Genomic DNA, 56,241 nt, shown 5'->3' with positions numbered 1-56,241 from the left:
TGACGAAACCGCCCGCAGCCTGACGCGACGCCTCGGCCAACTCGTCGTCCGTCAGCGTCGGATGCTGTATGTAGATCTTGTTCAGCGGGGCGGCCCACAAGTCGGACGCGTCCGTCAAAGGGGTGGTCGGAAGCGCGCCGGCGAGTGCGTACCCCGGCCCCACCAGCACCTCACCCTGCAGCCCGTCCCGGCTCGCCGCCAGATACAGCGGCCCGACCTCCGCCTCGATCTTCGCGAGAGCGACCCCGGCCAGCTTCCGGTCCAACGTCACGGACGTCAGCAGACGGTGCTCCGCGGCGTCGTAGACCTGCGCACCCTGCCCGCAGACCGCGAGGCCCGCGTACCCGAGGTCGTCGAGGATGTGCCGCGTCCACGGGACTCCGCGCCCCGTGACGACGATGTGCGCGGCACCCGCGGCGGTGGCCGCGGCGAGGGCGTCACGGGTGCGCCGCGAGACCGACTCGTCGGAGCGCAGGAGCGTTCCGTCGAGGTCGGTCGCGATCAGCGTGTACGGGAAGGACCCGGCCGTGGACGAAGTCGTGTCGCTCACTTGGCGACCGGCTCCAGGACCTCCCGGCCGCCCAGGTAGGGGCGCAGCACCTTCGGCACGTACACCGAGCCGTCGGCCTGCTGGTGGTTCTCCAGGAGCGCCACGATGGTGCGCGGTACGGCGCACAGCGTGCCGTTGAGCGTCGCCAGCGGCTGCACCTTCTTGCCGTCGCGCATGCGCACCGACAGCCGACGGGCCTGGAAGCTGTCGCAGTTGGAGGCCGAGGTCAGCTCGCGGTACTTGCCCTGGGTCGGGATCCACGCCTCGCAGTCGTACTTGCGAGACGCCGACGCGCCGAGGTCGCCCGTGGCCACGTCGATGACCTGGAAGGGCAGCTCCAGGCCGGTGAGCCACTGCTTCTCCCACTCCAGGAGCCGCCGGTGCTCGTTCTCCGCGTCCTCGGGGTCGACGTACGAGAACATCTCGACCTTGTCGAACTGGTGCACGCGGAAGATGCCACGCGTGTCCTTGCCGTATGTGCCGGCCTCGCGGCGGAAGCACGGGGAGAAACCGGCGTAGCGCAGCGGCAGCTTCTCGGCGTCGAGGATCTCGTCCATGTGGTACGCGGCGAGCGGGACCTCGGAGGTGCCGACCAGGTAGTAGTCGTCCTTCTCCAGGTGGTACACGTTCTCCGCGGCCTGGCCGAGGAAGCCCGTGCCCTCCATGGCGCGCGGGCGTACCAGCGCCGGGGTCAGCATCGGGATGAAGCCGGCCTCCGTGGCCTGCGCGATCGCCGCGTTGACCAGGGCCAGCTCCAGCAGCGCGCCGACACCCGTCAGGTAGTAGAAGCGCGAGCCGGACACCTTCGCGCCACGCTCGACGTCGATCGCGCCCAGCGCCTCGCCGAGCTCGAGGTGGTCCTTGGGCTCGAAGCCCTCGGCGGCGAAGTCGCGGATCGTGCCGTGCGTCTCCAGGACGACGAAGTCCTCCTCGCCGCCGACCGGGACGTCGGGGTGCACGAGGTTGCCGAGCTGGAGCACGAGACGCTTGGTCTCCTCGTCGGCCTCGTGCTGTTCGGCGTCGGCCGCCTTCACGTCGGCGGCCAGCTGGCCCGCCTTCTTCAGCAGCTCGGCCTTCTCGTCCCCGGAGGCCTTGGGGATCAGCTTGCCGAGCGACTTCTGCTCGGCACGCAGCTCGTCGAAGCGGACGCCGGACGACCTGCGCCGCTCGTCGGCGGAGAGGAGAGCGTCGACGAGCGCGACGTCCTCTCCACGGGCGCGCTGGGACGCGCGCACACGGTCGGGGTCCTCACGGAGCAGGCGAAGGTCAATCACGCGGTCAAGGCTACCGGTGCGGGGGCAGGGCCCACGACTCACCATTCCCAACAGTTCCGAATCGCGGCTTACGTTCCGTTATGAGACAATTGCGAGCTGTGTCAATAAAAGGTGTCCCACTCCCTGAGACGGGGCAGGCGGCGGGCGCCCGGTTGACTCGATTTCCTTGCGGGGGACGGGACTTGGGTCAGGGTTGTCCACAGCGATCCACACCCTCCCAAGAGTTATCCACAGGCTGTGTGGATGATCTGTGGACTTCGGAATTGATCAATCCGAAACGCGGCCGTGAGCCGAGGGATTCCCAGGACAAACCGCATTTACCCTCACTTTCGAGTGGAAATAGGTCACCCCAAAGGATTGCGCAAAGGAAAAGAGTGGACGAAGGGTGATGTGCACGCCGGTGAACCCGGGGGCGGGCTGTAGGGCGATTTGTCGACTGGGTCGCGTGCCGCTGTCGACTTATCCCCAGGTCGAGAAGCCAGCCTGTGGATAACACCTGTGGATAACTAAAATCTGCAGGTAGGACCAGCGTCAGAACCGGCCGTCCTGGCAGCGCGCCACCCAGTCGGAGGCCGCCACGAACTCCTTGTCCGAAGTCCCGAGCCGAGGTGTGCCCACGCCCTCGACGCCCACGTCCGCACGCGGGTACGAGCCCAGGTACCGCACCTCCAGGCAGATCCGCTTGAGCCCCATCAGGGCCTCGGCCACCCGGCGGTCGGAGATATGGCCCTCGGCGTCGATACAGAAGCAGTAGTTGCCGATGCCGGCGCCGGTCGGGCGGGACTGCAGCACCATCAGGTTGATGCCGCGGGTGGCGAACTCGCCCAGGAGGTCGCGCAGACCACCGGGGTGGTCGTCGCGCTGCCACAGCACGACGGACGTCTTGTCGGCGCCGGTCGGTGCGGCGGGCCGGGCCGGGCGGCCCACCAGCACAAACCTCGTCTGCGCGTTCTCGGCGTCGTGGATCCCGGTCTCCAGGGCCTCCAGACCGTACCGGGCGGCCGCGAACTCGCCGGCGAACGCGGCGTCGTACTGGCCCTCCTGGACCAGACGCGCGGCGTCCGCGTTCGAGGCGGCGGACTCCCAGTGGGCGTCCGGGAGGTTCTTCTTCAGCCAATTGCGCACCTGCGGCTGGGCGGCCGGGTGGGCGGAGACCGTCTTGATGTCGGAGAGCTTGGTGCCGGGCCTGACGAGCAGGGCGAAGGTGATCGACAGGAGCACCTCGCGGTAGATCATCAGCGGGGCGCCCGCGACCAGTTCGTCGAGGGTGGTGGTGATGCCGCCCTCGACGGAGTTCTCGATCGGCACGAACGCGGCCTCGGCCTCGCCGGCGCGGACCGCGTCGAGCGCGGACTGGACGGACACGTACGGGATCAGCTCCCGGGTCGCCGCCTCGGGAAGCGTGCGCAGGGCGACCTCGGTGAAGGTGCCCTCGGGGCCGAGATAGGCGTAGCTCGCTGGCATGTCTTCACCCTAATGGGCTCAAGGAAGCGAGGCTCACCCGTCGCACGAGCGCCCCTCCGGTGAGTGAACCCGCCCTCCGGTGAGTGAACCGGCGCTCCTCACCCTTCCAGCAGCGCCTGCCCCACGTACTCCCCCTTCGCCGCCCCGCCCGGCACCGCGAACAGGGCGCTCGCCTCGTGGCGGATGTACGTGGACAGGGCGTCGCCGCGGTCCAGCTTGCGCTGGAGGGGGACGAAGCCGCGCAGCGGGTCGGCCTGCCAGCAGACGAAGAGCAGGCCCGCGTCCGGGACGCCGTCGGTGTCGATGCCGTCGTGGTAGGAGAACGGTCGCCGCAGGATCGCCGCGCCGCCGTTCTGGTCGGGGCGGGTGATGCGGGCGTGGGCGTTGATCGGGACGACGAGATCGCCCTGGGCGTCGGTCTTCTCCAGGTCCATCGCGGTCGTCTCGGAACCGCCCGACAGCGGCGCCCCGTTGGACTTGCGGCGCCCGATGACGGCTTCCTGGGCCGACAGGGACTGCTTCTCCCAGTCGTCGAGGAGCATGCGGATACGGCGTACGACGGCGTAGGAGCCGTTCGCCATCCAGGACGGGTCGTGGGAGCCGGAGGACGGCACGAAGATCCGCTTGTCGAAGTCGGATTCCGTCGGCTTCGGATTGCGGGTGCCGTCCAGCTGGCCCATGAGGTTGCGGGCCGTCATGGTGCGGGTGGTGGCGCCCGGCGTCCGGTTGAAGCCGTTCATCTGCCAGCGGACCTTCGCCGCGCCGCCCGCGTCCTTCTGGATGGCGCGCAGGGCGTGGAAGGCGACCAGGGCGTCGTTGGCGCCGATCTGCACCCACAGGTCGCCGTCGCTGCGGGCCTTGTCGAGGTGGTCGGAGGAGAAGTCGGGCAGTGGGTCGAGGGAGACGGGGCGCTGTTTCTCCAGGCCGGTGCGGGCGAAGAAGCTGTGCCCGAAGCCGAAGGTGATCGTCAGCGAGGACGGGCCGGCGTCCCGGGCCACGTCGGTGTCGTCGCTGGACGCGGCCTCGCCCGCCATCAACCGCTCGGCCGACGCCGACCAGCGGCGCAGCAGGGCGGCGGCCTCCTTGCGGCCCGCGCCTGCCGCCAGGTCGAAGGCGATGAGGTGGCCCTTGGCCTGGAGGCCCTCGGTGATACCGGGCTGATGTTTCCCGTGAAACATTGCCATGTCCGCGCCCAGCGAGGTCAGCGGAGCGGCCTGGGAGGGCGCGGCGGTGTATCCCACGGCGCCACCGGCCGCGCCGAGCACGAGGCCGGTGGCGCCGGCGGTGCCGAGGAGAGCACGGCGGGAGATGCCGTCCCTGGAGGGGCCGTTCTCGGAGTTCCCGGAAACAGTGCCCTCGGGAGACGTCTCCTCGGTCCCGTCGGAGGTCCGGGCCGCCGGGGTGGACTGTTCAGCCATGGTGCGGTTCAGCCGATCTGCGCGTTCTTGGAGACGGTCACCTGGTCGATGTCGGAGGTCCGTACGGTCACGGCGACCTTCCAGTCGCCGGCCATGGGGATCTGCACTCCGGTCGCCGTCCAGTGGCCGGTGGTGACGTGGTCGGGGGTGACGGGCAGGGGCCCGATCTTCTTGACCTCCAGGGTGAAGGCGACCTTCACCTCGGGGACGTCGAAGGCGCGGCCGTTGGGCCGGGTGACGTAGACGTGCATCTCGTTGCCGCCCACGCGCGCGGGGTCGAGGTCGACCGAGACGACGCCCTTGCCGTCGGTGCCGCCCGTGTCGAAGGGCATGGTCAGCGTGACCGCGCCGGACGACGAGTCCGCCGTGGCGGAAGAGGAGGAGGACGACGAGGACGAGGTGGCCGCCTTGGCCTCCAGCTCGGTGCGGCCGGGCTCGGTCTGCGTCAGCACGGTGGTGACGGCCAGCAGGACGACGGCGACGCCCGCCTCGGCGAGTACGGAGCGCCGTAGCCCGAAGCGGTCGGGGTCGGCGTCGCGGTCGCGCTTCTGGCGTGCGGTGTCGATGGCGGCCTGCTGGCGGGCGAGTTGCCCTGCGCGCTTGGCGTCGGCGGGGGTATCGGCGTCGTCGGACGCGGGAGTCTCGGAGGCGCCCTCGGAGTCGGTGGGTTCACCGGAGTCCCCGGACGCGTCGGTGCAACCGGAGTCGACGGCAGTCGCAGAGGTACGTGCGGTCCCCGCACCACCGCCGGCCGCCGAGCCCCGACCGGCCCCCCTGACCTCGGCGGCCGCCGCGCCCCGAGCCCCCGCAACCCCGTCGGTCGCGGAGCCTTCACCGGTCTTGGAGCCTCCGCCGCCCGCCGAACCGCCGGACAGGGTCGCTGTCTTCGTCGAGCCGGCCCCCGCCCGGGCCCCCGCCGGCTCCTTCTCGCCCAGGGTGTCGGCCTCCGCCGCGTTCTCCTCGCTCGCCCCTTCCAGCTCACGCGGCTCCACCACGGCCGTGTCCGCCAGTCGTGCCGTCCAGCGCCGGGAGATCGACGCGATGCCGACCATCAGGGCCACGAGGCCGATCTTGACGAGGAGGAGTTGGCCGTATGCCGTGTCGGTGAAGGCCGACCAGGAGCCGAGTTGGCGCCAGGACTGGTAGATGCCGGTCGCGACCAGGGCGAGGACGCTGCCGAAGGCCAGGCGGGAGAAGCGGCGTACGGCCGCCGCCTCGATCGGGGTGTCCGAGCGGTACAGCGAGACCAGGAGTGCGCACAGGCCGCCCAGCCAGGCCGCGACCGCGAGCAGATGGACGACGTCGACGGGCATGGCGATGCCGGGCTGGAGTCCCGTCGAGGCGTGCTCGGCCATCGCCCAGCTCGCGGCGAGCCCGGCGGACACCACGACCCCGCCGATCGCGAGCCCGAAGGTCAGGTCCCGTTTCTCGTCGTCCTCGCGTTTGTCGTACGCGCCGAACAGCACGGCGATGAACAGCGCGGCCGCGGCGAGGAGGAGCAGTCGGGACACCAGGGCCGCGCCCGTCTTGGTCTGCAGCACCTGCCCGAGCAGGCTCAGGTCGAAGACCTCGCCGAACTTCCCGGAGCTGGTGTAGGAGCCGCGCAGGAGCAGCAGCAGGAGGGTGGCCGAGGTGAGCGCCAGCCACCCGGAGACGACCAGCCGCTGCACGGCCCGTACGCCCGAGCCCCGCTGCCAGCAGGCCAGTACGAACGCGCCGCCGCCGACCATGACGATGAAGCCGGCGTACGACATGTACCGCCCGAAGCCGTACAGCCAGCCCACGATCCCGCCGCCGGCCGTGTCGCCGGAGACCGAGACGGAGGTCTGGGAGGGGGCGCCGACGGAGAAGGTGAAGGCGCCCGCGACGGGGTGGCTGTCGGCCGAGACGACCTGCCAGGCCACCGTGTACGTGCCGTCGGGCAGCCCGCTGTGCAGCGGTACGGCGTAGGTGGTGCCGCTGATGTCGGACGGCTTGCCGGTGTCGACGCGCTTGCCCTTGGGGTCGAGGACGCGCAGGGAGTCGGAGTTGGTGGCGACCTTCTCGGAGAAGGTGAGCGTGACCTGGCTGGGCGCCTTGTCGACCACCACCCCCTGCGCGGGGTCGCTGCCGGTCAGCGCGGCGTGCGCGGAGGCCGGTCCGGCGCCGGCGAGGAGCGCGCCGATCACCGCCAGGAACAGCAGCACCATGGTCCGCATACGGCGGGGGGTGATGGTCGGTGTCACGGTGATCCCTCCCTCAGTGGCCGGTTGCCGGGTTGTACGTGGCCGACTTCACGGGCATCTCAACCTTGATCGGGCCGGACTTGGCGAAGTGCAGTTCGACGGTCACGGTCGCGCCCTGTTTCAGCTGTCGCTTCAGCTTCTCGAACATCAGGTGGTTGCCGCCGCTCTTGAACACGAGTTGACCGTGTGCGGGCACATCCAGGGCCTTGACCTCCCGCATGGACTGCCCGACGGTCTCGTGCATGGTGACGCTGTCCGCCGCGTCGCTGGTGACGGAGGTCAGTTCGTCCTTGGCGTCGCCCTTGTTGGCGACGGTGAAGAACCCCGCGGCCATCTCGTCCGTGATCGGCTGGGGCATGTAGGAGGCGCTGACGGCCAGTTCGGGCCGGTCGGCGCCGGAGGAACCGGAGCCGCCGCAGCCCGCGAGGGCGAGGGCGCCGGTTATCAGCAGGGCCGTGGGGGCGAGCCTGGTCACGGGTTCTGCCCCTTGATGATCTTGGGGAGGTCCTTGGTGTAGTCGTCCACGGTGGCGTCTTCGCCGTAGAGGACGTAACCGCCGTTGGTCTTGGGCGAGAAGGCGATGACCTGGGTGCCGTGGACCGAGACGGTCTTGCCGGTCTTCTTGTCCTTGTGGGTCGGTTCGATGGAGATGCCGAGGGTGCGGGCGCCGGCCTGGATGGTGGAGAAGCCGCCGGTCAGGCCGACGAACTTCGGGTCGATGCCCTTGAGCCACTTGCCGAGCTCGGTGGGGGTGTCACGGGCCGGGTCGGTGGTCACGAACACCACCTGCAGCTTGTCCTGTTCGGCCTTGGGCAGCTGCTTCTTGGCGACGGCGATGTTGCTCATCGTCGTCGGGCAGATGTCGGGGCAGTGGGTGTAGCCGAAGTAGATCAGCGTCGGCCTGCCGGCCGTCTCCTTGCGGAAGTCGTACTTCTTGCCCTGGGTGTCGGTGAGGACCAGGTCCGGCTTCTCGAACGGGGTGTCGAGCAGGGTCGCCGCCTTCTGCGAGGTGTCCTCGGAGACCACGGCGACCGGCGAGTCACCGCTGTCGCCGCTGCCGCAGGCGGAGAGGGTCAGAGAGGCGGCGGCGAGCAGCGCGGCCGCGGCGAACGTCTTCTTGCGCATAGAAAAATGTCCCAGATGTGAGAGCTCCGGTGTGCACCGGGGGCCGTAGACCCCCGGTGCACAGGGCGAATCAAAGACCTCAGGCGTCGGTACGCCGACGGCCGGCCAGCACGCCGTACGCCACGCCCAGCGCGCCGACGGCGATGCCGACGACGCCGAGCACACGCGCGGTGGTGTCACTGCTGTCGGGCGAGGCGGTCGTGTCGGCGGCGGTCTCCTTGACGTCGGACGCGTCCTCGGCCGTCGCGGAACCGTGGTGCCCGTCCGCGGAGGCGGCCGACAGGGTCAGCACCGGCGCCGGATTCTCGGGCTCCTCCTGGCCGTCCTGCTGGACCTCGATCCAGCGCACGACCTCCTTGTCGGAGTACGTCTGGACCGCCTTGAAGACGAGTTCGTCGGCGTCCTCGGGCAGCGCGCCCACGGAGACCGGGAACTTCTCGAAGTAGCCGGGCTCGATGCCCTTGCCTTCGGCGGTCCAGGTGATCTTGGAGACGGCCTCGGTGACCTTCTCGCCGTGCATCTCCAGAGGCTTGGCCGGCTTGGATTTGGTGACCTCGACCTTCCAGCCGGCCATCGGCTCGGGCATCGCGGACGCCAGCGGATGGTCGGTCGGGAAGGTGACCTCGAGCTTGGTGGTCGAGGCGTTGTCGCGCTCGTTGGGGACCTTGAAGTCGACGACCGCGTAGCCGCCCTTGGCGGCGGTGCCCTCGGGCTCCACGCTGACGTGCGCGAACGCGGGAGCGGACAGGGCGAGCACGGCGGCGCCGGCGACAGCGCCGGAGGCGGCGAGACGAGAAGCCTTCATGGCAGGGAGCACTCCACATCGAGTGAGTTCCGGTGAGGGGCGCGCGTGGGCACGCGCGTGTGCCGCACGACGGCGGTCCCCGCTCCGGAAGGTGGTGGAGTGGCGGTCGCGTCGCGTCAGGCGGCGAGGGAGAGCTGCGCGGCGGGCGGGCCGCGCCGGATCACCGTGTGCTGGAGTGCGGTGGTACGGGGCTTGGGTGGCGCGAGCAGAGCGGTGCGCGGCGTGCGCGGGCCCGGCTCGGGCGCGGCCGGGAGCCCGGAGCGCAGGGCGCGCACCAGGGCGAGCGCGGCGCCCGGGGATCGTACGAACGCGCCCTTGGAGAGCCGGATCAGCCGCAGCAGCGCGAGGTCCCCGTGGCGCAGCAGCCAGCCAGCGGCGAGCGCCGCGAGGGCGTGGCCGAGGAGCATCGGCAGGGACGGCAGCAGCGTGGCCATGGAAGCGGCGGAACCGGTGGAACCGGCACCGGCCTGGTGCAGGGAGCCCATGTCCATGCTCATGGCCGTGTCCGGGTAGATCCGCGCGTCGGCGAGGAGCCTGCGGGCGTGGGCGGGGCTGATCGCGGCCGTGGTGGTCCCGCACACGAGCCGCGCGGCCCGTTCGACCACAGAGGCGTCGGACATCGAGGCCATGGGCGTTCTGCCGGCGGATGCCGTGTGCTGCCCCAGCCCGAACAGCGTGTGCAGCACGGTCTGTCCGGCCGCCAGCAGCGCGGCGATCCCGGGCAGTGTGCGCTCGCGTCCGGCGAGCGGCGCCGCGACCAGGAAGACCCCCAGGAATCCCGCGCCCAGGGTCCACAGCGGAATCGTGGCGCAGGAGGCCAGCGCGTGCCCTCCGGCGGCCAGCACGACACAGACCGCGGCGAACACCGCGGCCCGAAGAATCCGGACGTCTCGTCCGGAGCGCGCCGTGCGCTGGTGGGGGGCAGTCATGGCGGGCCCATCATCGCACTGGACTTATCGCCCCCATACGGCAGGTCCACAAGGTGACGTACGGACCGGAAGGTCACTCTCTGGTGTGAGCCGCCCACACATACACTGATTCCGTCCTGGATGCAGCGCCCATATGGGCGGTATCACGTCAACTCCGTGCTTACACCCGGGTACTCGCGGCAATAACAAACGGTATGTCGAGCCGCGGCCGGGAGGCTGGAGCATGAGCATCTGGTGGTCACTCCACTTGCGGCGTGAAGCTGCGAGCGTCCCGCTCGCCCGGCGGCTGCTGCTCGGCGCGATGGAGACGGCGGGCGTCGACCCCGACATCTCCTACGACCTCTCGGTCGCCCTCAGCGAGGCCTGCGCGAACGCCGTCGAGCACGGCGGGGACGCCGCGCGCGGCGCGTCCTCTCAGGCGTACCGGGTCACCGCCTATCTGGACGGCGAGAAGTGCCGTATCGAGGTCGCGGACTCGGGTCCCGGTTTCCCGGACACCCAGCCCGCCCCGCCCGCCCGCGCCGACGCCGAGCACGGCAGAGGCCTGTATCTGATCCGGGAACTCGCCGACCACGTCCACATCGGCGACAAGCCGGGGCGTGGCGGCACGGTGGTGAGCTTCGACAAGATCCTCAAGTGGCGGAAGGACGCGCCGTTGATGGCGGTGTGACGGTGCCGCGCCGGCGACGCCCGGGACACGCGGTCGCGGCCGGGCGCGCGACCTCCCCTGCCGATGGCATGACTGCGGCGGTGCCGGTCTGCATACTGACCAGACGGCGGTGACGGCACACTGTGTGCTGCAGGGGGACTGTCAATGGCGTGGACGGTGTACGCGGGGGACGGGCGGCGGCTGTCGGTCGAGCAGCGGGGGGATCCGCGGGGACGCCCGGTCTTCCTCCTGCACGGCACTCCCGGCAGCAGGCTGGGGCCCGCCCCACGGCCGTCGGTGCTCTACCGCATGGGCATCCGGCTGATCACGTTCGACCGGCCGGGCTACGGTGACTCGGACCGCCGGCCGGGCCGCACGGTCCGCGCCGCGGCCGACGACGTGCGCCTGATCGCCGACGCCCTCGGGATCGGCAGGTTCGGGGTGGTCGGCCGTTCCGGCGGCGCCCCGCACGCGCTCGCCTGCGCGGCCCTGCTGCCGGACCGCACGGCACGGGCCGGGGCGCTGGTGGGTCTCGCGCCTCCGGACGCCTCCGACCTGGACTGGTTCGACGGGATGACCGAGGCCAACGTCCATGCCTACGTCAACGCGGCCGCGGGCCGGCACCGGCTCTCCGCGGCCCTGGGCAGCCGTTCTCTGACGATCCGCGCGGATCCGGCGGCCTCCGTCGCCGAGATGCGCAGCGAACTGCCCGAGTCCGACCGCTGGATCGTCGCGGACGTCGGCATCCAGGCCATGCTGGAGCGCAACTTCGCGGAGGGGCTGCGCAGTTCGGCCGACGGATGGGTGGACGACGTGATGGCGTTCAGCACCAGCTGGGGCTTCGACCTGTCCGGGATCACCGCCCCCGTCTACCTCTGGCACGGGGAGGAGGACATCTTCGCCCCGGTGGAACACACCCGCTGGCTCGGCCGCAACATCCCGACCGCCCGCGTCGAGGTCGAACGCCACGCCGCCCACTTCGGAGCGCTGCGTGTGATGACCGGCATCATCGGCTGGGCTGCGCAGCATGACGCGACGGACCGCGACGGGGACGGCACCGACAACGACCCCGCCCCCGACCGGGGGTGACCCCGATCGGGCGCCGCCCTCCGGTACCCGCACGCCACGACCTGCCCCCGCGTCCGCCCCGTCCCCCTCCGATCAGATCTGCTGCGGCTCCAGATCCCGGTCGATCCGGTGCCACGCGACGGCCGCCTCGCTCAGGGGGTGCGTGTCGCCCAGGCGTTGGACCAGTGCGGTCTCCGCCTCCTGGTGGAGCTGGGTGGCCTCCTCGTCGCGGCCCAGGTCGCGAAGGATGATCGCGAGATTGGCCACGCTGCTCAAGGTGTCGGGATGGGAGGCACCGAGCCGCTTGCGCAGGCCCGTCACAGCCAGCCGCTCCCAGTGCTCGGCCTCCTCGTGACGGCCCAGGTCGCCCAGGGCGTTGGCGAGGCTGGTCCCCGCGCTGAGGGTGGCCGGGTGCAGCGTGCCGAGGGCCGAGGCAAGGGCGATGCGGGCCTGCCCGGCCATTTCCACGGCCTTCTGCAGGTCACCGAGGGCCCGGTGGTAGGTGGCCAGGTTGTTGATGCAGAACATCGTGATGGGGTGTTCGGCACCGAACGAGTTCCGGTAGCCCTCCAGCACCTCCTCGACCCGCTGCACGGCCCGAGGGGCGCCCTGCTCGGCGTCGGTGGCGAGGTAGTCGGCGGCGAGATTGAGCCCGCAGGCCAGTTCCTCGGGGATGGAGCGACCGTAGCGGTCGCGGTAGCGGGCATGGGTCTCCCAGGTCTGCTCGCTCAGCTGCAGCGCCTCCTCGTGCCGGCCGGCCCTGCGCAGGGACACGGCGAGGCTCTTGTCGACCCGCAGCACCTCCGGGACGTACGGGTTGAGCACCTGTCCGAAGAACTCCCGCACCTCGCGCAGGATCTCCACCGAGTCGTCGTACTCACCGAGTTCCCTGAGGTCCCGGGCGTAGTGGCTGCGGGTGGTGAGGGTGTACGGGTGCAGCGGGCCGAGCAGCGCGGTGCGGCGGCGCACCGTGTCCTCGTCGAGCCGCAGGGCGGCCCTGCTGTCCCCGGTGAGCCGGTAGTCGATGGCGAGGTTGTTGGCGGAGGTGAGGGTGCGGGCGTGGTCCTCGCCGAAGATCTCGCGGAATCCGCTGTAGATCCGCTGGTCCAGCTTCAGCGCCTCGTTGAAGCGGCCCAGCGCGCGCAGGTCGGCGGCCACGCTGCCGGAAGTGATGAGCAGCGTGGGGTGGCCCTCGCCGAGCAGGCGGCGCTGTGCCTCCAGAGTGTTCTCGTCCATCTCGCGGGCGGCCTGGTACTCGCCCTGGGAGCGCAGGATGTTGGCCAGCTCGAAGCGGAGGTTGAGGATCTGTTCGTCGTTGGAGTCCGGGAACTCGGTGCTCCAGAACTCGTTGAGCTGCGTGCCCAGGGTGCGGGCGACATGCAGTTCGCCGCGCTTCCACAGATAGCGCATACGGTCCACCATCAGCTGCCGGGGTTCCTCCTCCGCGCACTCGCGAATGTTGGAGGGAACCAGGTGCGGCCAGATCACCTCGAACTCGGGCCACTTGGCGGGGTCGTCCACCGCGCCCTCGGGCGGCCGTACGGCGGCGAGGATGCGATGCACCTCGTGGACGGTCTCCTCGGCCGTGTCCGCGTCCATGCTGTCGCGCACCGCGGCCTGGACCAGCCGGTGCACCTGGATGGAGTTGTCGGTGGAGTCGACCTTGGCCAGCGCGAACTTGTGCAGCGCCTGGGTGACTTTGCCGAACATGTACCGCGACCGTAGGTCCCTGTCGTAGGGCAGCAGCACCTTGATCATGGGGTCGCTGCTGACGAGGGTCATCGAGATCGGCTCGGCGGACAGGAAACTGCACAGCTCCAGCAGCCGGGCCGCAGCGGGGGACTCGTGACGCAGCCGGTTGATGGAGATGTTCCAGGTGGCGCCCACGGAGGACGGGTACTCGACGGCGTCGACGGCGGCCTGCACCGACAGCACCTGGGTGCTCTGCTCGCGCAGCTGCTCGATGTACTCGCCCACGGGCGTCGCGGTTGTCTCCAGCCAGCCCGCCGCGACCTCGATCGCCAGGGGCAGGTCGCCGACCGCGTCGGCGACCAGGGCCGCGTCCTCGTCGCGCAGTCCCGGCACCCGTCGGGTCAGGTGCTCGACGCTCTCCTCCCGGGTGAAGACGTCGACCTGCACCGGCCTCACCTTGGTCGAGGTCGGCTTGGTGCGGGTGGTGACCAGGAGATGGCCGTAGACCTCGTCCGGGATCGGGCCGGTCTGCTCGCTGAAACGGTTGATCACCTGGTCCAGGTCCTCGACGTTGTCGAAGACCAGCAGCCAGCGCTTGTACGGGCGGGCGGCCCTGAGCGCCCGGAGGGCGGCCTCCACAGCCTCGGACACGTCGTCGCCGATCCCGGGGTCGAGCCGTCGGCCGAGGTCGGCGAGTTTGGGCGCGACCAGGTCGGGCTGTTCGGCGTCGACCCACCACACCAGGTCGTAGTCGGCCTTGAAGCGGTTGGCGTACTCGCGTGCCAGCTGGGTCTTGCCGACGCCGCCCAGCCCGTGCAGCACCAGGGGCAGTCGCTGTCCGGCGGCGACGGCCACGAACTGGCTGCGCACCTGCTCCAGGATCGGCGAGCGGCCGGTGAAGAACGGGTAGCGGGGCTGGACGTTGGACACACTGGTGCTGGTGTTCGGGAACCGTGCGCCGTGCGGGCGACCGGCCGTCTGGGACGAGCCGGGCCGGCCCAGACCGGTGAGCAGCCCGGTTGTCGCCGTCTCCTCGTCCAGCCGGGCCAGATCGATGGTGGCGCCCCGGCTCGCGTACGGGATCTGCTGGACGTCCCCGACCCGCAGAGCGACCGGTTGGTGCTTCTGCGAACCGCCGAAGTGCACGGTGGCATCCCAGGCCGCCATGGCCGTGCGGGAGTTGAGGAAGGCGGGGGAGACCACGGCGAGTACCCGGTGCGAGCCGCCGGAGACGGCCTCGCCACCGACCTCCAGGGTCGTCATCGCCCGCACATCCTGCGAGGCCACCTCGAACCGGGCCTCGCGCAGCACCATTTCCAGCCAGTCCACCCACATCCGGTCCTCGGAGACGTACTGCAGCAGCAGTTTCGAGGGGGGCAGCGGACGGCGCCGGGTGTACGCCGAGACGTACTGGTTGCGCTTGACCTCGTTGATGGTCGGCAGGCCGGTCACCCGGCCCGCGGTGATGACCGAGGTCAGCCGTTCGCAGGCGGTCAGCATGGAGCTGGCGACCTTGGGCGGGTCGCCGAAGGGGGCGAGGATCTCCTCGTAGGCGTAGTAGGGGCGGTAGGGGATCTCCACCGACCCCCAGTAGGCGGTGAGTTCATCGGGGGCCAGGCCGCTCGGCAGGCCGTCGAAACGCTCGCGGGCGAGGGCCCGTCCCGCGTCGACCTTGTCCTTCTCGCCGTCGTCGATGCGCATGGCGACCGGGAGGATGCGGATCCCCTTGTCGCCGTAGCGCTCCTCGATGTCCCGGGCGACCGAGGCGGCGCCCTCGATGCTCTGGTCGCTGAGGGTGTAGCAGACCACCAGGGTGCTGGGCATCTGCACGGTGCAGATGTCGGCGAGGTCGCTGTGGCCGGTCCGGCTGTCGATCAGCGTGAAGTCGTAGTAGCGCTCCATGTCCGCGCGCATCGCGTCGAAGAACTGGCCGCCGCCGTAGCTGCCGTAGAAGAGGTCCCAGTCCATGTTGCCGACGATCGGGTAGTCGCGGTGACGCATCCCGGCCGACAGGAAGTCCAGGCTGCCGGGGTTCGGGAAGGGCCAGTCCAGGGAGATGGCGTGCGGCCGGACGCGGGCGTAGCGGCGGTGCCAGTCGGGCTCGCGGTCGGGAAGGTCGCGCAGGGCCTCGCGGCGGTACTCGTCGATCAGGTTGATCAGGCCGGGGGTGGCCCGCAGTAAGGAGGGTTTCAGGAACGGGTGGAAGAAGCGGTGCAGTCCCGGCGCCTCCAGGTCCCAGTCGACGGCCAGTACGCGATATCCGTTGGCTGCCAAGATCCAGGCCACGTTGGCGAGTGCCATCGTCCGGCCGGTCCCACCCTTGTAGGAGTAGAAGGTGATCACTGAGCCCTTGCGGTCCTCGGTCATGGAGCCCTCCGCTGTCTCGGCCTTGCTCGTCCCTCGTGCCGTCCCTGTGCTGTGCTGTCGCGGTCCGCAGGTGCTCCGGGCTCTCGCCTAGACGGAGTACCCCTGCCTGGTCAGCCGCGGAGGATCCGCCGACGGCCCCGTCGGCGGATAGGTCGGCGCGTGGGCCTCGTAGTAGCTGACGGCCTGTCGTACGGCTTTCTGCAGTTCGACCGCGAAGGTCTCCAGGGTGCGGATGCCGCTGCCCGCGGAGCGGTGCCCCGAGCCCGCGGTCTGGCGCGAGGCGAGCACCCGGTCGGTGAGCTCCTGCAACTGCCGGTCCCGCTCCGGAGGGATCGCGTCGTCCTTGTGCTGGGGGATCATCACGCTGATCCAGGGGCGCTGCTGGGCGGCCAGCTGGGCCATCAACTCCGTGAGGTGGGGGGAGTCCAGCGCCCACCGGTCGAGCAGCAGCAGGGCGGGCGCGGCGGGCGGGCCGGGGGCCAGGAGGCGGTCGGCCTCGTTCTCGAAGTCGCTGACGGTGACGCGGAAGTTCATGGCCTTGACGAGGTCCACGGCGTGCTCCACGAGCGGACGGGTCGACACCGGGTAGTACGGGTTCCACTCGGTCGGAGTGTCCCCGTAGTAGTCGGGCACCCGGCCCGGCGGCAGGTCCGAGCGGTAGCGGGCCATCACCGTGACGTGGAACTCGGGAGGGTGCGCGGCCTCGCCGAACGCGCTGGGCAGTGACTCGTAGTCCCGGTAGTTCTGCCCCTCCTCCAGGTCGACGGCCCTGCTCGCCCGCACGATCCGCTGTGCCAGCCGGTAGACGGCGCGTTCGTACTGGTCCTGGAGATAGGTGAGCTTGGTCAGTCCGTAGAATCCCTCCGCCGCGTAGTCCTCCCCGAAGTCCGCGTGATGGAACTGCAGATCCCTCGCCACCTGCGGCAGTTGGGCGAGTTCCACGGGCACCCATAACGCGGGGACGATGGCGCTTTCCCGGGAATCCCCGCGCCGTGCCCGGCGGTAGATCTCCCGTTGGGAGAACGCCCACCACTCCCGCCCGCACTGTTCACTGATGAAGTACCGCGGCGAATAGAGCGGAACGAACACCTGGCATCGGGCCAGGTTCTGCGACAACTCGTCCGTCCACCGCGTTCCCAGTGCGATTCCCTGGTCCAGAAATCCGGCACTCGCTCCCATCGGCAATGACGTCATCTCCAGGATGTGAGCGCACAGGCCGTCGTACAGCTTTTTCACCCAGGCGTTCGGGCCGGCGACGTCCGAGTCGTTCCGCGGTGTGTGCGCGTAGCTCAGGAAGAAGTACGGCCGTCTGTTCCTGGGGTCCTCTGCGTCCACTCGCACGAATACCCCCCGATATGCCGCCGACGGAGCTTCAGTGTAGGAACCACCGCTCATCCGGGGAACGGTGCGGTGAATGCTCCGGCCGCGGCGAGGCCCGGTGCGGCCACGGCGCCCTCAGGACGCCGTGCTCCGCCGGTGGTCGGCCGCCGCTCTGCGGGCCTCGGCCAGGGCATCGGGGCTCAGGGGGTCCGTCAGCCTGCTCGCGAGGGTCTCCCCCATGGCCGTCACGAACCGCTCGCCGAGCTCTGTCAGAGCCCTGGAAGCGGCCAGGGTGTCCACGGCCTCCGCGGTCTGCTCACGCCACCGGGCGAACTGCACCTCGGCGGCGCGCGCTTCGACGCCGTCCTCGGTCCGCCGGCGCGCGCGCCAGTGGTCGACGACGGCGATGTGTGCGTACGTCCCCTGGAGCAGCCCTTCCAGCGGGCGCGGATCGGGACGCCAGGGCGCGTAGAACAGCCGCTCGCAGGACGGATCGTAGAGGTCCGTCAGGTCGAGTACGGCGCCCAGCTTGACGTGCTGGAACTCGTGCACCAGCAGACAGGCAAGGGTTTCCGGCGTGCCGGGACGGGCGATCGCGACCGCACCGAAGGCGTCCCGGGCGGCCGAACTGACGTCGGCGCCGGAGGAGTTCTCCCGCAGGGGCGTGACGACACTCAGGCCCGCGGCGAGCCCGGGGGCGTAGGCGGGCAGTTCCCGCCGGATCCACTCCCATGCGCCGGCGAGCCCGCTGCGCCACTCCTCGGCCGCCGCATCGGACAGCCGCGCCGCCACGGGGTGGCCGTGGATGTCCCGCCAAGGGTCGGTGTCCTCCAACGCGACCGCCCAGCCGGGCATTTCGAACCGACGCCGGGCCTGCCACGCCTGCTGCGCACTGTGCTTGGGGCCGAGGACATGCTCGTGTCCCCCGACCCGCACGGTGAAGCCGTCGTCGCCGCTCCCGATGACGTGCGCCTCCTCGGCCCCGCCCACAGCCAGCGTCCCCAGAGTCGGCAGCCGCAGGATCCCTGAGTCGGTGGGGACGGTCACCGCGCCCACCCGGCCGGCCCGCAGCAGCGTCGCGGCGGCGAGCTCCGCCACCCCGCGCATCGCGATCCGGCCGGCCTCCTCGTCGCCGCGCAACGACCGCTGCGCCCAGGGCCGCAGGTAGGGGTGGGCCAGCACCGCGTCCACCGACGCGGGCGCCTCGGCGTCGAGGGCCGTCAGCGTGTCCCAGGCGGCGGTGCCGGCCGGGCTGTGCGGGGTCTCGTGCCAGACCGCGGCGAGGAGTTCGCGGTTGACGGTGAGTTCGTGCCGGGCCAGCAGCGCGACGGCGTCGGAGCCTCCGAAACCGGAGGCGAGTTCGTCGAGGTGCACGTCGTCCAGGAGGGGCTGTGGCATGGGCGTCCTCGGGGCTTCCCGGTCGCGGATCCCGGTGATGAGCTGCTTCAGGTCGGCGCAGAACACGGACGGGTTCATGAATCCGCCCGAGCGGCCTTCGGTCCGGTAGCGGTGCGCGTAAAGCCCCCCGCCGCACGAACGGACGACCGGACAGGCACGGCAGGTGTCGCAGAGCCCGTCCAGGCCCTGTTGCCGGGCCACGATGCCGGGGTGTGCCGCCATCTCGTCCAGCGAGTTGGCGACGACGCTCATTCCGGTGGCGGGCGCGCCGTCGTAGGCGGTCTTCAGGGAGTCGGCCTGTTCGAGCGAGCCGTCGGTCTCGATGACGGCCAGCTCCACGGGGGCCAGCCCGAGGGACTCGGTGAGGCTGCCCGACCCGCGCAGAGTGCGCAGTACGGAGTCGAGGACCCGCACGTCCATGGGTCTGCCCGCGGCGGTCCAGCGGTCGTGGACGCTCAGCAGCCAGTCGCCGTACTCCGTGCCGGAGGGGCGGTCGGCCGGGCGCGGTGGGGGTTCGTCCCAGGTGGCGTGCGGCAGCAGGAAGTCGATGCGGGGCGGCGCGAGTTCGGCCAGGGCGTCGTACCCGGTGCCGGGGTCGTTGCGCAGGTCGATCGTGCACAGGAGACCGGCGAAGAGGTGCCGGTAGCGCTCCTGGTTGAGCAGGGCGATCGCGCGGAGGACCTGGGCGTGGCTGCTGCGGCCGTTGCGGTAGCGGCGGTGCAGGTCGTTGGCGGCGCGGTCGCCGTCGAGCGAGATGCCGACTTTGATGTCGAGCTCCGCGAACAGCTCGCAGAATTTTTCGTCGAGCGTGACGCCATTGGTGTGGATGCGCAGGTCGAGGGCGCAGATGTCGGCGAGGGCGGTGCGTAAGCCCTCCGCCGCCCGACGCAGTTTCGCCGGGCCCGCGAGGAGGGGCTCCCCGCCGTGCAGAACGACGTGGACGGTGTCGAGCCGATGGGTGCGGGCGTGCTCGGCGATGCGCTTGGCCGTGAGGTCCAGCACCGCACCGGAGATCACCTTGGGGCGGCCTCGCCAGCTCTGGTCCGCGTGTTCGAACACATAGCAGTGATCGCACGCCAGATCACAGCGGCTGTGCATCTTCAGTACGAACTGGCTCAGTGGGTGCGGTGACGGATCCATGAGCCCACTGTTCGATTCTTGCCCGAGTCGGCGGCGGTCAGACGGCCGACTGGAACGCCGCTACGGAGACGCGTGCGGGTCCGCGCTCCGGTGCGCCGTGCGACACCACCCGGGTCAGAGCGCCGGACCTGAGGCCGTCCGCCCGGGCGGCGAGCCGTACCAGCGGCACCCGCTCGGGCCCGGTGGTCGACGGCTTCCCCGGCTCTTCGGCCGAGGCGTTGGTGGACGTGTTCATGGGTGAACCTTACGGATACCTGGAGCGCACCGCTTGGCGAACACGCTCGTGATTCGGGACGGCCTGGGGCAAGACGTTTGTCGGCAGCCATGAAACCACATGGCCGGAATGGATCGCGAGACACCAGGTCGGGGTCAACTTCGCTCCGGCGCACGGGAGTTGACATGCATGAACATCCCATACGAGCCTCTCGGTCCTGAGGGGGTGCGGGCGGCGGAAAGCGACTCGGGGGGTATGCACCTGGGAGGCCAAGAGGTACCCGACCAGTTCCACTGCCGACTGGATTTTCCCTGGATTTTACCTCCGGCCGGGGTTTGAGGACCGGAGCTTCACTCGAACGGGCTCGCTTTAAGGTTCCTCAGCATTCACAGCTCGTTGCCAGCCCGGCCCCACATCCCTGACGGCTGCCGTCCTTACGTTCCCGATCATGACGGGAAACCACAGGAGCACCTCCATCACCCGCCGCCGCGCCATCGCGGTGAGCGGCGGTACGGTCGCGGCCGGCGGGCTCGCGCTGGCCGGTTACCAGTCGGCGTTCGCCGACACGACCACCGACTCCGACGCGGACGCCACCGCGTCGGCGAGTTCGACCAGCGAGTGCATGACGCTGATGAGCAGCGTCACCGAGGGCCCCTACTACCTCGACGGCGCCCTGGTGCGGAAGGACATCACCGAGGGCAAGGCCGGCGTCCCGCTGACCCTGCGTCTGACCGTCGTCGACGCCACCGACGGCTGTACGCCGGTCAAGGGCGCCGCGGTCGAGATCTGGCACTGCGACGCCTGGGGCTACTACTCCGGCTACACCACCGCCAACCCCGGCGGCTCGGCCCCCGCGGAGAGCGAGGAAGGCGACTCCGCGAACGACCAGACCTATCTGCGTGGCTACCAGATCGCCAACGCCAACGGGGTCGTCAAGTTCGAGACGATCTTCCCGGGTTGGTACACCCCGCGCACCTGCCACATCCACGTGAAGGTGCACACGGGCGGCGAGAAGGAGGACGGCACCTACGAGGGCGGCAAGGTCAACTACACCGGCCAGCTGTTCTTCGACGACGACATCGCCGAGGAGATCTTCACCCTCGACCCGTACGCCAAGCACACCGGCAGCTACACCGTCCTCGCCGACGACATGGTGTACGACGGCGGCGGTGCCTCCAGCGGTCTGCTGACCCTCAAGGCCGTGCACAAGACGGACCCGTCCAAGGGCTACAAGGGCTTCCTGGCCCTGGGCATCGACCCGGACGCGGAGAACACGGGCGCGGGCAGCGGCGGCGGTGGCACCCCGCCGAGCGACGCACCGACGGGCACGCCGCCGAGCGACGCCCCGAGCGACAGCGCCACCCCTTCGGCCTCGGCCTCCTCGTAAGGTACGGCGATGAGCAGCCGCGAGGACGAGACGCTGGCGCAGGCCGCCGTGACCGCGCTCACCGGGCAGCTGGCCCTGGCCCCCAAGCCCGGCCTGCCCGACCCGCGCGACCTCGGCGCCCGTGCCCTGTGCAAGGACCACGACTCCCTGCGCTGGTCGGCCAAGGCGCTCGCGCCCGGCCTCGCGGCGATGGCCGCCGCCGCCCGCCGCACCGGTGAACCCACTCCGCAGCTGCGCGCGGAGCTGGGTGCCATCGGCCGGTCCACCGAGCACTCGGTGGGCCTCGCCGGCGGCGGACACCGTGGTGCCCTGTGTGTGCTCGGCTTCCTGGTCGCGGCGGCCGCGCTGGACCCCCGTGCGGGGTCCCAGGACGTGGCCTTCGCCGCCAAGAAGCTCGCCGCCTTCAACGACAAGGGCGCCCCGCGCCGCCCCTCCCGCGGCTCCTCGATCTCCGCGAAGTACGGCGCCGCCGGCGCCCGCGGCGAGGCCCGCGCCGGATTCCCGCACGTACGGCGGGCGTTCGACGCCCTCGCCGCCGCCCGCTCGGCCGGTGCCACGGAGGCACAGGCCCGGCTGGACGCCCTGCTCACCGTGATGTCGACGCTCCAGGACACGGAACTGCTGTACACGGCAGGGCCGTTGGGGCTGCGGCATGTGCAGGCGGGGGCGCGTGGGGTGCTGGAGGCGGGGGGTACGGCGACGGAGGCGGGCGGGGAGGCGCTGTCCGCCCTCGACGCCGATCTCCACGCGCGCGCATGGAGCCCACGGGGGAGTGCGGGACTGTTGGCGGGAGCGCTGTTCCTGGACTCGCTGCCGGTCAGCTCACGCGTACCGGCGACGGCCTGACGTCCTCGCCCACCCGGCCGGCGGCCCTGCGCGCCGCCGGCCCCATCGCATGCGACGCCCCGACGGGCGCCCCGCCCAGCACCAGCCACCCCAGCGGCCCTCATCCCACCAACAGCGAGGTCAGCACCGGCGGGCCGAGTGTCCGGGCCACGGTCACCCGGGTCCCGAAGTATCCCCGGTACTCGCCCACCCGGTCCCCCGGTGCCAGCTCGAACGACAGCTGCCGGGCGCCCGCCGACTGCCCCATCTCGGCGCCGACCTGAAGCACGGCACCGACCGCCAGGACACCCACCGCCGCCCACGGCGAGGTCCCCCCTGTCACTGCTCCGATTCAGCCGCCGTCGAGCACCTTCCCGAGCACCTCCAGCGCCTCCGGATACACCCGCTCCCGAGGCGTCCCGTACCCCACGACCAGCCCCTGCGGCCGTCCCTCACCCGGCGCATGCCAGTGATCGCCGAGCCGTCCCAGCGCCAGCCCCTCCGCCTCGGCCCGCTCCAGCACCTCCGCCTCGTCGGCGACCTCCACGAGCGCGTGCAGCCCGGCCGCTATCCCGCGCACCTCCCGCCCACCGCCGAGCCGATCGAGGAGCTGGTCCCGTCGTCTGCGGTATCGGAGGCGGCACGCGCGCACATGACGGTCGTACGCATGGCTGTCGATGAGCTCGGCGAGCGCCAGCTGGCCGATGGACTCGGTGTGGTGGTCGCTGTGCAGCTTGGCGTCGGCGACCGCGTCCACCAGGTGCGGAGGCAGCACCATCCAGCCGAGCCGCAGGGCGGGCCCGAGCGTCTTGGAGGCGGTCCCCAGGTAGACGACCTGCCCGGGTGCCATGCCCTGCAACGCCCCGACGGGCTGCCGGTCGTACCGGAACTCCCCGTCGTAGTCGTCCTCGACGATCAGCCCGCCACGCGCGCGTGCCCAGTCCGTCAACGCCCGTCGCCGCTCGGGACGCAGTGTCACGCCGGTCGGGTACTGGTGCGCGGGCGTGACGACGGCGGCCTCGCAGTCCCCCAACTCCTCGGCGCGCACGCCTCGTTCGTCCACCGGCGCCGGAACGACCCGCCCCCCGTTGCGTCGCACCACCTCCCGGTGGAACGCCAGCCCGGGGTCCTCCATCGCGATGTCCCCGCCGTCCAGCACCCGCGTGAGGAGCGCGAGCCCCTGCACATAGCCGGAGGTGATCACGATCCGCTCGGGCGGCGCGATGACACCACGCGCCCGCCCCAGATACCCCGAGAGCGCGGTCCTCAGCTCGATACGCCCTCGCGGATCCCCGTAGTCGTACGCCATCAGCGGCGCCGTGGCGATGGCCCGCCGCAGGGCCCGCAACCAGGCGGCCGCCGGAAACGCCCCCACATCAGGGCTCCCGGGCCGCAGATCAAAAAGCGGGGTACGCGCGTGTGCGGCGGCCTCCGGCGCCTCGGCGTCGACGGAGGGCAGAGAAGCGACCTGCGTGCCGGACCCCTGCCGAGCGGTGAGATACCCCTCGGCGACGAGCTGGTCGTAGGCGGCCTTGGCGGTCCCGCGCGAGACACCGAGTTCGGCGGCGAGTCGCCGGGTCGCAGGAAGCCGGGCCCCGGGCGCCAACCGCCCGTCCCGCACGGCATCCCGCAAGGCCCGTTCGAGCCCGATCCGCCGCCCGTCACCGGCGTCCGGCTCCAGATGCAGGTCGACTCCGACGCCACTCCAGAACTCGTCCACTGATCAACCCCCCTGATGGGAACGCGCCCCACAGGGGCGCGGGACTGTGTCGATTTCGCGGCTCCGCCGCGCGGGCGCGACCGGCCCACGACCACCCGCAGGCGGCACACCAATGGCCGGGCACCCAACTCGTACCCGGCCATCCATCCGACCTCAGCCCTTGAGCGAAGCCATCCAGCTCTCGACCTCATCGGCCCGCCTGGGCAACCCGGCGCTGAGATTCCGGTTCCCCTCGGCCGTCACCAGGATGTCGTCCTCGATCCGGACGCCGATCCCCCGGTACTCCTCCGGGACGGTCAAGTCGTCGGCCTGGAAGTACAGCCCCGGCTCCACGGTCAGAACCATTCCCGGCTCCAACGTGCCGTCGACATAGGACTCCACTCGCGCGGCAGCGCAGTCGTGCACGTCCATCCCGAGCATGTGCCCGGTCCCGTGCAGGGTCCACCGCCGCTGCAGCCCCAGCTCCAGCACGCGCTCGACCGGCCCCTCGACCAGCCCCCACTCGACCAGCCGCTCGGTCAGCACGCGCTGCGCCGCGTCGTGGAAGTCCCGGTACTTGCCGCCGGGCTGCACGGCCGCGATACCGGCCTCCTGGGCGTCGTAGACGGCGTCGTAGACCCGCTTCTGGACCTCGCTGAACCGCCCGTTGATCGGCAGCGTGCGCGTGACGTCGGCGGTGTAGTACGTGTGCGTCTCGACGCCCGCGTCCAGCAGGAGCAGGTCACCGGAGCGCACGGGTCCGTCGTTGCGCACCCAGTGCAGTGTGCACGCGTGCGGTCCGGCCGCGGCGATCGTGCCGTAGCCGACGTCGTTGCCCTCCACGCGTGCGCGAAGGAAGAACGTCCCCTCGATGTAGCGCTCGGAGGTCGCCTCGGCCTTGTCGAGGACCTTCACGACGTCCTCGAAGCCGCGCACCGTCGAGTCGACGGCCTTCTGCAGCTCGCCGATCTCGAACTCGTCCTTCAGCAGCCGCGCCTCGGAGAGGAAGACCCGCAGCTCCTCGTCCCGCTCGGCGGTGACCTTGTCCGTCAGGGCCGCCTCGATCCCGGCGTCGTGCCCGCGCACGACCCGCACCGGACCGGTCGCCTCGCGCAGCGCGTCGGCCAGTTCGCGCACGTCGGACGCGGGGATGCCGTACAGCTTCTGCGCCTCGGTGAGCGAGTGCCGGCGGCCGACCCACAGCTCGCCCTGGCCGGAGAGCCAGAACTCGCCGTTCTCGCGGTCGGAGCGCGGCAGGAGGTAGATCGTCTCCTTGTGGCCGTCCGCGGTCGGCTCCAGGACCAGGACGCCGTCCTCGGTCTGGTTGCCGGTCAGGTACGCGTACTCGACCGAAGCCCGGAAGGGGTAGTCGGTGTCGTTCGAGCGGGTCTTGAGATGACCCGCGGGGATCACCAGGCGCTCGCCCGGGAAGCGCGCGGAGAGCGCGGCACGGCGCGCCGCGGTCTCGGCGGCCTGGGCGATCGGCTGCAGGTCGTGCAGCTCCGTGTCGGCCCAGCCGGACTTCATGCTGTCGGCCAGCTCGTCGGACACGCCCGGGTACAGGCCGTTCTTGCGCTGCTTGATCGGCTCTTCCGTCTCCTCCGGGCCCGCCGCGGTAGCAGCATTGGACTCGGCCGGTGTGAGCTCGTCGGCCACGGTCATCCTCCTCGATACGGCACTGGACCCCCTCCATCGTACGGTCGTACGGAAGGGGGCCCAGGGCCGGAAGACCTGTTACCGACGGCAGCGGCGCGCACACGCGAACACGCGCCCCACCTCACTCGAAACGCGCTGCCAGGAGTACGACGTCCTCCGCGCTGTCCGCCGCGTCCCGCCCGTCCGGCAGCATCGTCCGCAGCACATGGTCGGCGATCGCGTCCGGGTCGCCCCGCAGCGCCTTGGGGACGCCGGCGGCGGCCGCGTGCAGGCGGGCGAAGGCGCGGTCCGTCGGGTCGCCGGTGCGGTGCAGCAGGCCGTCGGTGTAGAGCAGGGCCGTCTCGCCGGGCTCCACCTGGAACTCCACACTGGGCGCCTCCCAGCAGGCGAGCATGCCGAGCGGCGCGGAGACGGAGGTCTCCACGAACTCGGTGCGCCGCTCGCCGACAAGGAGCGGCGGGCAGTGGCCGGCGCCGGCCAGGGTGATCTTGCGCAGCGCGGGTTCGCAGTAGGCGAACAGGGCGGTGGCGGAGCGGGCGGGTTCGGTCAGGCGCAGGAGCAGTTCCAGGTCGGACAGGACCGCCACCGGGTCCTCGCCCTCCATCACGGCGTACGCGCGCAGAGACGCCCTCAGCCGGCCCATCGCGGCGACCGCGCTCGGGCCGGAACCGGTCACCGAGCCGACCGCGAGGCCGAGGGCCGCGTCCGGCAGGGGCAGCGCGTCGTACCAGTCGCCGCCCCCGCGCGGGCCGGTGCGATGGCGGGCGGCGAGCTGGACTCCGGCGACGCGGGGGAGCCGGGACGGAAGCAACTCCTCGGCCATCGTCGCCATGCACGCGCGCGTGCGCTCGACCTCGACCAGCCGGGCCAGGTGCTCGCCGGCGTAGCGCGCGTACAGGCCGACGAGGTGGCGCCGGCGCTCGTCCGGCTCGGCGGGCTCGTCGTACAGCCAGACGGCGGCGCCGATACGGCCCCCGCCCTCGACGGACAGGGGGAGGGCGTAGCAGGCGGCGTAGCCGAGGCGGGCGGCCACCTCGCGGTGGCGCGGGTCGAGGCCGTCCTCGGCGAGCAGGTCGGGCTGGGCGATCCCGCCGTCGGCGCCCGGGAGTCCGTCGAGGATGCGGCCGTAGGACATCGCGCTGCGCGGCACGGTCTCGATGTGCCCGAGATCTGCCCGGGCGAGGCCCAGGCCGATCGTGGTGTCCGGTCCGAGGCCGTCGCCCGGTTCCAGTACGACGAGACCGCGCCGGGCGCCCACCAGGGCGGCTCCGGCGCGCAGGAGTTCGGTCAGTGCGTCCTGGAGTGCGTCCGTGCGGGTCAGGCGTTCTGTGAGTTCGTGGAGGGTCGTCAGGTCCGAGACCCAGCCGGCGAGACGGTCCTGGAGGAGCGCCCCCGGAGCGTTCGGCGGGGGGACCGGTGAGGTGGCCGAGGTGGCGGGCGCGGGCGCGACAGTGTGTGCGGGCGAGGGAACCGTTGAATCGATTCCAGCCACTTTCGGAGGGTGAGGGGCGTTCATGGTGTCCGGCTTTCCGACCGGTGCGTATTGCTCAAAAGCATCGCAAACCCCCATGTCATTCTGCGCCGCTAGCAGTGTCTCCACATGTACACGCACTCGTGAGGGGATGTCCAGCATTGTCCTGCAGGGATTCCTGGTGTCCATGGGCAAGCAGTGCAAGCCGGACCTAAAAGCAAAGTTGGCCTAAAACTGCCTCGGGTAACGGGGTATTGCGGTCGACTGGCCTTGCTCCACAGAGCGTCACACCGGTCGTGATGGGTACGTACTCGGAGAAGGCCAGGGGTGGTTGACAGCCACCCGGAACCTGGTGACCGACCCGGGCGTCTTAGCCACCGACGACCGAGCCCCATCCTCCCGTGGCGGAGGCGAAGCGAAATACGCGAGACGGCAAACGCCAGACTTCGCCACCCCACGCCACGCCCATGCTTTTGATAGACGCAGTATGGGTGGCGAGGCTGCCACGGAAGCAGCCAATGTTCGGCCCATAGGGGTTCCCCTTGCCTCCAGCAGGGGTGTGATGCGCCAACAGGTACGCACAGTGAAGTGATCGACACATGTTGTGATGTGGCCCCCACGGTGTTGCCAGCGGTGCAACGGAAAGGAACGAGCGCTCATGCGCGAGATCCTCGGAAGGCGACGCAGGCTCCTGTCCCAGCGCAGCGACGGAAGGCCTGAGTTGATCAGCGCGGCCCTGACCTACGCGACGGAATGGCAGTGGCCCGTGCTCCCGGGTGTGGCGGCGGACCCGCAGGGACGTTCCCGCTGCGGCTGCCCCGACCCGGAGTGCACGGTGCCCGGCGCGCATCCCTTCGACCCCGGCCTGCTCGCGGCCACCACCGACGAGCGCATGGTGCGCTGGTGGTGGACCAACCGACCCGCCGCGCCGATCGTGCTGGCCACCGGCGGCAACGCGCCCTGCGCGGTCAGCCTGCCGGCCCTCGCCGCCGCGCACGCCCTGACCGCCCTCGACCGCATGGGCATGCGGGTCGGGCCGGTGATCGCCTCGCCCAGCCGCTGGGCGATCCTCGTGAAGCCGTACTCCATGGAGCAGTTGGGCGAGCTCCTGTACGCCAAGGACTTCGTCCCCGGCTCCCTCCGCTTCCACGGCGAGGGCGGCTACCTGGCCCTGCCCCCGTCGGAGACCGGCGAGGGCGAGATCCGCTGGGAGCGCGCTCCGCTTCCCGGCTCCGCCTCTCCCTGGGTCCCCGACGTCGAGCCCGTGGCCGACGCCGCCGTAGAGGCCCTCACTCGTACGGGTGTGAGCGCGCCCGAGTTGTAGGGGTGTCGGGCGCGCGCGGGGCGGCACGCACGCGCGTGGTCGTTATCTTCCGCTTCATGCTGCGTAATTCTGGGGGGCACTGCACCTCACAGCCGCCCCGCGGCGGGCCAGACCCCCGAAAGATTCGTTTGCTCGCCCTCGCGGGCGTCGTGGCGTGCGCGGTCGCGCTGCCGCTGGCCGTGGCGTCCGCGGGACCGGCGGGCGACAAGGGCAGTGCCGTCGTACGGGCCCCCGCGCGCGAGGCCGTACGTTCCTCCCCGTCGTCCGGCGACGCGAAGGAACCCTCCGCCGCACCCAGCGGCTCTCCGCTGCTGCTCGGCCTGGGTCTGGCCACCGCCGCCCGCTGCGGCCCCGAACTCACCTCCCCCGACGGCGTCGAGGCGCAGACCTGTGTGCTCACCCAGGGCGAGGACACCTGGGCACGCACCTACTACCGCAACATGACCGGCGACGCCCTGGACTCCGTACTGAGCCTCATGGGGCCCGCGGGGCGCACCGTGCAGATGAACTGCGCCGTGGGTGCCGAGGACGAGCCGGGGATGTGCGAGACACCCCGTGAGCGCAGTCGGGGCGGGCTCGACGCCTACACGGCGGTCTCGGAGTTCGCGGCGAAGGCGGCGAGCGGGCCGTTGCTGCTGCGCTCGGGGAGCAACTCCGAGGTGACGCCCGGGAGTTGACAGAGGGACGCGCCCCGTAAAGGAACCGCGGGCATGAAAAGACCCGGTTGCTGGCGACGGGGGATGCACCAGCAACCGGGCTACTGGAACGGTAACAAGAGATCGGCTGTTCGCAAATTCGATCTGGGGTTTCAAGTCACGGATTCTCTTGAATCAAGCGGGACTTGTGAGCCGACCGGCCGATTCCGAACGGCCGGATGCGGCTGACCGACCGGTCAGCCGCACCGGGTCTCGTCACGGTCTGTCAACTGAGCGTGACCTGCCGGTTGGTGAGGCCTCCGCGCGCGCGGCGCTCGTCGGCGGTCAGCGGCGCGTCCGAGGCGAGGGCGCCGGCGAGGCGCTCGGCGAACTCGGCGGCCGGCTTCTCGATGTCCTCGGCGGTGACTCCCCTCGGCAGGTCCCAGACCGGCACGGTGAGCCCGTGAGCGCGGAAGGAACCCACGAGGCGGGTGCCGTCACCCAGGTTGGACCCGCCCGCCGCGTGCAGTCGCGCGAGGGCGTCCAGAAGCTGCTCCTCCGCGTGCGGCATGACCCAGCGCAGGTGGTTCTTGTCCGGGGTCTCGCACCAGTACGCCGCGTCCACGCCCGTCAGCTTCACGGTCGGGATCGCCGCGGCGTTCGCCCGCTCCAGGGAGGCGGCCACCTCAGGCGTCGCGTTCTCCGCGTCCGGTACCCAGAACTCGAAGCCCTCGTGCACAACTGGCTCGAACGCGCCTTCGGGATCCAGCAGATCCTGCAGCCGGGGCCCGTCCCCCGGGGCTCGTCGGCCCTCGACCGGCGTGCCCGGCTCGGCGGTCAGCGCGCGCTGGAGGGTGTCGGCGAGGTCGCGGCTGATGTCGCCGGACGCCGTGTCGTTCTGCAGGCCCAGGAGCACCGAGCCGTCGTCGCGGCGCAGGGCCGGCCAGGCCATCGGCAGCACGGTCGCGAGCGTGACCGACGGGACGCCCTCCGGGAGGCCGCTCTTCAGGGTCAGCTCGACGGTGGCCGCCGGCACCAGCTCGCGCAGCGCCACCCAGTCGCACTCGCCGGCGAGCCCCTCGAAGGGCCGGTGCACCAGCTCGGTGGCCGCCTGCGCGGCGGCCCGCCCGTGGCAGGCCTTGTAGCGTCGCCCACTGCCACAGGGGCAGGGCTCACGCGCGCCGACGACCGGGACCTCTCCGTCGGTGATCTGGGGTTGCTTGGCCTTGGTCTGGGGGCGCTTCTTGGCCATCGTGGGTCTCCCGGTTACGGCTCGTCTCGTACGGCGGGAGCCTAGCCGTTCGTGCCATGAGCGACGGGACCCTGTGGACAACCCACCGCGGGCCTAGTCCAGGTTGTCGAAAGCGTCCCCGAAGTCCATGCGCGGCATCGCCGGAATCCGGGAGACCGTCGACGCCGTGACGCGCGTAGCGAAGTCGTCCCGACGGCGCCCCGCATCCGGATCATGAACGTCCTCGTGGACCACGACCCACACGGTCACCTCGCCGCGCGCGTCGTCCCGTACACCCCAGTCGTCGGCCAGCGCGGTGATGATGTTCAGCCCGCGTCCGCCGTGCGCGGTGACCGAGGGGGTCGCCGGAGCAGGCCGGGTGGGACCGCCGCCGTCCGTGACCTCCACCGTGAGCCGGCCGCCGCGGTCCACGCGCCACGCGGCCCGGACGTCACCGTCACCGGCGAGGGCGTCGCCCAGCGGCCGGCCGTGCTTGCACGCATTGCTCAAGAGTTCGGAAAGAATGAGTACGGCATCGTCGATGACCGCTTCCGACACACCGCCGCTGCGCAACTGCTCGCGCATACGGTGTCTCGCCTTCCCCACGCCCGCAGGGCCATGGGGTACGGCCATGCTCGACGACGTGGGCACCTCCTGTGCCACCACCAACGCCACCCCCGAGACCTCCTTTGCCCCACGCCACGGTGTGGATGCCCCATTGGCCTGTACCGGAAACCGGCCAATCCGTGTGCGGTGACGCATTCGCAACGATCGAACACGGACCGAACGCGCCGGAGCACTCCCTGTAGTCGAGTGGCTTGAATTCGACGGTGTCCGGAAAGGGAGAATGGTGCCTATGGGGTCGAAGGGTCAAGAGTTCTTCACAGGTCTTTACCAGTGGCACACCTGTCAGCGGCCCAGTCGGCGCAGCACCGCGCGCGGGCGGTTGGTGATGATGGCGTCCACCCCCAGGTCGACGCAGAGATCCACGTCCTCCGGTTCGTTCACGGTCCACACGTGCACCTGGTGGCCGGCCTGCTTGAGCCGCTCGATGTACGCAGGGTGGTTGCGCAGGATCCGGATCGACGGGCCCGCGATCCGGACACCCGCCGGCAGCCGTCCGTCGCGCAGCCGCGGCGAGAGGAACTGCAGCAGGTAGACCGTCGGCAGTGTCGGCGACGCGGCACGCACGCGATGGAGCGAGCGGGCGGAGAAGCTCATCACCCGCACGGGAGAATCGCCGGCGGACGTGGGGGCGTCCAGCCCGAACCGCTTCAGCAGCACCAGCAGCCGCTCCTCCACCTGCCCCGCCCAGCGCGTCGGATGCTTGGTCTCGATGGCCAGTTCCACCCGCCGTCCCGCGTCCGCGACGAGCTCCAGCAGTCGCTCCAGGGTGAGTACGGAGGTGTGCTCCGGACCCTCGGGGAGGTACTCCCAGTCCGGCTCCTCGTCGCGTGTCCGGAAGAGCTCGCGCGTCTTGCGGGAACCGAAGTCCAGGGTGGCGAGCTCGGCGAGCTCCAGCGCCGAGACCGCGCCGCGGCCGTTGGACGTACGGTTGACGCGTCGGTCGTGGACGCAGACGAGGTGGCCGTCCGCGGTCAGGCGTACATCGCACTCGAGGGCGTCCGCACCGTCCTCGATCGCCTTCGTGTACGCGGCCAGGGTGTGCTCCGGGGCCTCTTCGGAGGCTCCTCGGTGGGCGACGACTTGGATCGTGTGCTGCCGTGCGTGGGTCACCGCGTCATGGTGCCACCGAGAAGGGGTAGTCGTGCGGTCGAGGGAGCAGAGATTGCACCCCTTTTGCGTGACATGCCCTATATAAGGAATGCCCGCACACCCACAGGCACCGCTTATGGTGCCCTGACGGCCCATGGGAAAAGCTGTCGGCATACAAAAGGACATGCACAGCTGCAGCGCGCCGGACCGTCGACAATCGTGAACGGGCGTGACCGAGTGCGACCGAGAACAACAGCCGTGGATCGAGGAGAGAAGCTGTGAGCACCGAGAACGAGGGCACCGCGGTACCCCCGGCCCCGTCTGCACCCCCCGTGCCGGTGGACGCTCCCGCTCCCTCGGCACCCGCCGCCTCCGAGGGGAGCGACCGTACGGCCCCGCTCCCGCCGGTGCCTCCGAGCGCCCCCGGCGCGCCGGAGCAGGACGTGCTGCACAACGGCTACGCGCCCGCGTACGCGTCGGCGGAATCCGGCGGCGCCCACCAGGGCGGCGCTCACCAGGGCCCCGGCGGTTCGGCCCCGGACGCCTCCTGGCCGCCCCCGCCGCCCGCGACCCCCTCGTACGCCGACGGCGGCGCCGGTGGCGGCGGAGGCTGGGGCTCCTCCTACGAGCAGCCCGCGCCCAAGCCCAAGTCCGGCCGCGGCGGCCTCGTCGCCGCGATCCTGGTGGCCGCGCTGGTCGCCGGCGGCCTGGGCGGCGGTCTCGGCTACACGCTGGCCAAGAACAACGACGACAACTCCGGCTCCACCACGGTCTCGTCGTCCACCAGCGGCGGCGCCGTCAAGCGCGACGCGGGCACGGTCGCGGGCGTGGCCGCGCAGGCGCTGCCCAGCACGGTCACCATCGAGGCCGAGTCGAACAGCGGCGAGGGCGGCACCGGCACCGGGTTCGTGTTCGACACCCAGGGCCACATCGTCACCAACAACCACGTCGTCGCGGACGCCCTCAACGGCGGCAAGCTGACGGCCACCTTCCCGAACGGCAAGAAGTACGACGCCGAGGTCGTCGGCCACGCGCAGGGCTACGACGTCGCGGTCATCAAGCTCAAGAACCCCCCGTCCGACCTCAAGCCCCTGACCCTCGGGGACTCCGACAAGGTGGCGGTGGGCGACTCCACGATCGCGATCGGCGCCCCCTTCGGTCTGTCCAACACCGTCACGACGGGCATCATCAGCGCCAAGAACCGCCCTGTGGCCTCCAGCGACGGCAGCGGCTCCAACGCGTCCTACATGAGCGCCCTCCAGACGGACGCCTCGATCAACCCGGGCAACTCGGGAGGCCCCCTCCTCGACGCCCAGGGCAACGTGATCGGCATCAACTCGGCGATCCAGTCCACCAGCAGCGGCGGCCTGGGCGGCACCAGCCAGTCCGGCTCGATCGGCCTCGGCTTCGCCATCCCGATCAACCAGGCCAAGTATGTCGCCCAGCAGCTGATCAAGACCGGCAAGCCGGTCTACGCGAAGATCGGCGCCTCCGTCTCCCTGGAGGACTCCACGGGCGGCGCGAAGATCACCGAACAGGGCTCCGGCGGCGCCTCGGCGGTCGAGTCCGGCGGCCCCGCCGCGAAGGCCGGCCTCAAGCCCGGCGACGTCATCACCAAGCTCGACGACAACGTGATCGACTCCGGCCCCACCCTGATCGGCGAGATCTGGACCCACAAGCCCGGCGACAAGGTCACGATCACCTACGAACGCGGCGGCAAGACCCACACGGTCGAGCTCACCCTCGGCTCCCGAGTCGGCGACAGCTGACCCCCCGCACCCACGCGCGCGTACCTCCCCGGTTCAGCGACAACTGACCCACACGCGCGCGTGCCGACCCGTTACCCTTGTCCCCGCGCCGTCGATCACCGACGACGCGGGGAGGCGTGCCCGAGCGGCCTAAGGGAACGGTCTTGAAAACCGTCGTGGCAGCGATGTCACCGTGGGTTCAAATCCCACCGCCTCCGCCGCAGGTCAGAAGCTTGCAGGTCAGAAGGGGTGCCACTCTCCGGAGCGGCACCCCTTCTGCATGCACCCTGTCTCACCCTGATCCGGCGGTATCCCACCTCTGACCAGTGCGTGCGGCCAACCTGCGGCCAGGATTCACGCGCCCTCGGCGTCCCCCTCGTGCTCCGCCAACCCCTGCTCGATCAGCGCGTTCATCTTGGCTTCCTCGCCGTCCAGCACCTTGGCGTAGTAGCGCTGGAGAACGGCGACGCTCTGCCCCGCCCGTCGGGCGGTCTCGGCGAGGCTCACCCCGGAGCGGAGCCAGAACGACACACAGGCGTGCCGCAGGTCGTACGGGATAGCTGCCAGCGGAGAGGCCACCTGCGCCGGGGTAAGCGCTTTGCGACGGGCTTCCTTCCACACGGCGCCGTACTCCTGCGACCGGACCGGACCGCCGCGTACCGCGCTGAACAGCCGACCTTCCGACGTGGTCCCGAATGCTTCGAGGTGTGTCCGCAGTATGGCGACCAGAACGGGCGGAATCGGCACGGGCCGGACCGCGCGGCGTGCCCGGTGTTTAAGCTGCCGTTCCTCGTACGGCTTGCCGTCATCCGTCCATGCCGAGCCAACCTGCGGTCGGGCGCCGGCGAGCATGAGCCGACCCCATCCCTCCTTGGGTAGTTCGCACTGGTCAGCGCTCAGCATGGACACCTCTTCCGGGCGCATCGCGGCGTAGTAGATGCACGCGAAGAACGCGACCAGATGAGCACCGCGCGGCCCCTGCGCACGGACCGCATCCAGCAGCGCCCGTGCCTGTGCCGGCGTGGCGACGCTCCGTACGTCCAGTTCCTCCACTGCCTTGGGCGTCTCCCAGTGCACCCGGAGCAGGGGGTTGCCGGGCAGCAACTCGTTTTCGACGGCCAGGCGCAGGCAGTTGCTTAGCACCGCACGGCGCCGCCTGAACGTGTTCGCGGCGGCGGACTTCCCGTCCTGGCGCTTGGCCAGGTGTTCCAGCACCGTGCGCATGCGCTTTGCGCTGTCGAGGTCGACCACGGCGGGAGCGTTCCGTGCCACCCACTCCAGCGCCTTGGCCTCCGCTTCCGGTACCTCGTGATCGTGGCGGCCGGCGTTGAAGGCCCACTGGTAGAGGGAACGGCGCAAGAGGTTGTCTTCGGGGCGTCCCTTGCCGGCCGGGCACAGGGCCATGGTGGCGATGGTGAGGCTTTCCGCGATGCTCGCCCGGTGCTTTGCCGCCGCAGTCGGCCACTTCCGCGCGGCGTGCGCACGAGCGTGGGTGTACCAGCTCGTACGGTTCCGCTCGCGCACTTCCGACACGGGGAGGCCTGTCTCTGTGTCGAACGGTTCACCTTTGCGGGTCGCGGTCAGTAACTCTGCCCGGCGGGCGTCCGCGAGTGTCTTGGTTGCGAACTTCTCCTGATGCTCCGTCCCGTCCACTTGCCAGCGAAGTTGGAACGGGGCGGCCTTACTGGGGCGCTTGCGGATGTTCCAGACGCGCACGTCATAGCTGTGCATTGGTCTCCTCATGAAAGAGGGACCCCGCTGTGTAGCGGGGTCCCTCGGCGGCGGACGTTCAGGCGCTCATCTCGTGTTTCGCCCACCAGGCATCCAGGTCACTGCGTCGGCAACGGAGCTGGCCGTTGGGCAGTTTGATGAGCTTGGGAGCCTTGCCACGGGCGCGCATGCGGTAGAACGCGGCGCGACTCATCTTGATCTCTTTGAGGACTTCGCGGAGTTCGAGCTTCTCGGTGCCAGCCAAGGCTGTGACCCCTTCTGTCTTCTTTCCTGCGGGAGATCCGCCACGTCCGCCACGCCGCCACATCGCAGGTCAGAGCCTTGATCGTGTGGCGGATAGCGGTTGTGTGGCGGATAGGTGCCGCCACACCCGGCGGAGTGCGGCGGCACTGAGCGAGCCGGTTCGGTCAGCCGGTGAGGGTGGGCTGTGTGGCGGTTTCCGCAGCCGTGTGGCGGATGACCGTGGCGGTATCCGCCACGGATTCACCCCCGCTGACCTGCGGTGTGGCGGACGTGGCGGACGTGGCGGATTCTGCGGGGGGTGGAGGGCAGTACCGCGTCCAGGCGTCCGTCAGGTCTTCCGCGTAGTACCCCTTGGGGAACCCGGACGGGGTGCGGATGCCGCGCGGCTTGATCGGCTTGTTGCCCGGGGTGACGTACTGACCGAGCATGCGGGCGAGGCTGCGGGCATTGATCGGCTTGTCGTCCAGGTCGCCCCATGGACTCTCGTCCATGCGAAGCAGGCACTCGATGATCGCGGCCGTCGGCATCCGGTCGATGCCGCAGAACACCTTGTCGCGCAGGTCGGTCAGCAACCGGACCCCGAGGGAGGCCTCATCGTTGTCGTGGGCCGCGCGGATCAACTCCAGGCAGGCGGCGCGGGCCCGGGTGGGCCAGTCGACCCCGACCGCGTCCGCGACGGCGAGCAGGGGCTCCCACACGTCAGCGGGTCGGTCGGAGACTCCGTCAGGCATTGCGGGCCAAGCTTCGGCGACCTGGTCGCGGACGGTATCGGCCCACTTGGCGAGCCGCTCGCGTAGAGCGTGTCCCTGCTTCTCGTGGGTGCGCTGACGGTAGGGCTCGACCTTCTCGTTCGGGGCGCGCTTGCGCATCCGGACGATGACCGAGCGTGTCAGCACGGTGTCGGGCAGCGAGCCGAGTCCTGCCATGGCCACTGCACAGTAGGAGTTGAAGACCTGCGCATTCTGGTTCGAGCCCTCACCGACGCAGCGCAGGGCGCCGCCGATGCGTCGGTAGCCGGCGTTCAGGAAGCCACGCAGGGCCTCATCGGCGCCGGCCTTGGGCCCGAAGATCGTGTCTACCTCGTCGAACAGCACGGTAGGCAGACCCTCGGCGGAGTCGACCAGCCGGTACAGGGCGTTGGCGGACGCGGACACCGTCGCGACCGGGCGGGGTGTGAGGAGTTCCACGATCTCCAGCGCGCGCGACTTGCCCGACCCCGGCTCCGGGGAGAGGAACGCGATTCGGGGTGTGGTCTCGAAACAGTCGATGAGGTGGGCGTGCGCGTCCCACAGAGCGACGGCGACGTATGCGGCTTCGGTGGGGAAGATGTTGAAGCGGCGGTGGAAGGCTTCCACCTCGTCCAGCAACGCGGCTCCGTTGATGGTGGGGGTCATGCGGCGGCACTTCCTTCCTGGGGGGTGCGGAGCGGGCAGGCGTCGCGGTGGGCGGTGTGGTCGGCGATGAGGGCGAGCACCTGGCGTTCGCCGACGGCGGTGCGGTGTCGGCCGCATAGGCACTGGGACGTCGCGGTCGGGGTGGCCTGGTACGGGGCGCTGACCTGGAGCATGGCGACGATGTACCGGCCGTCGCTCGTGTGCGGGTCAGGGCGAAGAGCAGTGCGGACGCCTTCGGCGGCGACCTTCGGTGCGCCCACGGCCGTGGTGTCCACAGGCTGTGGAGCGGCCGACGGGCCGTCCGGGGTGGCGGCGATGCTCTTCAGGCGGGGGCGGGGCGGGGCGCTCATGCCGCATCCCGGCGTACGGAGTTGTGGGCGATGGACCAGTTGAGGGCGCTGCGGAGGGTGGAGCGGCACTCGGACGCGGACAGTCCGGCCCCCTCTCCCGCCTCCTGAAGAGCCTGCTCAACCACACTCCTCGGGAGGTCGCCCCACGCGACGAACCGCCCCAGGGCGCGCGCCGCGCGGAACAACGCCCCTTCCCGCGCCCCGGGTTGGGCCGTGGTCACGTTCCACGTCTCGCTGTTGAGCGCTACATCCGCATATCGGCGTGATTGCCCCGCTACAACCCCTGAAGGCGCCTGAGACGCCCTGGGGGCCGGTTCGAGGATGCTTTGCAGCCACGAGGGCAGGGGAGCCGTCTCAGGGCCGCACAGGGCTTCGTAGGCTCCGGCGGGGGTGATGCTGCCCGCCGCGACCACGTACCCGCCCCATGCCCGGGTGTCGACCAACTTCCCCACGGTTCCTGCCGTGTTGGACAGCCGCACGCCGTCCGGGGCGGTGAAGTACAGGTGCTGTCCGCCGCTCGCGGTCCGCACCCGGTAGGTGTCGGGGACGGCGTGTCCGGCGCGCTCGCAGAGCGCCCCGAAGGTTGCCGCGCCGTCAGGCGTGTCCGAACTGCCTTTGTCCTTGGGCATGTCGAGGTCGACAACGAGCAGGCCGGAGGGTCCGGTGGCGATGCCAACGTTGAACGGCGCCCGGGACCAGGCGGCTTGAATGCGGTCGGGGTCGGTGGTGGCGCGCTGCTCCCACTTCAGGTGCCCGTTCGCGCACTCGCCAGTGAGGGTGCAGGCGGCCTCTCCGTGCAGGGCGGGCCGCTTGGTGCCAGGGCGGAGGGGGAAGACGTGCCAGCCGCGTTCGGCGGCGTCCAGGGCGGCGCGTAGCAGCGCGGACCGAGGGTCTTGGGTCATGCTGGATGTCTCCAGTTCCTTGACGGGTTCTGGCTGGACAAGGGCGACCCCGAGTTCTTGGCGGAATGGGGGGTCGCCCTTGGCGTAGCTAGTGCTGTGCGGCCCAGCGGGCGTATTGCTGGCGGACGTAGGCGCGCGGGTCGCAGATGGTCTCCACGCCGTCCAGTTCCATGAGGAAGTGGGCCAGCTCCAGGGCGTGTTCGTCGCGGTAGCGACCGCCGGGCGGGAGCTGGGCGGACCTGCGGTCGACGGCGGCCGCGCGGCGCAGCCACCATTCACGGTTGCGCTTGCCGGCGTGTGCCTGTGCCATGAGCCAGTCGAACTCCTGGCGTGGGTCGGGGGCGTTAGCGTAGGCCTGCTCGGGGGTGGGCCAGTCCTCGGCGGGCTCGGGGGTGGCGGGCTGGTGGTCGGCGCGGGCGTAGAGACGGTTTCGCTTGCGGTCACGGGTGGGGTAGACGGTCACGGTGCCGACCGTGAATGTGCGGTCGAGGGCGGCGACGATCGGCTCGGTTTCGGTGGGGTCGCAGATGACGCGGATCTCGAACACGGGCTCTCCTGCTCTGGCTGGTCAGCCGTTGAAGTGGTTGCGCTTGAAGGTCGCTTTGCGGATGTGGAAGGTGTTGCCGCCCTTGGCCTCGTGGGGCTTGAGGATCTGCACGGCGACGAACCCGCCGAAGCAGACGGCGGCGAGGGTGATGAGCTGGGTGATCAACGCGGTCAGGGCGGTGATGAAGGTGGTGAGCAGGAGCAGTCCGCCGCACACCGCGAGGAACCCGACGCCCCCCAGGGCGACGTTGACCGCCGCGCGGGAGACGGGCGGTTTCACCGAGACGACCGGGTCCGGCTGCATGGGGGTGAGCGAGTAGCCGGTGACGACGCGGCCGTCGGGCAGGACGATGCTCGCCACGGTCGGCAGGGTGCCCGGCTGGACGGGAACCAGCGGCGCCGGCGTCACGATGGCGGGCTGTATCGGGGTGGGCTGGTGGACTTCCACGGCCCCCTCGCGGGGCGTGTGGTGGGCGGGCTCGGGGTACATGCGGAATCCCTTCCAACGTCGGGTCAGGGAGGCGGGGACACCCCCTTCCGGGAGTGCCGTGGAGGGGGTTTCGGCGGGTTGACCTGGGGTGCCTCCCTGCCTCCCTGAACGATCATTCGTGCAGGTCAGAGCCAGTGAGGCGGGTCAGGGAGGGGGTGAGGGAGTTCTCCCTGCCTCCCTGACCCGCCGGGTGTCTGCTCCCTGTCATCCGTCGGCGGAAGCGGAACCCTCGCCGTCGCGGTCGGCGAGGGCGCGGGCGAGGCGGTCGCGGCCCACGACCATGACCCCGTCGGACTTGTACGGCTCCGCCCCGGTGCCGTCGAGGACGCGCTTGAGGTCGAGGAACGACCACTTGCCGTACGCGTCCGCGTTCAGCGCCGCGAGCCGCTTGAGGACGTCCTGGGTGCGCACCCTCGTTGCGTCGCCGACCACGGACGCGATGTCCGCGAGCGGGTCGCGCTCGGGGCCCTTGTCGATGGCGTGCAGGGTGGTCACCCCGTCCCGCAGCGCCTTCGCGCGCTCCGTGATCGCTTCGGCCGCGTCGTCGTCGATGTAGTGCGTCCGGACTGTGATGGACGACTGTCCGGCCGGAATGTCGATGCCGGAGGACGCGAGGACCAGGGTTCCCTGATCCAGGCCGGGGCGCAGGAGGTTGGGGGCGGCGCCGCCGTCGACCGCCTTGTCGCCGAGCGCCATGCGGGCCTGGGACTCGGTGCCCAGGGCGAGCGAGGCCCGGGTGTGCGCGCCCTCGCGGACCAGCTTGGGGAGGTTCTCGTTGGTGGGGTCCTGGGTGCCCTGCCACATCAGCACGTTGACCGCACGGCCCTGGTTGTGGATCTTGCGGACGGCCATGAAGTACCGGGAGTTGGCTTTCGAGCCGCCATACGGCCGCTTGTCGTCGTCCTTGGCCGGGCACATGAACGCCACCTGCGCCTCGTCGACCAGCACGATCAGCGGCGGGAACACGGTTCCGGGCGGGGCCTGGATACGGCGGTTCATCTCGTCCACCGCAGCCTCGACCATCTCGGTCACCTGGATGACGTGCTCATCCGTCGGACCCTGGATGAGGGTGTCGGCGAGACCGTCGAACATGGCCCAGTCCCCGACGCCCTTGAGGTCGCCCATCAGGAACCTGACCGACTTGTCGAGGGCCAGCCACAGCGCGAGGGAACGCAGCGCGACCGTCTTGCCCTGGTTCGACAGGCCGGTGATGAGCAGGTGGCGCTGATACAGGCTCAGCGCCGCCGCGTCTCCCCGCAGGTCCTGCCCCCACGGCGCCTTGCCGCTCTTGTAGTCGGCGGTCATGGTCTCGTCGGTGACCAGCGGGGACGGGCCGATCGGCTCGTCCAGCGCGCCGGAGTCGGCGACCCACAGCCGGACCGTGCGGGCCGCTTGCGGGATGGTGATGAACACCTCGTGCTCGTGCCGGGTGAGGTTCTCGGCCAGCTTGCGGCGTCGCTGCTGCACCTCGTTCGTGGAGACCCCGGACGGGAGCGTGACGTCGACCTCGACCCCGCACCCGGCGATGGTGATCGGACCGAGCATGGATGCGCCGGCGTCGCCCATTTCCTTGATGGCGTTGCGCAGGGCCGGTACGCCCAGGTCGCGCAGGGCTTTGACGACGATGGACGGGGTGATCGGCTCGCCCTCGCCGTTGCGGACGCCTGCGGGAAGCGCCCATTGGGGGGCGGCCTGCTGCTTGCTGCCGACCGCCCACAGCGCGAGCAGGGCGCACAGCGGCCCGAGCACCATCGCGTAGGGCCAGACGATCTGGACGATCCGGATCAGGGTGGCGATGAAGTCGATGACCGCCGTGATCGGGGTGATCACGTCGGTCACGTCGTGGCTGTTGATGGCCATGACGATGCCGAGGGCGAGCAGGCCGGCGACGCCCGTGCCGACGCCGACCCCGATGCCCTTGGCGGCATCGAGCGGGGAGTGGAGCAGGTCCATGCGGCGGCGGTGGCGTGCCTCGCGGAAGCGCTGACCGCGCTCTTCCCACTCGGCGGCGATCTCGTAGTTGCCCGCGGCTTCGGCGGCGCGCTGCATGCGCTCGTAGCGGGCCGGGGTGCGCGCGTCCCAGGTGCGGCGGGCCACGATCCGGCCCCCGTTGAACGTGTACAGGCCGTGCCGGGCAACCGCACGCACGGCCGTCTTGGTGTTCTCGTGGGTGACGGCGGTCGCGAGGGCGCGGCCGGAGCGCACCCACAGCGGGACCGGTGCGTCGGGGGCCGGTTCGGGGACCACGGTCAGCGTGGTCACGCTTCCCGACTCGGCTCCGTCGGCGTCGGGGGCGGGTTGGGGGTTCTTGTGCAGGTGGACGACGTTCTCGGACATGCTGAGAAAGCTCCTGACTGCCCCGAGTAGGGCGGGAGTTGAGGAAGGGTGCCGGGGTGGCCGGGTCCGTGGCAGGGACGGCCGCCCCGGCATCGAGGCGTGCGGGTCGCGGGTCAGGCGCCGGCGCAGCTGGTGGGCGCGCTCACCACCAGCGGGACGGCTTCTTGGGCACGAGGGTGGGGTGACCGTTGTTCAGGTGGTCGACGCACTGCGAGCAGTCCTCGCGGGGCTTCAGGCGCCGGTGAATGCTGCGGTCGTGGGCGTGCTGCCAGCACTGCGGGCACTCACCCGGAGGCGCCTCCTTGACCGCCACGGTCACCACCACCCCGAGGACTTCTTGGCCGCCTTCGCGTTGGCGGCCTCCGTGATGACCCGCTGCTTCTCGGTCTGCAACGCGGCCAGTTCGGCGGTCAGCCGGATCTGCACCGTGTTCCAGGCCTGCTCCAGCGCGCGTTCCGCGCGTCCGGCATCCTTGCTTCGCAGCGTCCGGTAGGAGCCGCCGACCAGGGCGCCCATGACCTTGCGCCGCTCGGCACTGTTGAGCGGCCACATCTCCTCGTTCTGCACCGCTTCGATCTTGCGTTCCGTCCGCTGGATCTCCTTGTCCAGGCGACGGGTGTTGGGCTTACCCATGGTCAGGACCCTCCTTGGGCTGTGTCGCAGGGTTCGCACGTGCCGATGGACGTGCGGATGACGTAGCCGACGTCACGCCGGCAGGCGGGGCAGATCCGGCGGGGGCGCATCATCGCCTCGTGCGCCCGCCACCGGGCCGGCGTCATCGGCCGGACGGGCTTGGCCAGGTCGACGCGGTACAGGTAGGCCACGGCGAGGCCGCGCGGGTGGCGCCACATCACCTGTACGGCCACCTCCTGACCGCCCGGACGCAAGCCCTGTGCCCTCAACTGGCGACGCGTGGCCAACCCGTCGGGGGCCATGTGGAGGGGGTAGGTCGGGATGCCGTACTTGGCGCCGTCCGGGTCCCAGAACCTGACGCTCATGCCACCACGCGCTTCCATGCGGCCCGGAGGCGGACCTCGGACGCGGAGTGGCCGGCCTGCCGGAAGCGGGTGGCCATCTCGCGGTACGACAGGGCCGGGGTCTGGCTGTGGCGGATCTCGTCGACCAGCAGGTCGAGCGCCTCGTCGGTGAGTGCGGGGGACGCGTCCAGCGCCGCAACTGGCTGAACGGGGCCCCACACGGGCAGTTCCCAGCGGGGTGTGACGTCGGGTGTGACGCGGTTCGTCACGCTGGTCAGCGCCCTGCCGGTGTCCTCGCCCTGCCGCGCGCTCTCCAGCGTCGACCAGGCCCGAGCGAGGGTCTTGGAGGTCTTGGCCTGGACGCGGGCGACGCGTGCCCCGGCGCCCGTCACGGCGGCGAGTCGAGTCTCCTCGGTGGTGGCGTCCGCCCGCAGTCGGGCGCGGGCCACGGCCGCCTCATCGCGGGCCTCTTGCTGGATGCCCCGGATCGCGTCCAGCGCGAGCGGGGTGAGCGCGGTGCGCTCCCACAGCCCGTGCACCAGCCACAGCGCTTTCGCGGCGATCGGCAGCCACGCGACGGCCAGCCACGCGCCGGCCGCCTGCTCGGCGGTGAGCGCGTGGGCGACCAGGACGCCGGAGGCGACCAGCCCGAACGACCAGCCGACGGCGGTCACGATGCGGTTGTGGTCACCCTGGGCGGCAAGGCGCCGCTCGTAGGCGAGGGTGGCCAGCCAACCCCCGTCGATGCCCAGACCCACGACCAGCGCGACGGGCCACGGCACGGACGTACCGAGCCACATCACGACCACGGCCAGGGTGAGCACCATGGACACGGCCGTCATCGCGACGGCGGGAAGCACGGTCTTGCCGTTACGGGCGTTCATGCCGCACCTCCGGTCACGCCGGCGGTGCGGTTGGCCAGCTCCCGACGTTCGGTCAATACGCGGCGGTGAGCCCGGCGGATGCGCCGCGCGTCCAGCTCACTCGGGGTGCGGTCGAGGGTGATGATCTGCGCATCGAGAAGGTCGACGTCCGCCAGGATGACGGGCATCTCCCGCTCGATCGCGTCCAGCTCCGCAGCCGTCGGCTCGATCCAGTCGGCGAACGCGGTAACAGCAGTCTGAACAGTGACGATGTGGTCCATTGGGTCGTGGTCTCCCTAGCAGGTGAAACGGCCCGAACAGCGGCCCCGGAGTTGCACCTCCGGGGCCGCGCGCCGTTGAAGTCGGAACATCCGGCTCCCCTCAGCGCTGCACGTGCGAGACGTGCAGCGGAGGCAACCGGCCCGCAGAACCGCTGCGGGATCGGTCGTTGCTGACCGCATACGGGACGCACCCGTATGCGCCCGCCCTCTCGCGCACGGCGATGGGGCGGTGGTCTTGCTTTGACACTCTGTTCAGTTCTCAACCAACGGGCGCTTCCTTCGTACTCACCCCTGGGGGCTTTCCTCCGGGCGCTGTCTGCACAGGCGGGCATACTTGCAGGTGTTGCACCACCTGTTCAGCTTGTTGGTACAAGCTGATGCAGTGATGCTGCACCTACGGACAGTGCGTCGTCAAGGGGGTTGGCCTACATGTACCAACAAGTTGCGCGAGTGCGTCATGATGAGGGCATGAACAAGCAGCCGAAGTACCGGCAAGTCGCCGATGTCCTGCGCCGCGAGATCGGCAACGGCACGTTCCCGCCGGGGTCGCGGCTGCCGTCCGAGAACGACCTGCAGCAGCGGTTCGACGCGTCCCGAAACACCGTCCGCAACGGGCTGAGTCTGCTGGTCAGTGAGGGACTGCTGACGTCCAGCCAAGGACTTGGCTACGAGGTCAAGTCTCACGAGGTGTTCGAGCTCAACGCGTCCCGGTTCGAAAATCTGAACTTCCCGCAGAACGGGGACTCGTACAACACCGACGTAACCAACGCGGGTCGACGGCCGCACCAGACGTTCCGGGTTGAGATGCTGCCGGCGCCGGAGGAGATCGCCCAGCGCCTGCACATCACGACAGGTACGAAGGCGGTATTGCGGTTTTGTCATCGCTATGTGGACGACGTCCCGTGGTCCACCCAAGCGACCTACTATCCGTCGTGGCTGGTCGACGCATCACCGCGACTGGCTGAGCCTGGAGACATCGAAGAGGGCACGACGCGGTACCTGGCGGCTCAAGGCATTGAGCAGGTCGGGTACTTCGACGAAATCGCCGCGCGGATGCCGACCCCGGAGGAGGCGCGGTTGCTGGAGATTGGAGCAGGCGTACCGGTGATGCTCTGGACGCGAACCGGCTACTCGGCTGACCGTCCGATCCGGTGCACCATCACGACCTTCCGGGGCGACCTGAACCGGATGAACTACGAGATCGGCGAGCTTGGCGCCCGGAGCGAGAACACGTGATCATCAGTCTTGCTGAGCCCCACGACGTAGCCAAGCTGTTGGCCTTCCGCGAGGAGGCTGCGACTTGGCTACGCGGTCTTGGCTCCGATCAGTGGAGTCGGCCGTACCCCGCTGACAAGCTGCTAGCCACGATCGAAGCTGGCACTGTGTTCATGCTTCGCGACGGGCACACAACCGCCGGCACCATCACGCTCACTCCGGATGCCGAAGACGGCCTCTGGACGGATGAGGAACTTGCCGAACCGTCGATGTTCATCAACAAGCTCACTGTCACTCGCGAGTACGCCGGGCAGAACCTTGGTGGTCGGCTTCTTGATTGGGCGGGTGACCGGGCACAACGGGCGGGGGCGCGGTGGATTCGGCTGGACGCGTGGACGACGAATGACGATCTCCAGCGGTACTACCTCGAACAGGGCTTCACGCACATTCGTACGGTCCGGGAAGGCGCTGCGGTCAACGGCGGTCCCCGGGTTTCCGGGTGGCTTGCGCAGCGACCAGCACGATCGGCAGACCACGGATTCACGGACCGGACGCCGGATCCGGTCCGGCTCTCATCTGCTGCCTGAGTCGGCCCGCCAGCGAGCCTCGCGGCCATCCTCCGGCCAAGATGGTGAGTCCGGCGGCACACAGCAACTCATAGACGCAGTTCAGACGCTGTCTGGCGGAGAAAAACCGGATGGTCTTGAAAACCGTCGTGGCAGCGATGTCACCGTGGGTTCAAATCCCACCGCCTCCGCGCAGGTCATAAGCGTTGCAGATCAGAAGGGGTGCCCCTCTCCGGAGAGGCACCCCTTCTGCGTTCACCCTGTCTCACCTCGACTCGCCCGTATCCCGGGTTTGACCAGTGCGTATGGGCCATCTGTGGGCCAGGGTCAGGACTCATCCCTCTCGTCCAGAGCCCGCGCGATCAGATCGTTTGAGTGCTGCTGACCACCCTTGAGGATGCAAGCTCGCGGAGAAGATCCTCGAAGTCATCCGGATCGCCCGCGCCATGGGCGTGCGCCGGCACCTTCGACGAAGCCATGACCATGCTCGACACCGCCGTACGGGTGGCCAAGCAACGCAAGATGGGCCACCAGGACCTGCTCGCCAAGGCCCACACCGACCTGCTGCCGATCAGCCCGCGCATCCCAGTCGATGCCGGGCCGGACTGGCTTGCCGTCCTCCCGCTCGATCTGCCCACTGCCCGGATCGCTCAAATGGCACTGCACAGGAGCGCTGCCTCCCGCTTGCTGCACAGCCGATACGTGCGCCGCCTTGCCGACACTGCTGTCTCCGGGCGTCCTGTGGCAGGGGCATTTCAAAGTCCCGGTGATCGCGTGAGTCCGCAGGTCGCGGCGGTGCGAGGAGTACGGGCCGGGCCGTCACGAACGCATCGAAGCTCCGGTTGAACGGGGTGACCTTCCCAGCTGGAGGAGGCGTTCCTCGTCCAGTTTGTGCAGCGCTGCCCTGACTGATCTCACGCCTCCTAGACGCCCGGGCCGGGCCGCAGGTCTTCTCCGAAACATGATCCCCGCCACATCCGCCCGCGCGGCAAACGGAACAGCGGTTCTGTATGGTGAGGGTCAACAAGCAGAACCATGATTCTTTTTGTAGGAGGCGCGGTGCCTCGACTCACCGACGCACGTAAGGAACTCCGGCGCGCCCAGATCACCGAGGCCGCCGTACGCTGCTTCAGCCGCAACGGCCTGGAGCGGACCTCGATCGCCGACATCACGGCCGAGTCCGGCCTGTCGACAGGATCGATCTACGCCCACTACCGCAACAAGGCCGAGCTGGTTCAGGCCTCCGCCCACGCGGTGCTCGCCAAACGCGCGGAGGTCCTCGGCGAGTACGCCGGGAGCGACACCCCGCCCGACCCCGACGAACTGCTCACCCGCCTGATCGCCGGCATCGACCCGGTCGAAGCCCGGGTCGGCGTGCAGACCTGGGGCGAGGCGACCAACAACCCGGCCATCCACGACATCGTCGTCGACACGATCGACCGGATGCGCGCGATGGTGCACGACAGCGTCACCGCCTGGCTGGTCAAGGTCGAACACCTCCAGCCGGCCGAGGCCCAGGAGCGCGCCACCCCGATCGCCCACCGGGTGCAGAGCCTCTACCTGGCCCAACTGCTGTACACCGCCCTGCAGTCACCGGCCGAGGAGACCGCGCCATGACCACCCTGACCGCTCCGTTCGCAGGCCGCACCGTTTTCCGGGTCGGCTACGGCGCCCTGCAACTCGAACGCCTGCACCACAGCCGCAGCGAGGCCGTCGCCCTGCTGCGCCGCGCGGTCTCGCTGGGCGTCGACCACGTGGACACCGCCCAGTTCTACGGCTTCGGGTTCGCGAACCAGGTCATCCGCGAGGCGCTGCGCCACGAGGACGGCGTCCTGGTCGTCACGAAGGTAGGGGCCGACCCCGACCCGGGCGGGCCTCTGCCACTGCGTCTCGCGCAGCGCCCCGAACAGCTTCGCGCCAGCGTCGAGGACAACCTGCGCAGCCTCGGCGTCGACCGGCTCCCTGTGGTCAACCTCCGCCGGCTCGACTCCGGCCCCGGCCTGCGCCCCGACGGCGACCAGGTGGTCGACCTCGACGACCAGCTCGAAGTGATGACCACCCTGCGCGACGAGGGCAAGATCGGCGCGATCGGCCTTAGCTGCGTCACCCTCGACGGCCTTCGCCGCGCCCTGCCGGCGGGCATCGCCTGCGTGCAGAACGCCTACAGCCTCGTCTCCCGCGACGACGAGGACCTGCTGCGGCTGTGCGCGGCCCAGGGCATCGCCTGGGTGCCGTTCTTCCCACTCGGCGGGTCCTTCCCGGGCCTGCCCAAGGCGACCGACGACCCGGCGGTGCACGCCGTGGCCGAATCCCTGGGCGTCACACCCTCCCAGGTCGGCCTCGCCTGGCTACTGCACCGCGCCCCCAACGTGCTGCTCATCCCCGGCACCGCCAACCCCGCTCACCTCGAGGCCAACACGGCCGCTGGCGGGATCACTCTCGACGCCGCCACCCTGGCCACCCTCGACGCCATTGAGTCCCGCTCCGCCGAAGTCCCCATCGGCTGACCAGCCCCCCGACCAGGACGGAATCATGAAAGCCATCGTCTACCGCGACAACGGCGGCCCCGACGTTCTTCGGCTCGTCGACCGCGACCTGCCCGTGCCCGGCCCCGGCGAGGTCCGCGTCCGGGTCGCCGTGTCCGGGATCAACCCGACCGACTGGCAGGCCCGCTCCGGCCCCGCCCATACCAAGCAGTTCTCCGAGGTCACCCCGCACCTGGACGGCGCCGGCGTGATCGACGCCGTCGGTGAGGGAGTCGACCGGAGCCGGGTCGGCCAGCGGGTCTGGCTGTTCATGGCTGCCGCCGGGCGGCCCACCGGCACCGCCGCCGAGTTCACCGTCGTACCGGCCGAGCGGGCCGTGCCGCTGCCCGACGAGGCCGGCTTCGACGTCGGCGCCGCACTCGGCGTCCCCGCGCTGACCGCGCACCGCGCGCTCACCGTCGCCGAGGACGGCCCGCGCCGCCTGCGGCCGGGGGCGCTGGACGGCACGGTCGTGCTCGCCGCCGGCGGGGCCGGGGCGGTCGGGCACGCCGTGATCCAGCTCGCCCGCTGGGCCGGCGCGACCGTGATCAGCACGGTCAGCGGACCGGAGAAGGCCCGACTGGCCACCGCCGCCGGCGCCCACCACGTGGTCAACTATCGAGAGGGGGATCCGGCCGCCGAGATCCGCAGGATCGCCCCGGACGGCGTCGACATCGTCGCCGAAGTGGCGCTCGGCGCGAACATCGCACTGGACCTGGCCGTGCTGCGGGCGCGCGGCACGATCGCGACCTACGCCAACGACGGCGGCAAGCCGGTCGAACTGGACGTGCGGCACAACATGGTGCTCAACACGCGCCTCCAGTTCCTGGTGCTCTACACGGCCGGTCCGCAGGCGCGCGCCGCGGCCGCCGAGGACATCGCCGCCGCGGTCCGCGACGGCGCCCTGCCGGTCGGCGAGGAACACGGCCTGCCACTGACCCGCTTTCCGCTCCACCGCACCGCCGACGCGCACCGCGCGGTGGAGAGCGGCACAGTCGGCAAGGTCCTGGTGGACATCACGTCCTGACGCCACAGTGCGCCCCACCTCGCCGTGACGGCAGATCCCGCCCGGGACCGGCGCTGTCAGCCGGCGGCGGCCTCGGCAGCGTGAAGTGCGTCCAGGAGCGCGGTCTGTTGCTCGGTCAGCTTCCCTTCGGTGCGGGCCTTCGCCTGCTTGCGCAGCCACGCGCCGGGCCGGAAGGACGGGTCGTCGCCCAGGCCGGTGCGGTTGACGGGGCCGGTGACGGTGCCGCCGGCGGCGAGGTAGCCGAGCGTCCGGCGGTAGGAGCGGTTCCAGTCGGGGGCCAGGCACCACAGCGGGTCCATGGCGGTGAGCTCGGCGTCCAGGCCGCGGTCGAGCTCGTCGGCCTTGCGCTGGCAGGTGCATTGCAAAGTCCCGGTGATCGTGTGAGTCCGCAGGTCGCGGCGGTGCGAGGAGTACGGGCCGGGCCGTCACGAACGCATCGAAGCTCCGGTTGAACGGGGTGACCTTCCCAAGTCGCCTCGCACCACCGGAGCTTCGATGTGTCGCCAGTCTGCCACCGTCTGCCTGATCAAGTCGCCCGCTGTGGAAGGCGTGGCGGGTTTGTCGCTGGTGGAGCGGTTGCGGGTGCTGCCGGATCCGCGTCGGCGTCGAGGGGTGCGTCACCCGTTCGTGGCGGTGCTGCTGGTTGCCGCCTCGGCGGTGGTCGCCGGCGCGCGTTCGTATGCGGCCATCGGCCAGTGGTCCGCGAACGCTCCGCAGCACACTCTGTCCCGCCTGGGCGCTCGGGTGGTGGGGGTGTTGGGCGTGCGCGTCGCTCCGAGTGCCGCCACGATCCGGCGGGTTATCGGCCTGGTCTGCCCCGGCGGCCTGGCCGACCTGACCGGCGCCGATCCAGCGGGATCGGACTCGGTGGCCGTCGACGGCAAGGCCGCCCGCGGCTCCCGGCACAACAACACGCCCGCCGCCCACCTGCTGGCCGCGATGACCGGCGACGGCCGTACTGTCACCCAGCTACGGGTCCCCGACAAGACCAACGAAATCACCTGCTTTGCCGTGCTACTGGTGCCCTTCGACCTGACCGGGGTTACCGTCACCGCCGACGCCCTGCACACCCAGCGCGCCCACGCGCGCTTCCTGGTCGAGGAGAAGAAGGCCCATTACCTGCTGGTGGTCAAGGCCAACCAGCCCGAACTCCACCGCCGGCTACGGTCGCTGCCGTGGGAGGACGTCACCGCACGCCGCTACGACCGCGAGATCGGCCACGGCCGCCGGGAGACCCGGGTGACCAGGGCCCTCACGGTGACCGATCTCGGCCTGGACTTCCCCTACGCTGACCAGGCTGTACGCATCCTGCGCTACCGCACCGACCTCACGACCGGTGCCGTCAGCCGCCAGACCGTGTACGCGATCACGGACCTGACCTCGCATCAGGCATCGCCCCAGCGCCTGGGCCGGCTGGCCAGGTCGCAGTGGACCATCGAGAACCGGCTCCACTTCGTCCGTGACACCGCCTTCGCCGAGGATGCCTCGAAGATCCACACTGGTCACGGTCCCGAGAACATGTCGACCCTGCGCAACCTGGCGATCAACGCGCTCCGCGGCGCCGGACACCGCACCATCGCAGCCGGCATCCGGCACGCCTCCTACGAGTGCGACCGCTTAGCGTGCAGGTCAGAGAAGGTGCCTCCCGCGATCACTTGTCGGTCTTGGAAACCGTCGTGGCAGCGATGTCACCGTGGGTTCAAATCCCACCGCCTCCGCGGAAGTGACGTAGGGCCTGTTGACCCGGGGCGCCGGATCTTTTCCGGCGTCCCGGGTCTCTTGTAGGGCAAGGCGACACACCACTCCCGTATCGGCTTCCTCGGCTGCACCCTCGTATCGGCGGTGCTTCTCACCGCGTGCAGTTCGGGAAACCACGCCGACTCCGGTAGGGCGCCCAAGGCGCCCCCGACCCGGGCCGGCGCCTCGGCTCAGCAGGAGAGGAAGCTCGGGGCGGCAGCCTGGGCCGGCCTCGGCGCGGCCGTCGGAGACTCGGCTCCGACGTCCGGACCGGAGCGGGTGTCGGGCGGTGTGCACGACGATCCGGATCTCACCCGGGGTACCGCCTACCGCCTCACCGTGGCCTGCGCGGGCAGCGGGACCGTCGACATCGGGTTCGTCCCGGCGAGTACGGCCGCCAGGAAGCGCGTGTCCTGCGACGGCGTACCGGTCCGGGAGCGCTTCACACCGAAGGCCGCCGGCGTTCGTCCCGACGTGACGGCCGAGCCCGGCGCCACCGGGATGATCGCCTGGCGTGTCGAGACGATGGGTCGAAGCTCGTGGTCCCGAAGACGAGTCAGAGCTCGTAGTCCCGCGCCAGCCCCGCCCAGTCCACCTCCCGCACCCCTGTCTCCGCATCGCATTCGTACGGCACATGAGGCGTCGACTGGAACCAGATCACCGTGAGCGTCGAGCGGTACGACACCGGATCGTGCTTCGGATCGAGGGCAGTGGAGCGGAAACTGCCGATGCAGGCCACCGTCGGCAGCACCTCGACCGGGCCGAACGCGCCGGCGTACTGGTCCGGATACTCACGCGGTGGCGGCACGAGGTGGACCGGCGCCGTGGGGAAGGTGCGTTCGGCGATGCCCAACAGGTCCCTGATGACCATGTCGTTGACCGGTTTGCACGGGTAGCCCTCGAGCATTCCGCCGTACGTCGACGACAGTTGCAGCCCGGCGAGGTCGACGGCGCGGCCGGAGGTGAGGACCACGCGGCTCAGCGACATGGTCCGCACTCTGGGGCGGTGGTGCATCAGGTTCCTTTGTATTTCTGGGTGCAGCTGTATTTCCGGGTGCGGCGGTGCTCTTGGAACTCAGGGCCGATGCCCCGTCATCCGCGCCGCCGACGCGATGGTCGCCCGCGCCTCGCGTTCGGACAGGCCGGTGTTGAGGGCCGCGTCGATCAAGGGGGCGACCAGGGCGGGGCCGATGCCGTTCTCGTAGGCGCGGCAGGCGGCCCAGAACAGGCGCGTGTTGCGCTGGCCCTCGTGGGCGGCGAGGACGAACTGGACGAGGCCCTGGCCGTGGTCGCCGGCCGAGGGATGGGTCGCGGGGTGCGTGGGGCGCGGGGGCGGGAGCAGGAGGCGCAGGAGGGCCGGGGGGCAGGCCGCGGGGGTGAGGTGGGCCGTGCCGGGGGCCGTCGAGTAGACCCCGTGGTCGGTGCGGGAGCCGGGGCCGACCAGGTAGCCGCCGGCGCCTCGGATGTCGATGCCGGGGGCCAGGCGGCCGGCCGAGTTGGGGACCGCGTTGTCCGACGGGCCGGTCAGCCAGAGGTGGCGGCCGCCGCTGGGGGTGAGGACGACGACCGTCTCGGGGATGGTGAACAGGTGGCGCAGGGCCAGTTCGCGCAGGGCGGCCGAGGAGTCCGTGCCGGTCTTGGTGTCCAGGTCGATGCCGATCAGGTGGTGGGGCGGCAGCCCGCAGGCGATGCCGTAGCCGGTGGCCCAGGGCGCGGCGGCGAACAGTTCGCGGATGCGTGCCGGGTCGGTCGAGGCGTCGTACACCCCGTGGCCGAGGCGGCCGCACTCGCCGTGGCAGCGGTGGGGGTCCGGGTCGTCGCGGTGGGGGGAGCGCAGGGCCGGGAGTTTCGTCCGGGACAGGGGGATGACGGCCAGTCCGCGCTCGGCGGCGGACAGGGCGTGTGCGAGGGCCAGCGTCGTGGCCTGCCGGTCGGTGGTGGCCATGCCTCCATGTTCGTACGTACGTTCGAAAAAAGGAAGAGGAGTCATGCGCGACGCGCCGGGTCGGAGGGATTGGCTGGAATTGTGCAGGAACGATTCGTCTCTTATGCGGCACGAGTCCGAGTCGCAGCTTCTGTTCTTACTTGCGGGTTAGAGGTAGCGAAAGGGGTTTATCGACTTGTCGTAGCACTTGAGTGGGAATGACTGCTTCCGGGGTGGTTCGCGGGGGATTCGGTGGGCAACCCTGTTCTCGCGACGTCGTGTACAAACACCGAGGCGGTCGGCCAACTGCCCTGGTAACAGCCTTACTTGACGTACTTCCGGCAAAGAAGCCGGGTTCTGGAGGAAGAAACATGGCAAGCATCCGTACCGCCCGCGTCATCGCCGCCGTCTCCGCCCTCCCGCTCGCAGCCGCCCTGTTCACCGGTGTCGCGGCGGCGGACAACGGCGCCCTCGCGGACGACGGATCGAACGCGGGTGTCGCGAGCGTCGTCGGCAGCGGTGTCGGCCACGACAACTACGGCAACTCGTCCACCACGCAGCAGAACGCCGTCGGCTCCGGCGCCTCGAACCAGAGCAACACCGCGCAGGTCAACGGCTCCGCGTTCACGGCCATCCAGCAGGGCAACAAGAACGTCGCCATCCGCTTCGGCCACCTGTGGTGATCCGGCGGCCCTGACTCCTGGTGGTTCGGGAGTCCCGGGCCCGGGGGGCGGAGTGCTGTGGGGGTGCGACGCGCCTGTGCGGCGGTGCTTCGGCGCCGTCGCACAGGCGTTTTCGCTTATGCGGAACCCGTCTTGACAGTGCATCGGATCTGACGGACAGTCAGAAACTCTCGTCGAGATGGTGGGAACCCGACGGGCGGCTGCGGTGTACCAGAAGTGTCCATGCAATGCGGCGCGGGACGAGGGGGCGAGGGTGACCGAGAAGCTGAGGGCGATCGACGAGCTGGGCGCACGGCTGAAGACCTACGAGGGCCGGCCCGCCGCCGTTGCCGGCCGGGGCAAGGACCCCGTCAACCTGCCCATGATCCGGCACTGGTGCGAGGCCATGGGCGACACCGGTCCGGCCTACGAGGGCCCGGACGCCATCGCTCCACCGACCATGCTTCAGGCGTGGACCATGGGCGGCCTCTCGGGCCACGAGGGACGCAGCGCGGCCTACGACGAGTTGCTCACCCTGCTCGACGACGCGGGCTGCACCTCGGTCGTCGCCACGGACTGCGAGCAGGAGTACGTCAGAGCGCTGAGGCCGGGCGACGAGGTCACGTTCGACACGCTGATCGAGTCGGTGTCGGAGCGCAAGACGACCAAGCTGGGCACCGGGTACTTCGTCACGACGCGCACGGACATTCGGGTCGGTCAGGAACTCGCCGGCACCCACCGCTTCCGCATCCTCAAGTACGCCCCGGCACCACGGAAACAGCCCCCGAGGCCGAAGCGGCCCCGCCCGGTGGTCAACAGGGACAACGCCGGCTTCTGGGAGGGAGTCGAGCAGCGCCGCCTCCTCGTCCAGCGCTGCACCGACTGCGCGACCCTCCGATTCCCCTGGCTGCCCGGCTGCAACAGCTGCGGCTCCCCCGACTGGGACACGGTCGAGGCGAGGGGCGAGGGCACCGTCTACTCGTACGTCGTCATGCACCACCCGCCCTTCCCGGCCTTCACAGCATCCGATCAGGCCGCGGACGCGGCGGGGCCTTACGCGGTCGCGCTCATCGAACTGGCCGAGGGCATACGGATCATCAGCAATGTCATCGGGCTGCCCTACGACAAGGTGCGCATAGGCCTGCCCGTCCGTCTCGAATTCCGGTCCTACGACGAGTTGGTGCTGCCCGTGTTCCGCGCCCTGGAGGAGGCCGTATGAGGAGGGAGGCTCCATGAAGCCCGGTGAGAAGCTCCCCCCGCTGGAGATCCCGATCACCCGCACCCTGATCGTCGCCGGGGCCATCGCCTCCCGCGACTACCAGGACGTGCACCACGACGCCGAGTTGGCCCGGCAGAAGGGCTCCCCGGACATCTTCATGAACATCCTGACGACCAACGGCCTGGTCGGCCGCTACATCACCGACCACTTCGGCCCGACGGCCGTGCTGCGCAAGGTGGCCATTCGGCTGGGGGCGCCCAACCACCCGGGAGACACGATGGTGTTGACGGGCACGGTCGAGGAGGTCGACGCAGACACGGCGACGGTCCGGGTGGTCGGGGCGAACGCCATCGGCAAGCACGTCACGGGCACGGTCACCGTCACCGTCCCGTCGGGAGGCATGTCATGAGCGTCCGCACCCGCGACACCCTCGGCGGCCGCGCGGCCATCGTCGGCATCGGGGCCACGGAGTTCTCCAAGGACTCGGGACGCAGTGAGCTGAGGCTGGCCGTGGAGGCGGTGCGGGCCGCCCTCGACGACGCCGGGCTGACGCCGGGTGACGTGGACGGGATGGTCACGTTCACGATGGACACCAGCCCGGAGATCACCGTGGCCCAGGCGGCCGGCATCGGCGACCTGTCCTTCTTCTCCCGCATCCACTACGGCGGAGGGGCGGCCTGCGCGACGGTCCAGCAGGCGGCGCTCGCGGTGGCGACGGGGATCGCGGAAGTGGTCGTCTGCTACCGGGCGTTCAACGAGAGATCCGGCCGCCGCTTCGGCTCCGGAGTGCAGCACCGCGAGCCCTCGGCTGAGGGTGCGGCGCTGGGCTGGTCGCTGCCGTTCGGGCTGCTCACGCCGGCGTCCTGGGTGGCGATGGCGGCGCAGCGCTATCTGCACACGTACGGGCTGACTCCGGAGGCGTTCGGGCAGGTGGCGGTGGTCGACCGTAAGTACGCGGCGACGAATCCGGCGGCGTACTTCCACGGCCGCCCCATCACCCTCGCCGACCATGCGGCCTCGCGCTGGATCGTCGAGCCGCTGAGGCTGCTGGACTGCTGCCAGGAGACGGACGGCGGCCAGGCGATCGTCGTGACGTCGGTGGAGCGGGCCCGCGACCTGCCGAACCCGCCGGCCGTGATCGCGGCGGCCGCCCAGGGCGCGGGCCGGCGGCAGGAGCAGATGACAAGCTTCTACCGGGACGACCTGGCCGGTCTGCCGGAGATGGGCGTGGTGGCGCGGCAGCTGTGGCGCACCTCCGGGCTGACGCCGGCCGAGGTGGACGTGGCGATCCTGTACGACCACTTCACGCCGTTCGTGCTGATGCAGCTGGAGGAGTTCGGGTTCTGCGGGAAGGGGGAGGCGGCCGAGTTCGTGGCGGACGAGGTGCTGCCGATCAACACGCACGGAGGGCAGCTCGGGGAGGCGTACCTCCATGGGATGAACGGGATAGCGGAGGGAGTGCGTCAGGTGCGGGGGACGGCGGTGAACCGCATACCGGGTGCGGGACGGGTCCTGGTCACGGCCGGCACCGGCGTACCGACATCCGGCCTGGTCCTGGCCTCGGACGACTGAGCGCCCGCACGGCCGTCCGTACACCTCGTGGACCGTCCCTCAGGGGTCATCCCGCAGTAGCCCCGAGTCGCTCGTCCACCTTCAGGAGGTGCAGCCAGCCCCACCCCTACAACCTGAGGCGGACTCTCCTTCGGGACCTGCGGCCGATGAGCCGGAGGTGTCTCCGCTCCTAGCGTGGAGCCATGACCACACCCGTCTGCACCAGCGCTTCGACCGCCGCCACGCCGGCGACGCAGACCCTGCCGTACCCGTCGTTCTCGTCGTACGTCAGGGCCCGGCAGCCGGTGCTGCTGCGCACCGCCCGGTCGCTGACCGCGAACCCGAGCGACGCGGAGGACCTGTTGCAGACC

At 70.5% G+C, this 56,241-nt stretch carries 55 protein-coding genes and 1 tRNA gene (2 of these 56 cut by a window edge); 20 read left to right on the top strand and 36 right to left on the bottom strand.

Going from position 1 to position 56,241, the window contains the following annotated elements; translation table 11 throughout:
* From ACWC09_RS17330 to ACWC09_RS17290, 9 genes are all read right to left on the bottom strand, one after another.
* Positions 1-550: the 5' portion of an HAD family hydrolase gene (locus ACWC09_RS17330; protein ID WP_450851378.1), read on the bottom strand. It extends 275 nt beyond the left edge of the window; 550 of the gene's 825 nt are visible here — the first part of the coding sequence; the start codon lies at positions 548-550; its stop codon lies beyond the left edge, outside the window.
* On the bottom strand, positions 547-1,824 hold the full coding sequence (gene serS / locus ACWC09_RS17325; protein ID WP_450851377.1) for a serine--tRNA ligase: 1,278 nt from the start codon (positions 1,822-1,824) through the stop codon (positions 547-549). The genes ACWC09_RS17330 and serS overlap by 4 nt, the downstream gene beginning before the upstream one ends.
* Positions 1,825-2,355: 531 nt before the next feature.
* Positions 2,356-3,288 carry a prephenate dehydratase gene (gene pheA / locus ACWC09_RS17320; RefSeq protein ID WP_450851376.1) on the bottom strand — a complete coding sequence of 311 codons (933 nt, stop codon included), beginning with the start codon at positions 3,286-3,288 and terminating at the stop codon, positions 2,356-2,358.
* 98 nt (positions 3,289-3,386) lie between these two features.
* Positions 3,387-4,706 (bottom strand): iron uptake transporter deferrochelatase/peroxidase subunit, encoded by a 1,320-nt coding sequence (efeB, locus tag ACWC09_RS17315; RefSeq protein ID WP_450851375.1) that lies wholly within the window; start codon positions 4,704-4,706, stop codon positions 3,387-3,389.
* An 8-nt stretch (positions 4,707-4,714) separates the two neighbouring features.
* Entirely contained in the window at positions 4,715-6,931 is a 2,217-nt protein-coding gene (locus ACWC09_RS17310; RefSeq protein WP_450851374.1) for a copper resistance CopC/CopD family protein, read from the bottom strand.
* Between the two features lie 13 nt (positions 6,932-6,944).
* A complete protein-coding gene (locus ACWC09_RS17305) occupies positions 6,945-7,406 on the bottom strand; it encodes a copper chaperone PCu(A)C (RefSeq protein ID WP_450851373.1) in 462 nt (153 codons plus the stop codon).
* Positions 7,403-8,056, bottom strand: coding sequence for an SCO family protein (locus tag ACWC09_RS17300; RefSeq protein WP_450851372.1), 654 nt, complete (start codon positions 8,054-8,056; stop codon positions 7,403-7,405). Before ACWC09_RS17300 ends, ACWC09_RS17305 begins: the two co-directional genes overlap by 4 nt.
* Positions 8,057-8,135: 79 nt before the next feature.
* A complete protein-coding gene (locus ACWC09_RS17295; RefSeq protein WP_450851371.1) occupies positions 8,136-8,861 on the bottom strand; it encodes a YcnI family copper-binding membrane protein in 726 nt (241 codons plus the stop codon).
* 116 nt (positions 8,862-8,977) lie between these two features.
* Complete coding sequence (locus tag ACWC09_RS17290; protein WP_450851370.1) at positions 8,978-9,790, bottom strand: hypothetical protein; 813 nt, start codon at positions 9,788-9,790, stop codon at positions 8,978-8,980.
* A gap of 223 nt (positions 9,791-10,013) precedes the next feature.
* On the opposite strand from ACWC09_RS17290, the gene ACWC09_RS17285 reads away from it, so the two are divergent.
* A complete protein-coding gene (locus ACWC09_RS17285; protein WP_450851369.1) occupies positions 10,014-10,460 on the top strand; it encodes an ATP-binding protein in 447 nt (148 codons plus the stop codon).
* 144 nt (positions 10,461-10,604) lie between these two features.
* Positions 10,605-11,528, top strand: coding sequence for an alpha/beta fold hydrolase (locus ACWC09_RS17280; RefSeq protein ID WP_450851368.1), 924 nt, complete (start codon positions 10,605-10,607; stop codon positions 11,526-11,528).
* A 72-nt stretch (positions 11,529-11,600) separates the two neighbouring features.
* Here ACWC09_RS17280 and fxsT read toward each other — a convergent pair whose 3' ends face one another.
* From fxsT to fxsA, 4 genes are all read right to left on the bottom strand, one after another.
* Positions 11,601-15,566, bottom strand: a complete 3,966-nt coding sequence (gene fxsT / locus ACWC09_RS17275; protein WP_450851367.1) for an FxSxx-COOH system tetratricopeptide repeat protein — start codon at positions 15,564-15,566, stop codon at positions 11,601-11,603.
* Positions 15,567-15,653: 87 nt separating this feature from the next.
* Positions 15,654-16,907, bottom strand: a complete 1,254-nt coding sequence (locus ACWC09_RS17270; RefSeq protein WP_450851366.1) for a TIR-like protein FxsC — start codon at positions 16,905-16,907, stop codon at positions 15,654-15,656.
* Positions 16,908-17,021: 114 nt separating this feature from the next.
* Positions 17,022-19,424: an FxsB family cyclophane-forming radical SAM/SPASM peptide maturase gene (locus ACWC09_RS17265; protein ID WP_450851365.1), complete on the bottom strand. Its 2,403-nt coding sequence runs from the start codon at positions 19,422-19,424 to the stop codon at positions 17,022-17,024.
* Positions 19,425-19,461: 37 nt separating this feature from the next.
* Complete coding sequence (fxsA, locus tag ACWC09_RS17260) at positions 19,462-19,659, bottom strand: FxSxx-COOH cyclophane-containing RiPP peptide (RefSeq protein ID WP_450851364.1); 198 nt, start codon at positions 19,657-19,659, stop codon at positions 19,462-19,464.
* Between the two features lie 427 nt (positions 19,660-20,086).
* Here fxsA and ACWC09_RS17255 point away from each other — a divergent pair, with 427 nt between their 5' ends.
* On the top strand, positions 20,087-21,025 hold the full coding sequence (locus ACWC09_RS17255) for an intradiol ring-cleavage dioxygenase (protein ID WP_450851363.1): 939 nt from the start codon (positions 20,087-20,089) through the stop codon (positions 21,023-21,025).
* 9 nt (positions 21,026-21,034) lie between these two features.
* Entirely contained in the window at positions 21,035-21,871 is an 837-nt protein-coding gene (locus ACWC09_RS17250) for a triphosphoribosyl-dephospho-CoA synthase (protein ID WP_450851362.1), read from the top strand.
* 100 nt (positions 21,872-21,971) lie between these two features.
* On the opposite strand, the gene ACWC09_RS17245 is transcribed toward ACWC09_RS17250, so the two are convergent.
* The 4 genes from ACWC09_RS17245 to ACWC09_RS17230 all read right to left on the bottom strand — a co-directional run bounded on the left by ACWC09_RS17245 (position 21,972) and on the right by ACWC09_RS17230 (position 26,838).
* On the bottom strand, positions 21,972-22,193 hold the full coding sequence (locus ACWC09_RS17245) for a hypothetical protein (RefSeq protein WP_450851361.1): 222 nt from the start codon (positions 22,191-22,193) through the stop codon (positions 21,972-21,974).
* 9 nt (positions 22,194-22,202) lie between these two features.
* Positions 22,203-23,570 carry a MocR-like pyridoxine biosynthesis transcription factor PdxR gene (pdxR, locus tag ACWC09_RS17240; protein WP_450851360.1) on the bottom strand — a complete coding sequence of 456 codons (1,368 nt, stop codon included), beginning with the start codon at positions 23,568-23,570 and terminating at the stop codon, positions 22,203-22,205.
* A gap of 153 nt (positions 23,571-23,723) precedes the next feature.
* A complete protein-coding gene (locus ACWC09_RS17235; protein ID WP_450851359.1) occupies positions 23,724-25,205 on the bottom strand; it encodes an aminopeptidase P family protein in 1,482 nt (493 codons plus the stop codon).
* Between the two features lie 121 nt (positions 25,206-25,326).
* The gene (locus ACWC09_RS17230) at positions 25,327-26,838 is read right to left on the bottom strand and encodes a PP2C family protein-serine/threonine phosphatase (RefSeq protein ID WP_450851358.1); all 1,512 of its coding nucleotides are present in this window, start codon (positions 26,836-26,838) and stop codon (positions 25,327-25,329) included.
* 496 nt (positions 26,839-27,334) lie between these two features.
* On the opposite strand from ACWC09_RS17230, the gene ACWC09_RS17225 reads away from it, so the two are divergent.
* On the top strand, positions 27,335-28,000 hold the full coding sequence (locus ACWC09_RS17225) for a bifunctional DNA primase/polymerase (RefSeq protein ID WP_450851357.1): 666 nt from the start codon (positions 27,335-27,337) through the stop codon (positions 27,998-28,000).
* Positions 28,001-28,128: 128 nt separating this feature from the next.
* Positions 28,129-28,677: a hypothetical protein gene (locus ACWC09_RS17220; RefSeq protein WP_450851356.1), complete on the top strand. Its 549-nt coding sequence runs from the start codon at positions 28,129-28,131 to the stop codon at positions 28,675-28,677.
* A gap of 244 nt (positions 28,678-28,921) precedes the next feature.
* On the opposite strand, the gene ACWC09_RS17215 is transcribed toward ACWC09_RS17220, so the two are convergent.
* The 3 genes from ACWC09_RS17215 to ACWC09_RS17205 all read right to left on the bottom strand — a co-directional run bounded on the left by ACWC09_RS17215 (position 28,922) and on the right by ACWC09_RS17205 (position 31,603).
* Positions 28,922-29,887 carry a DUF5926 family protein gene (locus ACWC09_RS17215; protein ID WP_450851355.1) on the bottom strand — a complete coding sequence of 322 codons (966 nt, stop codon included), beginning with the start codon at positions 29,885-29,887 and terminating at the stop codon, positions 28,922-28,924.
* A gap of 93 nt (positions 29,888-29,980) precedes the next feature.
* Entirely contained in the window at positions 29,981-30,628 is a 648-nt protein-coding gene (locus tag ACWC09_RS17210) for an ATP-binding protein (RefSeq protein WP_450851354.1), read from the bottom strand.
* Positions 30,629-30,775: 147 nt separating this feature from the next.
* Positions 30,776-31,603 (bottom strand): glycerophosphodiester phosphodiesterase, encoded by an 828-nt coding sequence (locus ACWC09_RS17205; RefSeq protein ID WP_450851353.1) that lies wholly within the window; start codon positions 31,601-31,603, stop codon positions 30,776-30,778.
* Between the two features lie 257 nt (positions 31,604-31,860).
* Here ACWC09_RS17205 and ACWC09_RS17200 point away from each other — a divergent pair, with 257 nt between their 5' ends.
* Both ACWC09_RS17200 and ACWC09_RS17195 read left to right on the top strand, forming a co-directional pair.
* A complete protein-coding gene (locus ACWC09_RS17200) occupies positions 31,861-33,351 on the top strand; it encodes a S1C family serine protease (RefSeq protein WP_450851352.1) in 1,491 nt (496 codons plus the stop codon).
* 110 nt (positions 33,352-33,461) lie between these two features.
* A tRNA-Ser gene (locus tag ACWC09_RS17195) sits at positions 33,462-33,548 on the top strand.
* A gap of 136 nt (positions 33,549-33,684) precedes the next feature.
* Here ACWC09_RS17195 and ACWC09_RS17190 read toward each other — a convergent pair.
* The 13 genes from ACWC09_RS17190 to ACWC09_RS17130 form a co-directional block, all read right to left on the bottom strand.
* Positions 33,685-35,061: a tyrosine-type recombinase/integrase gene (locus ACWC09_RS17190; RefSeq protein ID WP_450851351.1), complete on the bottom strand. Its 1,377-nt coding sequence runs from the start codon at positions 35,059-35,061 to the stop codon at positions 33,685-33,687.
* Positions 35,062-35,119: 58 nt separating this feature from the next.
* The gene (locus ACWC09_RS17185; RefSeq protein ID WP_450851350.1) at positions 35,120-35,305 is read right to left on the bottom strand and encodes a helix-turn-helix transcriptional regulator; all 186 of its coding nucleotides are present in this window, start codon (positions 35,303-35,305) and stop codon (positions 35,120-35,122) included.
* Between the two features lie 163 nt (positions 35,306-35,468).
* A complete protein-coding gene (locus ACWC09_RS17180) occupies positions 35,469-36,698 on the bottom strand; it encodes a DUF3631 domain-containing protein (RefSeq protein WP_450851349.1) in 1,230 nt (409 codons plus the stop codon).
* The gene (locus tag ACWC09_RS17175) at positions 36,695-37,048 is read right to left on the bottom strand and encodes a hypothetical protein (RefSeq protein ID WP_450851348.1); all 354 of its coding nucleotides are present in this window, start codon (positions 37,046-37,048) and stop codon (positions 36,695-36,697) included. Before ACWC09_RS17175 ends, ACWC09_RS17180 begins: the two co-directional genes overlap by 4 nt.
* On the bottom strand, positions 37,045-37,950 hold the full coding sequence (locus tag ACWC09_RS17170; protein ID WP_450851347.1) for a bifunctional DNA primase/polymerase: 906 nt from the start codon (positions 37,948-37,950) through the stop codon (positions 37,045-37,047). Before ACWC09_RS17170 ends, ACWC09_RS17175 begins: the two co-directional genes overlap by 4 nt.
* Positions 37,951-38,038: 88 nt before the next feature.
* Positions 38,039-38,497, bottom strand: a complete 459-nt coding sequence (locus tag ACWC09_RS17165; protein ID WP_450851346.1) for a hypothetical protein — start codon at positions 38,495-38,497, stop codon at positions 38,039-38,041.
* 21 nt (positions 38,498-38,518) lie between these two features.
* Positions 38,519-38,986, bottom strand: coding sequence for a hypothetical protein (locus ACWC09_RS17160; protein ID WP_450851345.1), 468 nt, complete (start codon positions 38,984-38,986; stop codon positions 38,519-38,521).
* A gap of 204 nt (positions 38,987-39,190) precedes the next feature.
* Positions 39,191-41,323 carry an FtsK/SpoIIIE domain-containing protein gene (locus tag ACWC09_RS17155; RefSeq protein WP_450851344.1) on the bottom strand — a complete coding sequence of 711 codons (2,133 nt, stop codon included), beginning with the start codon at positions 41,321-41,323 and terminating at the stop codon, positions 39,191-39,193.
* A gap of 142 nt (positions 41,324-41,465) precedes the next feature.
* Complete coding sequence (locus ACWC09_RS17150; RefSeq protein WP_450851398.1) at positions 41,466-41,642, bottom strand: pRL2-8; 177 nt, start codon at positions 41,640-41,642, stop codon at positions 41,466-41,468.
* A complete protein-coding gene (locus tag ACWC09_RS17145; RefSeq protein ID WP_450851343.1) occupies positions 41,639-41,956 on the bottom strand; it encodes a hypothetical protein in 318 nt (105 codons plus the stop codon). Before ACWC09_RS17145 ends, ACWC09_RS17150 begins: the two co-directional genes overlap by 4 nt.
* Positions 41,957-41,958: 2 nt before the next feature.
* On the bottom strand, positions 41,959-42,321 hold the full coding sequence (locus tag ACWC09_RS17140; protein WP_450851342.1) for an RRQRL motif-containing zinc-binding protein: 363 nt from the start codon (positions 42,319-42,321) through the stop codon (positions 41,959-41,961).
* The gene (locus ACWC09_RS17135) at positions 42,318-43,184 is read right to left on the bottom strand and encodes a protein spdB (protein ID WP_450851341.1); all 867 of its coding nucleotides are present in this window, start codon (positions 43,182-43,184) and stop codon (positions 42,318-42,320) included. Before ACWC09_RS17135 ends, ACWC09_RS17140 begins: the two co-directional genes overlap by 4 nt.
* Positions 43,181-43,444, bottom strand: coding sequence for a DUF6284 family protein (locus tag ACWC09_RS17130; RefSeq protein ID WP_450851340.1), 264 nt, complete (start codon positions 43,442-43,444; stop codon positions 43,181-43,183). The genes ACWC09_RS17135 and ACWC09_RS17130 overlap by 4 nt, the downstream gene beginning before the upstream one ends.
* Positions 43,445-43,912: 468 nt before the next feature.
* On the opposite strand from ACWC09_RS17130, the gene ACWC09_RS17125 reads away from it, so the two are divergent.
* The 6 genes from ACWC09_RS17125 (at position 43,913) to ACWC09_RS17100 (ending at position 48,777) form a co-directional block, all read left to right on the top strand.
* Complete coding sequence (locus ACWC09_RS17125) at positions 43,913-44,680, top strand: GntR family transcriptional regulator (protein ID WP_450851339.1); 768 nt, start codon at positions 43,913-43,915, stop codon at positions 44,678-44,680.
* Entirely contained in the window at positions 44,677-45,246 is a 570-nt protein-coding gene (locus tag ACWC09_RS17120; protein ID WP_450851338.1) for a GNAT family N-acetyltransferase, read from the top strand. The genes ACWC09_RS17125 and ACWC09_RS17120 overlap by 4 nt, the downstream gene beginning before the upstream one ends.
* Positions 45,247-45,600: 354 nt before the next feature.
* Complete coding sequence (locus ACWC09_RS17115) at positions 45,601-46,071, top strand: hypothetical protein (protein ID WP_450851337.1); 471 nt, start codon at positions 45,601-45,603, stop codon at positions 46,069-46,071.
* A 213-nt stretch (positions 46,072-46,284) separates the two neighbouring features.
* Entirely contained in the window at positions 46,285-46,842 is a 558-nt protein-coding gene (locus ACWC09_RS17110; protein ID WP_450851336.1) for a TetR/AcrR family transcriptional regulator, read from the top strand.
* The gene (locus ACWC09_RS17105; protein WP_450851335.1) at positions 46,839-47,732 is read left to right on the top strand and encodes an aldo/keto reductase; all 894 of its coding nucleotides are present in this window, start codon (positions 46,839-46,841) and stop codon (positions 47,730-47,732) included. Before ACWC09_RS17110 ends, ACWC09_RS17105 begins: the two co-directional genes overlap by 4 nt.
* A gap of 25 nt (positions 47,733-47,757) precedes the next feature.
* Positions 47,758-48,777 (top strand): NADPH:quinone reductase, encoded by a 1,020-nt coding sequence (locus ACWC09_RS17100; RefSeq protein ID WP_382179344.1) that lies wholly within the window; start codon positions 47,758-47,760, stop codon positions 48,775-48,777.
* A gap of 56 nt (positions 48,778-48,833) precedes the next feature.
* Here the strand turns inward: ACWC09_RS17100 and ACWC09_RS17095 are convergent, their stop codons facing one another.
* Positions 48,834-49,142, bottom strand: coding sequence for a hypothetical protein (locus ACWC09_RS17095; RefSeq protein ID WP_450851334.1), 309 nt, complete (start codon positions 49,140-49,142; stop codon positions 48,834-48,836).
* 130 nt (positions 49,143-49,272) lie between these two features.
* On the opposite strand from ACWC09_RS17095, the gene ACWC09_RS17090 reads away from it, so the two are divergent.
* Positions 49,273-50,562 (top strand): ISAs1 family transposase, encoded by a 1,290-nt coding sequence (locus ACWC09_RS17090; RefSeq protein ID WP_450851333.1) that lies wholly within the window; start codon positions 49,273-49,275, stop codon positions 50,560-50,562.
* Positions 50,563-51,070: 508 nt separating this feature from the next.
* Here ACWC09_RS17090 and ACWC09_RS17085 read toward each other — a convergent pair.
* Positions 51,071-51,502 (bottom strand): hypothetical protein, encoded by a 432-nt coding sequence (locus ACWC09_RS17085; protein ID WP_450851332.1) that lies wholly within the window; start codon positions 51,500-51,502, stop codon positions 51,071-51,073.
* Positions 51,503-51,589: 87 nt separating this feature from the next.
* Positions 51,590-52,459 (bottom strand): bifunctional DNA primase/polymerase, encoded by an 870-nt coding sequence (locus ACWC09_RS17080; protein ID WP_450851331.1) that lies wholly within the window; start codon positions 52,457-52,459, stop codon positions 51,590-51,592.
* A gap of 350 nt (positions 52,460-52,809) precedes the next feature.
* Here ACWC09_RS17080 and ACWC09_RS17075 point away from each other — a divergent pair, with 350 nt between their 5' ends.
* The 5 genes from ACWC09_RS17075 to ACWC09_RS17055 all read left to right on the top strand — a co-directional run.
* On the top strand, positions 52,810-53,121 hold the full coding sequence (locus ACWC09_RS17075) for a hypothetical protein (RefSeq protein WP_450851330.1): 312 nt from the start codon (positions 52,810-52,812) through the stop codon (positions 53,119-53,121).
* 265 nt (positions 53,122-53,386) lie between these two features.
* On the top strand, positions 53,387-54,319 hold the full coding sequence (locus ACWC09_RS17070) for a bifunctional MaoC family dehydratase N-terminal/OB-fold nucleic acid binding domain-containing protein (protein ID WP_450851397.1): 933 nt from the start codon (positions 53,387-53,389) through the stop codon (positions 54,317-54,319).
* A gap of 13 nt (positions 54,320-54,332) precedes the next feature.
* Positions 54,333-54,728, top strand: coding sequence for a MaoC family dehydratase (locus tag ACWC09_RS17065; RefSeq protein WP_450851329.1), 396 nt, complete (start codon positions 54,333-54,335; stop codon positions 54,726-54,728).
* Positions 54,725-55,891: a lipid-transfer protein gene (locus tag ACWC09_RS17060; protein ID WP_450851328.1), complete on the top strand. Its 1,167-nt coding sequence runs from the start codon at positions 54,725-54,727 to the stop codon at positions 55,889-55,891. Before ACWC09_RS17065 ends, ACWC09_RS17060 begins: the two co-directional genes overlap by 4 nt.
* Before the next feature lie 182 nt (positions 55,892-56,073).
* Positions 56,074-56,241, top strand: the start of a protein-coding gene (locus ACWC09_RS17055) for a SigE family RNA polymerase sigma factor (RefSeq protein ID WP_450851327.1). The gene runs 390 nt beyond the window's last position; only the first 168 of its 558 coding nucleotides appear in the window; it begins with the start codon at positions 56,074-56,076; its stop codon lies beyond the right edge, outside the window.

This window comes from Streptomyces sp. NPDC001617 (assembly GCF_053596855.1).
Note: the sequence above shows the minus strand (reverse complement) of the source record. Positions and strands in the feature narration are given on the sequence as shown.

Excerpts from the sequence above, each read along its gene's own strand:
- ACWC09_RS17145 (WP_450851343.1), bottom strand. The coding sequence starts at position 41,956 with ATGGGTAAGCCCAACACCCGTCGCCTGGACAAGGAGATCCAGCGGACG.
- ACWC09_RS17230 (WP_450851358.1), bottom strand. The coding sequence starts at position 26,838 with ATGCTGGACATCCCCTCACGAGTGCGTGTACATGTGGAGACACTGCTA.
- ACWC09_RS17155 (WP_450851344.1), bottom strand. The coding sequence starts at position 41,323 with ATGTCCGAGAACGTCGTCCACCTGCACAAGAACCCCCAACCCGCCCCC.
- ACWC09_RS17075 (WP_450851330.1), top strand. The coding sequence starts at position 52,810 with ATGGCAAGCATCCGTACCGCCCGCGTCATCGCCGCCGTCTCCGCCCTC.
- ACWC09_RS17130 (WP_450851340.1), bottom strand. The coding sequence starts at position 43,444 with ATGGACCACATCGTCACTGTTCAGACTGCTGTTACCGCGTTCGCCGAC.
- ACWC09_RS17085 (WP_450851332.1), bottom strand. The coding sequence starts at position 51,502 with ATGTCGCTGAGCCGCGTGGTCCTCACCTCCGGCCGCGCCGTCGACCTC.
- ACWC09_RS17135 (WP_450851341.1), bottom strand. The coding sequence starts at position 43,184 with ATGAACGCCCGTAACGGCAAGACCGTGCTTCCCGCCGTCGCGATGACG.
- ACWC09_RS17210 (WP_450851354.1), bottom strand. The coding sequence starts at position 30,628 with ATGCGTCACCGCACACGGATTGGCCGGTTTCCGGTACAGGCCAATGGG.
- ACWC09_RS17255 (WP_450851363.1), top strand. The coding sequence starts at position 20,087 with ATGACGGGAAACCACAGGAGCACCTCCATCACCCGCCGCCGCGCCATC.
- ACWC09_RS17160 (WP_450851345.1), bottom strand. The coding sequence starts at position 38,986 with ATGTACCCCGAGCCCGCCCACCACACGCCCCGCGAGGGGGCCGTGGAA.
- ACWC09_RS17190 (WP_450851351.1), bottom strand. The coding sequence starts at position 35,061 with ATGCACAGCTATGACGTGCGCGTCTGGAACATCCGCAAGCGCCCCAGT.
- ACWC09_RS17250 (WP_450851362.1), top strand. The coding sequence starts at position 21,035 with ATGAGCAGCCGCGAGGACGAGACGCTGGCGCAGGCCGCCGTGACCGCG.
- ACWC09_RS17060 (WP_450851328.1), top strand. The coding sequence starts at position 54,725 with ATGAGCGTCCGCACCCGCGACACCCTCGGCGGCCGCGCGGCCATCGTC.
- ACWC09_RS17225 (WP_450851357.1), top strand. The coding sequence starts at position 27,335 with ATGCGCGAGATCCTCGGAAGGCGACGCAGGCTCCTGTCCCAGCGCAGC.
- pheA (WP_450851376.1), bottom strand. The coding sequence starts at position 3,288 with ATGCCAGCGAGCTACGCCTATCTCGGCCCCGAGGGCACCTTCACCGAG.
- ACWC09_RS17100 (WP_382179344.1), top strand. The coding sequence starts at position 47,758 with ATGAAAGCCATCGTCTACCGCGACAACGGCGGCCCCGACGTTCTTCGG.
- ACWC09_RS17295 (WP_450851371.1), bottom strand. The coding sequence starts at position 8,861 with ATGAAGGCTTCTCGTCTCGCCGCCTCCGGCGCTGTCGCCGGCGCCGCC.
- ACWC09_RS17065 (WP_450851329.1), top strand. The coding sequence starts at position 54,333 with ATGAAGCCCGGTGAGAAGCTCCCCCCGCTGGAGATCCCGATCACCCGC.
- fxsT (WP_450851367.1), bottom strand. The coding sequence starts at position 15,566 with ATGACCGAGGACCGCAAGGGCTCAGTGATCACCTTCTACTCCTACAAG.
- ACWC09_RS17280 (WP_450851368.1), top strand. The coding sequence starts at position 10,605 with ATGGCGTGGACGGTGTACGCGGGGGACGGGCGGCGGCTGTCGGTCGAG.
- ACWC09_RS17175 (WP_450851348.1), bottom strand. The coding sequence starts at position 37,048 with ATGAGCGCCCCGCCCCGCCCCCGCCTGAAGAGCATCGCCGCCACCCCG.
- ACWC09_RS17290 (WP_450851370.1), bottom strand. The coding sequence starts at position 9,790 with ATGACTGCCCCCCACCAGCGCACGGCGCGCTCCGGACGAGACGTCCGG.
- ACWC09_RS17265 (WP_450851365.1), bottom strand. The coding sequence starts at position 19,424 with ATGGATCCGTCACCGCACCCACTGAGCCAGTTCGTACTGAAGATGCAC.
- ACWC09_RS17215 (WP_450851355.1), bottom strand. The coding sequence starts at position 29,887 with ATGGCCAAGAAGCGCCCCCAGACCAAGGCCAAGCAACCCCAGATCACC.
- ACWC09_RS17170 (WP_450851347.1), bottom strand. The coding sequence starts at position 37,950 with ATGACCCAAGACCCTCGGTCCGCGCTGCTACGCGCCGCCCTGGACGCC.
- ACWC09_RS17090 (WP_450851333.1), top strand. The coding sequence starts at position 49,273 with ATGTGTCGCCAGTCTGCCACCGTCTGCCTGATCAAGTCGCCCGCTGTG.
- ACWC09_RS17105 (WP_450851335.1), top strand. The coding sequence starts at position 46,839 with ATGACCACCCTGACCGCTCCGTTCGCAGGCCGCACCGTTTTCCGGGTC.
- ACWC09_RS17125 (WP_450851339.1), top strand. The coding sequence starts at position 43,913 with ATGAACAAGCAGCCGAAGTACCGGCAAGTCGCCGATGTCCTGCGCCGC.
- ACWC09_RS17285 (WP_450851369.1), top strand. The coding sequence starts at position 10,014 with ATGAGCATCTGGTGGTCACTCCACTTGCGGCGTGAAGCTGCGAGCGTC.
- ACWC09_RS17140 (WP_450851342.1), bottom strand. The coding sequence starts at position 42,321 with ATGAGCGTCAGGTTCTGGGACCCGGACGGCGCCAAGTACGGCATCCCG.
- ACWC09_RS17180 (WP_450851349.1), bottom strand. The coding sequence starts at position 36,698 with ATGACCCCCACCATCAACGGAGCCGCGTTGCTGGACGAGGTGGAAGCC.
- ACWC09_RS17300 (WP_450851372.1), bottom strand. The coding sequence starts at position 8,056 with ATGCGCAAGAAGACGTTCGCCGCGGCCGCGCTGCTCGCCGCCGCCTCT.
- efeB (WP_450851375.1), bottom strand. The coding sequence starts at position 4,706 with ATGGCTGAACAGTCCACCCCGGCGGCCCGGACCTCCGACGGGACCGAG.
- fxsA (WP_450851364.1), bottom strand. The coding sequence starts at position 19,659 with ATGAACACGTCCACCAACGCCTCGGCCGAAGAGCCGGGGAAGCCGTCG.
- ACWC09_RS17080 (WP_450851331.1), bottom strand. The coding sequence starts at position 52,459 with ATGGCCACCACCGACCGGCAGGCCACGACGCTGGCCCTCGCACACGCC.